This window comes from Cyclobacterium sediminis (assembly GCF_054781075.1).
In genome coordinates this window covers 519,043-575,085 of the sequence record NZ_BAAGVC010000003.1, presented here as the reverse complement: position 1 = coordinate 575,085, position 56,043 = coordinate 519,043, and the positions used below count along the sequence as shown (strand labels likewise).

The window sequence follows — 56,043 nt, the reverse complement described above, 5'->3', positions numbered from 1 at the left end:
TCAACTTCCTTATCGAAAAGATCGAGCTTACCATCCGTCAGCGCAAGATGGAGCCTGCCTCCATAGATTTGATTGAGTCTGATATCGAGGGGATCTTTGATGGACATGAATCTGCCGACAGTTCCGGAGGCGGTATAGGTCCCGAGCTTGGCGACTGCTACACCATCGAGATAGACACTGAAGTATTCGATACCGAATCCCAAACACTCACCGTACAGCGGCAGAGACCGGGGGCAGAGCAGGAGGAAAGGTCTTGGAACTCTTATTTCTACACCCAGGAAGGTTTTATCATCACTGTAGCTATTTGCTCTGTTTCAGCCCCGGTGCTAAAGGTAGATGGTATCCTAATAGACCCTATTCTGGGCGTAACTGTCAATACCGGCGGAACATGTTCTTCGGATGCTACTTGTTTGAGTTAAGCAGGGTAATGCTTTTTATTATTGTAATATTTAATAATTTTGTGGTGCTCACAAAAGTTAAATGTTTACTATGTACAGAAGTCAATTTTATGCTAGAAATAGGATAAATCCCGGCGGAGCCGTTTGGAGCGGCATCAATCCTTCGTACAATACGTTTGGCTTTTGTTGAGCAGCCGCTGGGATCCTTTTAATTTTATTGTTATGCTCAACAAAAAGCCATTAAAAAAAAAGAAAAATCTCCAAAGGTGTTATTTTATTACCTATAGAATTGAAACACCCAATTTACAAGAGGTAAAGCAATTAAATCTGGAGGTAAAATCCATTTCTGGATTGGAGCCTTTTAGTGTAAAAGATGAAAGTGGGCAAATTGTATCACTCTCTTAATTTATCCAAAGAAATTTGAATGGAATTAGCTTCCCCTGGAATACCAGGGGATTTTTTTTGTCCTTTGGTTTCAACCCACTTCCGGCTACTTTAGAACTGAAATTAACAATATTCTATAATGGCTCAACAGGCTATCAATAAATCACACAGGCTAATGAATATCCACGTATTTCAACAAACGAGGGACATTCTGGTAGATTTACTGGATAAGGGAAAGTGGGCAATAATTACAATTCCCCTATTCACCTTTTTCCAGACCTATATTTTTAATGATTTCGATTACCTTATGTGGCTTGCAGTTCTAGTAAGCCTTGATACTGTTTTAGGGTTTGGCTTAGCCATATTTAAAAGGGAAGTGGAAAAAGAAAAATTTGGAGATATCCTCATTAAAATGATTGTTTATAGTTCTTGTCTTATAGTGGGGCATGTTTTAGAGAACTTCACTGTTTCGGGTCAAACCATGTCGGGCGGAGAATACCTCAAGTTCATCATATACATTGCCATACTTATCAAAGAAGCCATATCAGTACTTACCAATGCGGGTAAAGTCTCCAAAAAACTGGTTCCGGTCTTTATTCTAAAGCGGCTTAAGGGCTTCAATGAGACCGGTGATCTTACACACCTTACGCAGAATTTTACCAGTCAAGATGGAGAAAAATCAGTACAACACACTAATTCTGATCAGGGACCAGGTCTCTGATAAACAGATTATAGGCAAACTCTTGGTTAAAGATGAGTTTAACGCCATTCTTTTCACCTGTTTTACCTTAGAGCTTCCTTGGCAAGGAAACCAAAGGAATATTTCTTGTATTCCTGCAGGTATCTACAAGGCAAAGAAGAGAAAAAGCGAAACCTTCGGTAGACACTTCCACATATTAGATGTTCCAAATCGTGATTACATCCTAATCCATGAAGCCAACCATGTGCATGAGCTCAGAGGATGCATAGCAGTAGGGGACCAGGTGCTAGACATAGACGGAGACCAGCTCCCCGATGTGCTCAATTCCATCAAGACCAAAAATAAACTCCTGGGTTTACTTCCGGATAGTTTCCAAATCATAATCTCATCATGAGACTAATATTCGTTATATCGCTATTATACTGCTTCCTGGCCTGCACCACCCAGAAAGCCATCACCAGATCACAAGATCACCAGCTCACCACATCCCAACACCATCAAATCCAAAGTCATGAACAAGCAAATCAAACAACGGGGAGTTTCGATCAGGAACGTATCCGACTCGACTACTCCCAAACCTTCATTGATATTGTTCCCAGGGGAACTTTCAGAGTTTCACCTGATGGCAGCTTTGAGGGCGAAGCATCTAATATTAGGATCCATCATCGAGATAGCTCCAGACAGGAAGATCAAACCAAAGTAGACCTTACCAGCTCAGACAGCAGCGCCTCTTTTGCACAGCTAGACAGCGCAGCATCAGACGAAAGCTCTTCCGATGACCAGGAAAGGGAAGTCAGTCGAAAGCCAGACTTTTGGCTATACATAGGCATTGCCGTCGCTGCACTTATCATCATAGCAGGTCTCCGGTTTTTCCCAAAATTCAAATTATTCTAGTATGGCCATCACTGTCACACAAGCTCCTTCAGCACTCTGTTTTGCCGGCAATATCCCGGACATACTCCTCACCACATCTGACCCGGGTCATGATGTCACCATATCCACAGACGGCACTGACATCTTGGAGGAGTACTACACAGCAGATGCAGATGGTAATATCAGCATCACGCTCAAGCATCTTATAGAAAAGCAACTCAGTGTTCGCATACCGGATGCAGACCTATACAATCAAGCCGACGCATTGGCTGATATTGTATGTGATATAGACGGCACCGAGGTTACCTTCAGGGCTATTAAGGGAGGTGTGGATAGAAAAAATTTCACAACCTCAGATTTCCTCACACTCAACTGGCTCACTTGGCAGCCACAGATCAAGCAGGTCAAGTACTTTGATCCCGAGTATCTCAGCTATTACGCCCAGCAGGCACTAGAGGTGAAGGTAAAAGGCTATTTCCAGGACAATACCGACAGCACAGCCACGGCCTACACCCTCCCGGCAGATCAGCTCAGCACTATCAATGTATCCTTCGAAAAGATGCACGCCCTCTTTGAGGAGCAGCCCCTGTACTTCGACGTTTGGGTAGAAGATGGAGAGGGTGGAGAAAACACTTGGTACCAGCGTTATGTACTTACAGACAATTTCTTTGAGCACAATGATCTTTTCGTTTTTGAAAATAGCCTTGGAGCCATTGATACCATCCGCTTCACAGGACAAAAGACCCTACTAAATAGTCAGCAGTTTGATTCAGGGCTTTTCTTTGACGAATACGAACATGAGTACGAGGTCAATCCGGACAAAGCTTATGAAAAGAACACCGGCTACTTCCGTAGCAGAAAGCAGCTTTTCTGGTCTCAGGATTTCTTTTCCAGTCTCCAAAAGTACCACTTGGACGGTGTAGAGCTTAAGCGAATACTCACCAGAGAGCCTAGCTTCGAGGCAGCTCAGTATGACCTTATCGCATTTGATTTTACTTTTGTATATACGCGCCAAGTCATATACCTGGATTGGATAGAAGAGCAGCCTTCCAATGTGCTCGTTATCGTAGGGCCGGACCAGGAGCTTTATTATTTGGTCCCACGCATGTGGCTCTTCCCAATGCTCGAAGACCCAACAGACGCCATTTTTCCGGTACAGGTTGCCGGAAAGCAGGATTGGCATGGGCTTTCGTTTTCTGTTATTTTGGATTTTCTTAGAAATGAATTAGAAATACCGAATGGAGACAGGGTAATTACTCCTGGTAGCTTTGAAATCAATAGCCCTACCTCAGGTACAATAAACGGGGCTTCCTGGGTAAGGAATGGAATTGTTTATAATTATTCAGGACCTGTAATACTTAATGATGCTCCTGATGATCCGTATAGTAGGTTTGATATAATATACACCCAACCATCCAGTACAGTTGGGTATCAAGCCGGTGCTCCAGATGAGGACCCTATCATTCCAAACCCGCCCAGTGGTGAAATGGCTCTCCATGTTATCTTAAGATTAAATACTGGGGAAGCTATTATCACACCAGTGGATGAGGTGGATCCTGAGACTAAAAACCAAACTGGGAGAACAAATGAGTTTGCCTTGATATGGAGGCAGACCTTAAGTCAGAACACCTATTATGACTTTAAACTTTCTTTTGTCGGTTGGGCATCAAGCTATTCAGAATTTGACGCCCGCCCGCTCAATGGAATGTTATTGGTCAATTTCGTTACCGGAGCCTCCGATACCGAGATAGATCCCGACAGGATCAGCATTCAGACCAGGGACATCAGCACCAAGTCAGGCGACTTCGTGATAGTCCAGACTTCACCTACCCAGGCATCGATCTACGTCCGAAAGACCGCCTACTTCCAGACCGTTACTTTCAACTACCTCGGAGTCAAAACCAACAATGTTAAGGATGATAGTTTGCTAGGCAATCAAGGCTATGCAGCCCTTCCGGCTGGCGATGCCTACCATTCCTGGAATGGAAAATCCTACGTCCCATCCATCGGTAATACCATCAAGTTTGACAAACCTCGGGCCTATGGGCTGTCAGGCACGCCTATTACAGGTAATCTCACCATCGCCATCGCCTATGCAGATGATAGCAACATGGCCAAAGTACTTCATAACGACAGCACCGAACCAACCATCATCACACCGGCAGGAGTGGGTAAACGGCTACTTTCCGGCGAGTATTTTAAAGATGAAGACAATTACTACCTTTTCATCATAGACAAGGATAGTTCCGGAGACGTAAAAGCAGTTAATTACACCATTACCCAGGATCTGCTATGAGGACAGTTAATCAATTTTTCAGATCAACCCTAGCCGCTCAACAGACCCCGTTTATTTCGGAATGGAATACAGAAAATATAAGTAGCGGAAGCTCTCCGGTATCTACCATACAGCTACCTCTAAGGTCTTCAGGGGAAGAGTATAATCTTTTGGTAGACTGGGGAGATGGGAATCATAGCAGAATTACATCATTCGATGATGTTAATGCAACGCATACCTATAGCTCAGGAGGGATATATACTATCAAGGTTTATGGTAAAATCCATGATTTCCGATTTGGTAATACTAGGGATAGATTGAAAATTTTAAGCATTTCACAGTGGGGAAAATGTTCGTTTCTTGGAACATCTGCTTTTTATGGCTGCGAAAATCTTCAATTGTCGGCTTCTGATGTGCCTGATTTGAGTAAGTATAATAGGATTCTTGTGGACATGTTTAGAGGGTGTACTGCTTTTACGGGTTCTCCTTCAATGAATGACTGGGATGTTTCAAATCAAACATCAGGGTTAAGGTGTTTCTTTTGGTGTGAGAATTTCAATGCATCCATTAATAATTGGGACACATCCTTATTTTCCTCCTTTGTGAATATGCTCAATAGGTGTTATGATTTCAATCAAGATGTTTCCGGACTTTCTTTTGAAAGTGCTATCTCATGTTTAGGCTTTATGAATAATACAACTTCTTTTTCAACGACAAATTATGATTTATTCCTCAATTCCCTTGCTGGACAATCGCTCAATAATGGCGTGAAATTAACAATGGGTTCGGTGGAATATACAGCTGCAGCCGCAGCTTCTAGAGCTTCAATAATAACTAACTATAACTGGACAATTACAGACGGAGGACAAACATCATGAACACACTATCCAACCCTACCAAGATCAAACACAGACATTCTGACTACCTAATCAAGCTGGTGCATGACAAGTTGGAAATAGAGAAAGACCTCGAGATGAGAGCATATATCAGGATTGAGTTCTGGACTAAAGACGAAAATGGTGATTTCGATAAGCCGGTTCTAGAGGTAATTGCCGATGATCCATCACTATCAGAATCGCAAAAAAGAAATGATTCAGAAGTATTCAAAACCCGTATTTGGTCCAGCACTACTCGAGGTTCTATGGTTGATCCGGAGACGGGTGTTTTTGTTTATCCTAATGAAAATGGAATCTACCCGGAAGGAACTATTACGCAGCTGCAGTATTGGCAAAGCCTTCCTGCATCGGCCTTTCCAGGCAATACACTCGCTGCTAAAGTGTATAGCGCACTTGTGGCTAATATGCAGGAAGTTTATGATTTGCAGAATATTTAGTCTTGCATTAGGAGCATTTGGTCAAAAATTTCCTTTTCTTCAACATGGCCATAAATCATGGTAGTGCTCATTTTTGCATGACCAAGAAGTTTCTGTAAAACCTGGACTTTGCCACCCCTTCTCAAGAAATCTGTAGCAAATGTATGTCTGGCTACATGAGTTGTGAGGTTTTTTCTAACCTTACACTTAAATGCTATTTCTTTAAGTATTCTATTGGTTGGTTGCATGGCCATAGTATTGAAAAGCTTTCCTTTTTGGTTTTCAATGTATTGAAAAGCATCTTCCACTATCCTAATGCTTACTCTTTTTTCAATATTCCTAGTCTTATAGGGTTCGAAAGTCAATACTTCTCCATCAATTTCTCTCCAAGTGACTCGTTCTATATCTGAAAACCTAAGCCCAGTTTTACACGAAAATAGAAATTGACCTAAAACTCGTTTTTCTGAAGGTTTGATTTCTGAGCTTTGGTAAAAATTCTTTACCCGTTCCAGTTCTTCTGCAGTGAGGTATACGATTCTGGATTTCCCTGAAGGGAGAGAAAATTTTGATATACTATCAATATTAACAGCTATTCCTGATTCATGGGCGATTCTTGCATAAACCTTTAAGGTTTTAAGAATTGCACCAACTGTGTTAAGCTTATAACCTTTTACATTTTTTAACCAAGCCTGCAGGTTTTCAAGAAAGCCATAATCAATCTCTGAAAATTTTATTTCGGGTTTCCATTCCCTTATTTTTTTAAGGTTGGAAAGTGAATTTTTCTTAGTTTGAAGGGCTATTTTGTTTAATTCGAACCTCTCTTCTATTTCTAAATTCGCCCAATCTAGAAAATTTTTCTTTGCTCCAAATCTTTCAAATTCCTTTAGAAATTGATCAATCGTAAGTTCAAAATCAGAATGCCTGTAATACATGAAAATCTCATTTATTTTTGAGATTTCCTTTTTCACCAGCATGTTATAATCATTTGCCTCCTGATCATTTCGTTTTCGATCAAGGAAAATTCCGGACTTATTATCAAAAAAATTAAGATCCCAACTAACTCCTAATGGGATAGTGGTTCTACTTGAGTTGATGATTACTTGAAGGTATACTGGAGCTAATCCCTGTTTATTTGGTCTGTCAGACCGGATCCTGCATAAAACACTAGCCCGCATACTTCCTTTAAATTTCGTGTGAAAAAAAGGAGACATGCGGGCTTGTGAAAGACCTCTTAAAGATGATTTGGACACTTTCTGTGAATTTTGTGTGAAACGAAAATCCATGTCCAATCGACAATCTGGCCATTTTTGGCCTTGTGGTGTACCCAGGGCCGGAACATTTCCATCTTTATAAACATCTATAAACCAGTTAAATATAAATTTCGTGTGAAAAACAAGACTTAGTCTTTGTCCAATTTCTCCATCAATAGTTTGTTGTGGACTTCTAGCAGCTCTATGTATTTTTTCTGCCAAAGTTCCTTTTCGGCCACGCATTGCGCCAGGTCTTTGTACTGGTACTTATTACTTTCCTCTTCAGAGAAACCGTACTGCGTTAGCATTTCCGGAAATTCTTGAGTAAAGTCATGTCCAATTGCCCTCCCGTATTTATAGACGATATGATAGCTCAGATCATCTTTTTCAAAATGTCTGTAGGCACTTGACTGGTGGTAACCCGCTTTTTTTGCTATTGCCAAAATGCTTATAGCATGCTCCTTAGCATACTCATCCAGCCTTTTTCTTACGATTTCTCCTCTGTGAACTTTCATGATATCAAAGTTCATTAAAAAAAAATTCTTATTTCGAGACGATTTTATTTGCATTACATTCTTATTTGTTGCACATTTACTGCGCAAGTAACGCAAAATAAGAATAAACGCTATACCAAAATTCAAGTATGCTATCTCCTGACGAACTAATATCGCTCAAAAAAAACCTCCCGTACGGCTATTTTGCCAAGGTGAAAAAACGCACAAGTCTCTCTCCTAGAACTATTTCGAGCTTTTTTTCGGAGAATAATCACAAATACAATCCGGAAGTGCACCAAGCAGCTTTGGACGTGATTGAGGAAAACAAAAAATTGATCAACAGTCTCAAAAAGAGACAAAAAGAGATAATCAATGAAAAATAAACCCCACAAAAACCAAATGAGAGAATTCAAAAACGGAAAATTACCCGCTGGAATCGCTGACAAAAACGTCGAGTTTTTCGCAAAAGACGAAAAAGTATTCGCAATAATCGACACCAAAATCACTCCACCAAACGAATGGCCCGATTGGCTGCATGAAGGAATCCTAAGAGACATGGAGAAAAACCCCGTTGCTGTAGAAGCATTAGTCGATGCAGGATTTGTCACCGACTCAGAAATGATCACACAGTACATCAAATGTCGCTATTCCGCCCTGGACAACACACCAGACATGATCGGAGGCAAGCTCCAGGAAAGCGAATACATAGACTGCGAGCTTCGTGGTTCTTGCCCTTTCGAAGGGCGTATCTGCTCTCTACTCAAAGCAAAATACGGCACCCTCACTCCCCGTGAAATCGAAGTACTTAAGCTTATTCCCGAAGGATTGCTAGACAAAGAAATTGCAGATCGGATGGGAATATCAGTCCTCACGGTCGGGGTGTTTATGAAAAATATCCGAGAAAAAACAGGCTACAAAAATAAGGCTGAGCTAGTCCGCTTCGCCTTTGAAAAAAACCTCATATGACATTGCCGGAATGTTCTTACCACGTTTGATCGACAATCAACCACAGGAGCCTGACCGGCACAGGCTCCTGATTTAATCCCAAGACACCATGAACACAGACAAGCTATTGCAAGACCATCAGTTCGCCATGAAGAAAAAGAAATTCTGGCAGGAAAAGGCCAAAGGCCTGGGAGGTATCATGAACCCCATATACAACCTTTCCGCACACAACTGGATCCGCAACGAAATCAGAATGCGGACAAATATCTACAACGTTGCTGACGAACTGGTCAGTGATCGTCAACTCTATAAAGACCTGGACAATGGATCAAAAAAGACTGCTTAAAGACTACCAATCACTTCTAGAATTTGCAAAAGAAGAGCTTGAAGAAGACAATAAGAAGCTCATGGAGCTCAAGAAAAGAAATCAGACTTCCACTGAAATAGAAGAATTGGAAAAAGAAATTGAAACCCTTGAGAAAGGGATAGACAGGTATCAACGAAATGTAATTACGCTAACAAAATCCATCCATGAGAGTCAGAATCCATAAAAAATTGAGACATGAAAACATCCCTTGCACCCCGCAGTACTTCGAAGAAAACTTCCGAGACAAAAGCCTCGAAGTTACCCACAAAGCTGAGCAATACTACAGAGTTCGCGATCAACAAAATGAAGAGTGGGGCTTCTTTGAAGGGCAGCTTATCCCCGAAGCAAAGGAAAAGGAAAGTTTACAAAAAGAGGCAATACCTGACCAGTAGGCTTAAAGATAAATACAAGGTAGACCTCAAGACCTTAACCATCCACACCCCATACCACTCAGTAAATGATATCCCCGAGCCGGATAGGTATTATGTAAGGCAGGCAATCAAATCAGGTTTTCAGCATCAGTTATCACTTTTCTAAATGTATATAGAACAATCAGACATATTCAAAGCCACCGATGGAGGCCTTAAAATTCTCCTTCACTACTTTCCCCAGGCCCAGAGCTGTGTAGGTAGGAAAGGCAAGAAATTCAAAGTCCGTGAGACCGAGAAAACAGCCAGCGCCACGCTCAAGCAGTTGCAAGACGGAAACTGGGTCGTTACGGATTTTGGAGGGGATCAAAAGCCCAAAAATGGCATTCACATATGCATGGAAGAGGAGGGGGTAGACTTCAAGGAAGCCCTGCAGTTACTCGCTTCCAGGTATGGCGTCTCCGGAGAAACCAAATTTGAGATCCTAAAGCCTGAGATTTCCAGTAGAGACGCAAAGCCTCAGGAGAATGACGGAGAATGGTACTTTGAGGTAAGAAAGGATTTCACAGAATTCGAGATCCGCACAGTGCTTGCAGAGAAGGTAGTCCCTGTCCTTAGGAACAAAGAAGGCAAAGTCGTCAAAGACAGCTCAGGTATAGCCGCCATCGATACAGACAAGGTGTACAAGGTTTTCCGAAGGTATCATTTCTATTCCTTGATTTCCTACTCCGTAGTCAAAAACAGGAAGGTCACCACCATTGCAGCTACAGAGAAGTATCCCATCTACATGTGGGACGAAGGAGATTTCAAAAAGATTTACCAACCACTCAGTCCGGATAAGGGGCGCAGGTTCATGTATTATGGCAAGCGCAAAAGCGATTTCCTTCATGGGTTGAGCGTTTGCAATATGGCCTATGAAGACCTGCAGGAGTCAGACGATTTTGAAGATGATGAGGAGCAGACCAAAGCCAAAAAGAAAAAGAAACTTCCGGAGATCATCTATTGCTCAGGAGGGTCAGATGCCATGAACTTGGCCATGATCAGTTACCAGGTAGTCTGGCCAAATTCCGAAACAGCCAAGCTTACTGACAAGCTTTTCAAAAAGCTGCAGGCCATCTGCGAAAAGGTAATGAACATGCCAGACATAGACTTCACCGGTAAGCGTGAAGCCCACCGGCTGGCCATGGAGCACCTGGACCTACACACCATCACGCTACCGGAAGACCTGAGGAGTTTCCCGGACAAAAGAGGCAACCCCTCCAAAGATGTCCGCGATTACCTCAAGCACTTCAACTATTATGATTTCAAGCAACTTGTTCGCACAGCCATTCCTTATCGTTTTTGGGACGAAGTGCACTGGGTAGACAAGGCCGGAAACTGGCAGTCCAAGTTCCAGGAGAAAAACACCAGGCTATATAATTTCCTAACCAATAATGGTTTCTACCGGCTTGAAAACAAAAATGAAAAGATGGGCTACATCTTCATTCAGATCCAGGACAACATCGTTCGGGAGATAGAAGTGAATGAAGTCAAAACGTATATCAATAATTTTCTTGAAAACAGATACCTGGACGAAGGACTCAGGGACGTGTTCTACAGAAGTAGCCAGCTAAAGGACGCATCTATGTCAAACCTACCCATGACAGAGGTAGATTTCACGGATTACGACAAAGACACTCAATTCTTTTTCTTCGAAAACAAAACAGTCGAAGTCAGCAAGGAAGCCATAAAGGTCCACAAGCTCGGGGAGGTGCAAAAGTACGTCTGGCATGATGAGGTCATAGAGCACCGGTTCAAGCCTCAAGACCCTCACTTCAAGGTGTCCAAGACAGATGATGGGCAGTGGGACATTGACATCCTGAAAACAGACAATACCTTCCTCAATTTCCTGATAAATACCAGCCGGACACACTGGCGCAAGGAACTAGAAGATGCACTGGAAGGCAAAACAGCCGAGGAAATAGCCAAATACAAAAAGGAGAATCTATTCAATATCGCCGGGCCTAACCTGGACAAAGAAGAGATCTTGGAGCAAAAGCACCACCTCGTGAATAAGATGTATGTACTCGGTTATCTGCTTCACAGGTACAAGGATCCTTCCCGTCCCTGGGCCATCTATACCATGGATCATCGCATTTCAGACGAAGGAGAATCTCACGGCGGTTCGGGTAAGTCCATCGCCATGGGTTCGGTAAGTAGGTTCATGAAATCAGTGACCCTTAGAGGCCGTGACCCCAAGATGACAGAGAATCCGCACATGTATGACCGGGTAACGATTCATACAGATTACATCCTTGTAGATGATGCCAATCAGTACCTGAAGTTTGATGTTTTCTTTTCCGATATCACCGGAAACATGATCGTCAACCCCAAGAACAATAAGTCCTATGAAATCCCTTACGAAGAGTCTCCCAAGTTTGCTTTCAGTTCCAATTTCCCACTAAGGAACATAGACAGCTCTACGCTCAGGAGGATCCTGTATTGTGTTTTCGCAGACTATTACCACGAAAACAAAGACGGATATTTCAATGAAAGCCGTAATCCCCGGGAGGAATTTGGCAAAAACATCCTTGGCCCGGATTACACAGCAGAGGAGTGGAACGACTTCTACAATTTCATGATCCAGTGCTGTCAGCTGTACATGCAGCACAGCAAGATAGATCCGCCGATGGAGAATGTGGAGAAAAGAAACCTTCTTTCAGAAATGGGGCCCGCCTTCCATGAGTGGGGAGACACTTACCTCGCAGACAGGCTAAATGAGTTCGTGACTAAAAAATACGCTTTTGAAGATTATATCAAGACTTCTGGCAGTAAGTGGACATCACAAAAATTCACAAAAGCATTAAGAGCCTGGGTAAGGTATTACGGCTATGAGCTGGATCCGGAAGAGTTCCACAACGCATCAGGCCGGATAATCAGAAAGATAGACGTCAATGGCACACCTACCTCTATGGAGATGATCTACATCAGTTCTTCAGGAGAAGAGGGAAACACCGAAACACCTTCAGCAGTCAAGATCCCTCCCACACCAGGTAATGAAAACCTGACACCGGGAGACGACACAGAAGCCTTAGAAGCATTTTAATATGTATGAAGAAATCCCACTCAAACTCAAAACAGCGGCATCTATGAAGGAATTCATAGACCCGGTTCGAAACACCAGAAGAATGAACATGGTGTACTTCCAGAAACTAGAAAACGGTACCGGGCTCATTACCCGGGTGGTATCCGACAAGACAGACAAGATCTGGCTTAGCCGGATGATCAAGCAAGGAAAGATATTATTACAACCAGAACTAAACATCGCAGAAACATCATGAAAATCACAGTAGACACCAGCTTCCTGATAGCAGTCAAAGACATGCGAGAAGAACAAACCAGATTCTTTGCCCTAAGCAAGCAAGCCAAAGCCATGGGTAAAGCCAACCCAAAATTATGGTCGGAACGAAAAGCCTGTCTGGACGCCTCCCGACAAATGGAGTCCCTTGTAGACGCCAGGCTAAACGGCTACCTAAACAACAGCCCCAAACCCGACCCCTAACCCGATCACCAGATCACCGATCACCAAATCACTAAATCACAGATCACAACATCACAACATCACTAAACCCCAAAAAATCATGCAAAGCAATAATAAACAAAGTACCGGATGTTTCACAAGCAGCCTTATAGCAATAATTATCTGGCTGATGCTAATAGTAATGGTAACCAGTTCATGCGCACAGCGACAATACACAGGGCTAATCCCGGAGGGCCGGGTGATTCAGCAGGATGGAGACAGACTTCTAATCCTCTTCAATGCCCTGGACAATCCCGAAGTACGGGCATACGAATGGTTTCATTTTCCCGGCATCGGTCCTGTAGAATTTTGGGACATGGACGCCACCATACAGCTTAGAAGAAGAAATTATGCAAAGGACTAAGATAACACCGGAAATAGAAGCATTTATCCGGGAGAACCACCAGCACATGACCGGGAATGAAATGGCCCGTCACTTTGGTGTAGGGAAAGGTGTGGTCCATAGGTATCAAAAAAAACATGGATTGAAAACACCCAAAAGCGTAAGTGACGCAAAGCGAGGCAACCCCGTAGGCACCACCACATTCACGGCTGAGGAAGACAAGTACATCCGAGAACATTATCTCAAGCTCCCTATCAAATCCCTTGCTTCAGACATGAACAGAAGCTACACCGGGGTAATGGGACGAATCAAAGCCATGGAATTGGAGATCCCGGAAGAAGTAATTCAGCGAAACAAGCAGCGCTCTTATTTCAAGAAAGGCCAGGAAGCTTTCAACAAAGGCAAGAAGCAGACCGATTACATGACGCCGGAGCAGATAGAGAAAACCAAGCCCACCCGATTCCATAAAGGAAACAAACCCCACAACACCAAGGAGGATGGAGCTATCTCTGTTCGTGAAGACAGTAAGGGAATCAGTTACCAGTGGATTAGGATCTCAGAAGCCAACTGGCAAATGCTCCATGTGGTCAGGTGGGAAGAGCTCCATGGTCCAGTCCCTGAGGGAAAGATCCTCAGAGCAAAAGATGGGGACAGCATGAATGCAGCTCCCGAAAACTGGGAGCCTATCAGCAGAGCAGAACACATGGAGAAGAATTCAGGAGCGCTCAATCTTCCTGACGGAATGATAGCCCTATACCTCTCCCCAAAAGACAAGGAACTCAGACAAGAGCTGCTCAAACATCCCAAACTAATCAGTATCAAAAGAAATCAAATCATTCTAAACAGAAAAATCAATGAAAATCTACGAAATGGAAACCTATCTAAACAGTCTGAAAAATAAAAACATCAGTCTGGACGGAAAGTCCGGACGCCTGATCAGGTGGGCAATGGGAGACAAGACACTCAAGCTAACCCTGGACAGCCAGGACATCGTTATTCTGGCAGGTGATGTGGCCGAGTCAATGGAACGAATTCAAGTAGTAGAAGGGGGTGAATTAGTAAAAGTTGCCCCTGTCCCTCTCATCCAGCGATCAGGATCCAAGATAGAAGCCATCCTGATGGACAACATAGAGAATATCCAGAAAAAACCGGAATACCTGGAACAAGCCAAGGAGATCAACGCCAACGTCAAAACACTAATAGATCTGGCCAAAACAGAGGTAGATTACATGAAAACCATCGCCTCCTTCACCGCCCAGTCCAATCCAAAAAGTCAGTAACCCTGTAACCCCTAACCCCATGAAAAACAATCCCAAAATAACCGATTCAGATGATGCGCTACAAGCATTGGCAGCAATCATCGCCTTCGTTGTTCTGCAGTTCTTTCTGATAGCCTGCATGATTGTCTTATCCTTTTACCTTTCACCAGATCACCAGATCACCAAATCACAAGATCACCAAATCACAAGATCACTAAATCCCTAAGCCCATGAAAAAAGCAATCTTCATTATCGCAATCCTCCTACTAAGCAGCTGTGCAAGCTACCGAACAGAGCCATACAAAAACAATCCAAGAAACCCGGCAAAGGCCTACCAAAAAGCCCACAAAGCAAAATGGCCTGTCTACAAAAAAAGATAAACCATGTTCGAATCAGACATCAAGCGACACCTAAGAAACATTAGGCATGAGCTATTCCCCAGGCGAAGAGTAAAAGCATTCTTCGCCAATATCTTCGAAATCTACATCTACCTCTCCCTCCTGGCCACCACCGGCACCATCCTGCTCATAGCCATCTTCGGAGGAGAAGTAAGCATCCAGATATACTGGGACTCCTACGACCACATCCAATCAATCATCAATCACATCAAAAACCTTTGGAAATCATGAAAAAATACAATGTGATATATGCAGACCCACCGTGGAACATTAAAGCAGGAAGACCTATAGGTGGATACGTTCTGAAAAATGGAACTCAAGTGTTTGTGCCTCATTCTAACAAAAGCAGATCACTTAGTTATCCATCAATGACAATTGAATCTATAAAAAATCTAGATGTCAAATCCATTTCAGCTAAAAACGCCCATTTGTATATTTGGGTAACTAATTCCCATTTACCGAAAGTATTTCAAATTATAGAAAGTTGGGGGTTTAAATATTCAACAACTATTGTATGGGCCAAGAATAGAATGGGGGGAGGTCTAGGAGGAGCATTCAGGATAACCACTGAATACCTGATTTTCGCTAGAAAGGGAAATCTTAAAGCAGACAAATCAATAGGAAGCACCTGGCATAATGTAAAGAGAACTTATGAAAATGGAGCTCCTAAGCATTCAAAAAAACCTGAGTATTTCTACAATCTTATAGAAGAAGTATCTCCAGGTGATAAAATTGAACTATTTGCTAGGCAGAAAAGATCAGGATGGGGCGCTTGGGGAAATGAAGTCAGCAGCGACATAGAATTAAACTCCATCACCGATCACCACATCACTACATCACAAAATAACATCATCACTAAATCATCATGAAAAAAACAATCAGCACCATCATACACCTGTTCCCACACGCTGAGAAGATCCTGCTTCACTTCCCTCTAGGAGCTGTAGCAGCTGCGCTGGCACTATTCTACACAGACAGCCCCTGGTAGATGATCCGAAACGCCACAGAAATAGGCATCATGAAAGAAGTCTGGGACTACGGTCGCAACAAGACCATAACCTTAGAAAACTGGATGGATCTCTTCGCTACCATGATGGGAGGCGTTCTGGTCGCTATTTGGTTTATTTAATATCGTGGCACATCCGCCACGATATAATAGAGCAAAACAGGAGCTAATCGCCTGCCATTTGGCAGGCGATCAAAACTTGATCGACCACCAAATAGTGTTCATTCAAAAGCTAATCAAGCACCATATGGTGCTCATTTAAATTTATTCTCCACCCAAATGGTGGGAGAATAATGAAAACCAGGTCGTCCAAAAAAGCTAAAAACGACCCAATTATAGGACCTGCATTGGCTGTACAGCCAATGCAGGTAGCCAAAAATAGTAAAAAACAGACCAAATAATATATCTGAACTTGCTATACAGCAAATGCAGGTACGAGTAATTTAAAACCTAAAACATCAAAATGAAAGTTATAAAATTTATTTACGAAGAAAAGGAAGTAGACTTCCTCCCATCAGGCAATGACAGTGTAATGGTTAACGCCACCCAGATGGCTAATATTTTTGATAAGAGAATTGATTTTTTTCTTAAAGCCGATCACACTAAAAAATTTATTGAAGCTCTTTTATTGACTCCAAAAAGCAACAATAAAGAAGCGTTATCCCCTCCATATGGAGGAGATAACTCGGAAATATCCACACCAAATGGTGGGGATAAATTCAAATACTCCCTGTAGGTGTAAACTTAGATCCAATACCAAAAACAAATTAAACAACCAAAACCCCTTAAAATCATGAATACGCATCAAAAATTCTTATCCTTCAATGGTAAAAACATCATCTTCCTAAATGTAGATGGTACTTACTGGATAGCATTAAAGCCGATTTGTAAAGCTTTAAATATTAACGCGGACAGGTCCTATAGAAACGTAAAAAAAGACCCGATTTTAGGACCTGCATGTGCTATACAGCACATGCAGGTAGGCGAAAAAGGCAATAATCAACTCCGAAAAATGACCTGCATTCCTGAAAAATACGTCTACGGATGGATATTTTCTCTCAGATCTGACAGCGAAGAACTCAATAAATACAAAGAAACCTGCTACAACTTGCTGTATGACCACTTTCACGGCACCATCACCAATCGTAAGGAGCTCCTGCTACAGCGTAAGGAAATAGATACGCAGATCCACACGCTCAAGGAATCGCTGAAAGAAGAGGACGTAAAATACAAACAGCTGCAGGAACTACAGAACAGGAGGAAAACGGTAAGCACTCAACTCAGCTCTATTGATAAAGAGCTTATAAAACAACCGGAACTGTTTAAACCCGAAATGAGTCAGTAACGAATCACATATGAGATGAATTTCATCGCAGTATAAGAATTCTTTTGTCCGTATATTAGCAGCGACTTACATTCTAAGAGGCAGGTATCTTGCTTGCCGTGATAGCGCTGCAGGCATTTTTTATGCCCGGGCCTTTCTTATATACTCGGCTCAGTACCCCCGTGCAAACCTGTAATAGGTTTGCTGCCTCTTAGGTGTAAGTCAACGGGAAAGGCTGAGCCGTTTTCTTTTTCAGCCTATTATCTAAACATTCTGTAAAATGACTTACACAGAACAAGCAAACATCACAGAAGACTACGGCAGAGCCGTGGAGAACCTTCGCAGCATCCACGGATCATTCACACCACCACTGATGGCACTTGTCCGGATCAGCACCGCCTGCTCCCTGGATACGCCACTCTCAGAGGTACTGGATCATGAGGACCGGCAGACCGTCGCACTGCTCATGGAGCACCTCGGAAGCTTGTTGGCCATCTATGACCGACATCATCCCCACCGCCATCTCACAGATGAAGAGGTGGAAGCTACCAGGCGCACCATAAATCAGTAAAACACACAACCCACCTGCAGAACCCTCTGCAGGTGTTTTTGCATCCCTCCCCCTCACCCCTCCAAATCACCCAAAAATCCTGTAACCCAGTAACCCCTCATCACCAGCCCAATCCCTCACAGTCGTACTGATCAACCCAAGGTCCCGCCACACAGCTCAGCCCGGTTACAAACCACCAAAGCCCCGCTCACTTATCACCAGGTCAACCCATCACCAGACCACGCAGGGACGCCGCTTTGTATTCTCATTAGGGGAGACCCGTTTTTGTATGCTTTTTCCTGCACCTTATAATTTATATTTTACACTAAATTTTTGTAACTCTGTATCTAAAAGATAGAAAACTATTATAATACCCCTGAAAATCAAATAATTACAAGGTTACAAACAGCTTATTTTTTTTGTTTCCTAGGAGACAAGGTTACAAAAAAGTTTGTAACCTGAAATCTCCAATTTTTCGGTTACAAAAATCTGTAACCACGGCACAAAATGATTTTTAAGAATGTAACTTTTTAAAACACTGACAATCAATAAGATAGACACCTAAAGATACAAGGTTACATGGTTACAAAAATTTCCAGCCTTACTCAAGTTATTCTGTTTGGAAAAAAGAAAAAAAAATAAATTTCGCAAAAAGAGAATGATTTGCGATGGTTGGGAGAAATGGTTAAATTGTTAAAAAAAACAATGGACATTCAGCTCGTAATCAATAAGCCCCTGCTCCGTGCCTATTTTGATTTTCTTTTCACCCAAGATGAATCCGGGAACTATGGCATAGGTCGTGCCAGTGATTTTGGTAAGATCCTTTGCAGTTTCGTTCGCTACACCAGTCAGAAGCCGGAACCCATCCCAGAGGCGGTCAATCTCACCCTACCCAAATCTGACGGCCTAAAAAACGCCGCTAACTACTATATGCGTTATTCCAGGGAAGACCTCATTAGGATCAATGATCTGCTGGAAGTATTCTTCAATATAGACTTTGACAGGTATTACCTGAAGGGCAAAAAGCTGGGTTTGCTGCAGAAGCATATAATAGAGTCCTTCATTATTTCACGCAATCTTACCAACTTGATGCATGACCACGAGACACTTAAGAAGAAAGAGTATCGGGAAGAGTTGCGACTGCTCAAGGAGCGATGTGGAATGCTTACAAGGAAGGCGTACTATAGAAATGAGAAAATTGAGTCAGGTATGCAAAACATTTTAGTCAATTAAGCGAAAAAACATTTCGTAAAAATCGGGATTTTACCCATAAAAATAAAATATATGCTAGGTTCTCTTAATCACATATGCAGAGTGCGTTACGCATCTATAGATGAAGTGGCCCAGCTCATGTCTAGTCCTTCCGGAGGGGTGTTGGTTTCTGCAGCATGGCAGGAGCTGGCCATCAGCAAGCCTCCCAGTCTCAGCATTAGCGAAGACTATGGCAAAGCCGGGAGGAGCTATACCAGCAGCTTCCGCACCTGGCTCAGTGAGCGCAGGCTTATTGCAGATCCCGTGATTGTCCGGATAGACTTCTCAGATGGCAAGCCCACACTTATAATAGGTAGCGTGGATCATCCCGTCAGATTCACGGAAGACCACAGCCTATCCCAAAAGAATCTTCAATTCACCCATAAATTCTGGTCTTATCCATTCCGACTGGTGAATGTCAGCGGAACGGGCATCTTCACACCTGAGTTCACTCAGGAATTCACCTAAGAAATCATGACAGCTCTATCAGACAATCAGTTAATCGCAAAAGCGAATGTCATCGGTAACAAGACCGAGGAAAACACCATCGACCCAACCATGGTGGCGCAGATGTTCAAAGACATAATTTTGAACAAATACAATACAGACGAACCTCTTCCCGAAGGGCCTCAGGGACCACAAGGAGAGCAGGGGCCGGCAGGCTCTCCCGACACGGGGGCCATGATCGTGGATAAGCTGGCAGCCATCGAGGATGAGGAAGACAAACTTCCAAGCTCAGCCCTACAGGGTACCGGTCTCAATAGCCTTCAGTTTGAAAAGAATAAAGACATAGACGCATGGGAGATCATGCGGGATGCCACGCCTACCAAAGGATCAATGAAATTCCTGGCATCGGCAGATCTTTTCAAATATGAAGCCTCTGCCATCCAGGGAAGAAAGCCCAGGGCTTTCACTTTCTCCGAGACGGCAGACACAAAAGAGGTTTCTTTTAGAAAAATAATAGGTAGAAGGGGTTGCTTTTATGCCATTTCAAGTAATGGGACTGGAAATAGGTTCTATGTATCACAAGATGGTAAGTTATTCATAGAAGGTGGAGCAACGGGTAGCTTGGAGTATTACGGGATGGATATTTCGGATCAGGGAACAATCATTTTGGTAGCCAGGTCCGGAGGTCCTGGCAATATAAGAAGAAGTACAGATGGTGGAATTACATTTTCAACGATCACCGCCCCAGGTACTTATACACTTACTTCCGTCAAGCACATTGCGCTAGGAAAGTGGGTAGCTTGCGCCCGGTCTGGTGAAGCGCTCTACTCCACAGATGATGGAGCCAGCTGGACAGCTGCTACTGCAGACGGAGCCAACGATCACATGGGGATAGACTACAGCGATGGGCAGGTGGTGATGGTTTCTCAAGACGGAACAGACCGTGTGCAGCTTTCAGATGATTTTGGAGTGACTTACACAGCCACTTCTCCACCTACCAATCGGATTTTTCACGGCGTCACCTTTTTCAAAGGAAAGATCATTCTCAGAAGAGGAGGGGTGTCCTCAGCCGGATACATCACTGTAAGTGAGGATAAAGGGACTACCTGGTCAGAGAAACTCACTCCTGACGATCCTGATCAGGAGACTTCCGGGATGTCTGTGATTGGCGATTACCTGTATCTATATGGTGCAGATGGCTTTATTCTCCGGACTTCAGACCTGGAATCTTACGAAACACTCACTCCCGTTACCGCTAATAAAATAGCAGCAATGGGCTGGACCATTATGAATGGATTTCCCGTGGCCATGTTTGGCTGCGACACCGGAGACGATGAAGACCGTGTATTTAGCACCCTGTAACTATGAACTTCAAACACCCGATCACCCATACTGACGACATCCGAACGGTGGCAGAGATAGCCTCCTCTGCTGATGTATATCATCAATATTACATCCTGCCGGACAATTGTGAAGATGATGATAACGTAGGCAAAGTAAACTTCCTATGGTCTCATCAGAAGTTTTACAACAGAAGGTTTGGCACCTCTGTAATGGATGGTTCCTATACCTTTTCCATCATCGGGGGTAATTCAGACGGTGCATTTTCGATTGGGCATGGTACGGGTGAGCTTTTCATAGATGATGCCTCGCTCTTTACGGCATCGAGATTACTCACCGTGAGGGTGAAGCTCTTTGAAACCTATTACCAAGACACCATTTGCAAGGTGGACAGAATAGCAGCTGCAGACTGTGTTTTCTTTGACAGTACCGTTACCGGCACGAATGGATCCGGTACCAGGGCAGATCCTTACCGAGGATGGAGCAATCACTTCTATGGAGGAGACTTGATAGAGTGGGGCACAGCGGGGAAATATTACCTTTGGAAGCGAGGCCAAACCTTTGAAGACTGGACAAAGGTAAGGAATCCGCTAGTGGGTGGATCAAGACCGGACTACATCACGCTAGGGGCATATGGGAAAGGTGCCAGGCCCATCATAGATGGGAGCAATAATGCTACCAGTGAACGTTTTTGTGATGTTTCTGATTCTACGCTCAATGGAACTACTGTTACTGCAGGGGATTATCCAGAACGGGTAGCTTATAATGTCCGGATAATGGACATTGAGACCACATTTGATGGTGATGGATCTTGGTATCCTTACCAGGTAGGAATGTATGGCAAGGGGCTTAGATTTCACAGGCTGAAATGCTCCATGGTCACAGAATGGGAAGATGGGTTTTTCTGGGTGAAAAACAATCCCGGATCTGTAGGAGCAGGAAACATAGAGGCTGTGTTTCAGGATATAGAAACCTACGACAGCAAATACAGGGGCATCAAACTTGAAGGAGGGGGAATTATTGGAAGAAATTTCCGATGCTACACCACGCTTACCGACACAGAAACACCCCTAAGCCCTGCCAATGCCCCATATGTTGATCTAAAATATATAGATCAACAAGTCAGCGACAATCAGCGTGGCTTAGGGATGCAGATAAGGGCAGAGCAGCACGTGATAGAATGGGCTTACCTGAAAGGCTATAGAGATGCAATGAATCCCTTCCGGCATGTTTCGCATAATGGGCTGGACGACAGCTACAGAGTCAAGAATTCCGGCTTCAAAAACATCCTGATAGATGGATGTACAAGAAGCATATGTCAGGTAGTGAGCAATGGAGGCGACAAAACGCCTCAAAATAATTTCTTCATTAATATAGATGTAATCAACTCAAGTGGATCCAGTTATGGGCTGCACCTGCACGAAGGGATGGAAGACACCCTTATTGAAATGAGTAACCTGGGAGACTCTCCCGGGATAGTAGTCTTCAGTGACACCTCAGGCACCATCATCAGGAACTGCACTGTGCCCGGCACCATAGACAGGCGATCATCCACCACCATTATCAATACCGTATATGGGAACCTGATCGGTTCCGGAGGTGGATTTGTGATCACCAGTCTTTCTCCACTGCAGTCAGCGATGTTTGTAGACATGGCTGGTAAAAACTACCGACCTGCTGAAGGTTCCGCACTTATCGCTGCAGGTACGGACAGTGATTTGGAATTTGACTTGGATGGAAACGATGTGCCCGGAACGCCCGGGATAGGTTGTTATGAGTACGTGGAGCCTGATCCTGACCCGGACCCGGATCCAGATCCAGATCCCGACCCAGACCCGGAGCCGGTCCCTGGCAGGGTGTTATTCAGAGGTGTTCGTTTTGTAACACTCTCCGACAAATATGGAAACGCCTTATTTGACGCCTATGCCAGGGTAAAAGCCACCGACGGCACCATGGGCGCCCGGCTTACGGACGTGAAACCAATAGTGGACAAGGTCCTGGCTTTTGACTGGGACATGATCAATGTACCCTTTGCTCACAAGGATAAGAAGATATACAGCCTCGTGGGTGATGACATCATCTCCTCAGGAGGAGAAAATGGCAGTGCATTTGATAAGAATGGAATACTGAAAACAGGCTTAACTGGTGGACCGAGGTTTACTTATGATCCTGCGGATGTGGGGAAATATCTGGGGGTTGATTTGGAGGTTGAAGGAACTAATTTAATAGAGAATAGTTCAAATTTAAACTTAAATACTGGGCTTTCAAACATTACTATAACTGACGGTGAACAATCACCTGAAGGTTTATTAAACGCACAGAAATTACAAGCTGGAACGGGTGTTGTTAATTTAAGATACGAGGAATTAAATTTAAATGAGGAATCTTTTTATAATTTTAGTTTATTTAATAAAGCGGGCGATCATGATCAAAATTTTATCCGTTTTTATAATTTGAATGGCGAATGGGTTGGCGTTAATTTCGATGTTAATTTGGGTGTTATTTTGCCTGTTTATGACAGTGATAAAGGGTCTATTCAAAAAATAAAAAATGATTGGTATAGAACTTCTGTATTTCATTTTTCCGAAGTTGGTTCCTCATCTCCTTACATTAGAATGTTTGATTACACTGTTTCTGGATTTGAAAATTCCTTTATGTTTGGTTTTGGCGTCCAGCTGACTAAGGGTGAGGTGATGACCTCCTACATCGCCACTTCCGGCTCCCCCGTCACCCGCCCTGCCGACATCTACTCCGCTCCGGGTCTTATCAATATTGCTTCCCCTTACTCCCTTTTCGAAATCCGAAACGGGGAAGGTGTCCTGAAGTACATCGATCCGGTGGCTGAGACGGTGAAGACTTATAAGGATGGGGTGTATATAGGTGAGGAAGCGGTGGTGCCATCCGCAGACCTGACGGTTTCCTCTGAGGGATCGGACAGGATCCTGGCTTTTGGCTACCACTCTGGCGCTCTCACAGAGCAGGAAAGACTCGATAGATCCAATCTCCTGGCATAGTGCTGTCCTTTACGTTTTGGGTGTCTCATAGTAAACTTGTATCAAACAAGTACTACTATGACACGTCTAGCAGCTAACTGGCAATTTCTACTAATGAATCAGATCCTCCGGGGCAAGTATTTTATGCGTCCGGAGATCGCTCTTGGTCTGGGAATGCAGGCTTCTGATGTCCTCAATAAGGTGGATAGAAATTCCAGACAAAAAAGGGCTATCAACCTCTCCACCATGAGCATTTCGGGTGTGGAAAGTTCCCGCCTGATGATGGATCTGGATGATGAAGAGGAAGAAGAGCAGGCCTCCGGCGGTATCTATGATGGTGCTCCTGAAGGCTCCGTGGCCATGATTCCCATCAAGGGGAGTATGATGAAATACGGCACCCTGTGCGAATATGGAATGGTGGAGATCGCCGAATACATCAGAGCAGCTGCTACGCACAAGAATATTGGTGCCATCGTCCTGGACATAGACTCCGGCGGGGGTGGTGTGGATGCCATAGCGCCCATAGTGGACGCTGTCAATCTCGCCAAAGCCAACGGCAAGCCCGTGGTGGCTTCTGTAGACATGGCTTGTTCGGCGGCCTACTGGGCAGCTTCGGTCTGTGATTACATCGTGGCAGACAATGGCATCAGCTCAGAAGTAGGCTCCATTGGTGTGATGTGTACCTTTCACGATGTGCAGGGCTACTACGAAAAGGAAGGCATCAAAGTGCATCACATCTACAGCTCAGAGAGCGAAAACAAGAATGAAGCCTTTCACCTGGCACTTGAGGGGAAATACGAACTCATCAAGGAAACCGAACTGGATCCACTTGCCAGGAGCTTCCAAAATGCCATCAAAACAAACAGGTCCGGTAAGCTAGATCTCTCTGCAAAGGGAGTGCTTAACGGCAAGACCTACTTCGCACAGGATGCTCTAAACATAGGGCTGATCGACAAGGTAGGCAGTAAATCAACGGCTATAGACATAGCCCTAGCAAAGTCTCACGCAAAACAATTCATATAAATTTTTATTCCGATGTTCAAAAAAATGCAAGCCATCGTACTCGGACTTCTTGGACTCAAAGAGTTTGGGAAAGATGAGTCCGGCAATCTTACCCTCTCTGAAGAGCAGGGACAAGTCATTGCCGATGTGCTCGGTCAGCCATTCGTTGACAAGTTCAAGGCATCCATGAATCAGGCTGGCACAGATCCGCAACCGCTTATCGACGCCATCACTGATCACAATGCAGCACAGAATACCGAGCAGCTAACAGCCCTGCAGGCACAGCTAGCCCAGGCGCAGAAAGACAAGAAAACACTGCAAGCGAGCATCGTGCAGCTCAGCAGTGCTCCGGAACCCGAAGTGCCACCGGTGGCCGCCGCCATTCCCAGGAAAGAGGGTGTAAGGTCCATTATGAAAGTAGACATGAGCAAGCCTCATTATCGTCAGCTTTCTGACTTCCTGAAAAACGGATACATGGCAGAAGGGGCCACTATAGACGTGGCAGACTTGATGCAGGAATTTGGAACCTACCTAAGCCAGGGAGCGAATAACTTCGCCATGCTGGATACCGTGTTCCAGGGATTCACCAGTTCGCAGTACTTCACAGAGACGCAAGCCGTGACAGAGAGAAGGGCTGTTCAAGCTTTGATCACTTCTGTATCTCAGCAGTTCAGCAACAAATGGACACCGTCTGGTAAGTCCAAGTTCAGACCGTTGAAAATCCAGAACCGTCGTCACAAGATCAACGTGCCTATCGTGCCTTCTGAGGTGCTTACCTCGTACATCTTTGATATGTACAGGGAAAACTTGGCAGTGGATCAAATGCCAATCTTCTACTACATCTGGCAGAAGTTGATCTATCCTCAATTAATGCAAGACATCGAGCTGAGAATGATCTTCAAAGGAAAGTATGAAGAACTAGACTGGTCTGGTGTGACTGCAGGTGATGCGGGTCAGGCTCCGGAGAAATCCATGGACGGCCTTGAGACCATCCTTGCAACCAACAGATCAGGAGGTAATCCGGACAATATCCGATTCTTTGACGGAGATGGATTTGACTACAAGACTGCTACTGACGCAGAAGTATTGAAATTCTTTTCTGACTTCTTCAAGTGGATGGCGCCTGTATTCCGCACAATGCCTATGAATGTAGGTTGCTCTTATGAGCTTAGGATGAGGTACAGAGAGGCCTACAAAAACAAGTGGGGCACGGGCTCTGGCACACAGGATCATGACTATGGTTCTGATAGAATCGACTACAGCCGACATATCCTTACGGAAATGGACGGTATGTATGGTTCTCCTATCTTGTTCGCCACTCCTAAGGCAAACATGGTGAAACTTCGTCACATCAATGCACCTAACAAGGTGATCAATGACGTGCAGAAGCAGGACTATGAAGCCAGGATCTTTGGTGAGTACTGGATGGGTGTAGGCTTTGATTATGGTGAGGCAGTATTTGCTCACTGTCCTAAGGATTACGATCCGCATGCGGAGATCACTAAAGTTTATGGTGAATCTACTACTTACCAGCAGTTCAAGGGTACCAACCCTGACATGACTGCCAGTGACTTCGGTAGTGGTTCTGGTGGAGCTGGTATCTAAAAAAGGAGGAAACATGACATACGTAAAAGTATCAGTACCGAAAAATCGAGTGGGGGCAGGCTCTCCCAAACCAAAGGAGCCTAACGTGATCTTCATCCTCTCTGAAGATGTGGAAACCATGCCAACGAAAGACGGCGTGGTCTCCACTTCTGACATCGTCCTGAAGGCCGGTAAGAAAGGGATGGCAGTGTATCTGAATCCAAAATCTATCAATCGTTTTGACTCCTCCGAGGGAGAAGCCAGCGAAGAGATGGCAGGCTGGATCAGTAACTTCGAGGGCAAGCGCCCTGGGGATGACGAACACTTCGCCGCCTGGCTACAGGAGCACCTCAATGAGGGATTCTTGATCCTGAGCAAGGAATGTGGAGACGCACTAGGTAAGCGACTACAGGGCACGCCTTGTAATCCGCTTTTCATGTCCGTGACAGGGCAGGACAATACCGAGGGAATCAGCAGCACCATGACCTTTGCGTCCGGGCAGCAGTCTTTCAATAAGATGATCCACTACAGGAACGAAGACCCTGAAGTGTACGATCCGCCTACAGAAGGTAGCGGATCCGGTGGATCTGGCATCTAGCTTAGCAAACAAATAGGCGTAGCCCTCCGGCCCGGACATCCGGACGGAGGGCTTTTTATTTCAATCCCAAAAAAAAAATCAAAATGTCTACCAAAAAACAAAATACCGAAAAAGAGCAGGTCACAGATAAGGTATCCCAAGATCACCAAATCACCGATCACAACATCACCAAATCACCAGATCACAAGATCACAGATCACTCCATCACCAAATCACCAGATCCAAAGGGGTCAAAAGCAACTTCTAAAAAAAAAGCTGCCTCAACTGCAAAACCTGCAGATGCTCCCGCTCACCCGATCACAGATCACCAGATCACTAAATCACCAGATCACAAGATCACTGATCAACGCACCTCCATCGTTATCCCTTACCTGGCCAGCAAAGCCAAAGGAGACGAACTCCGCTATGCAGTACGTGCCTGGGCAAAGCACTTCCCTGAGGGAAATATTGTGATCATAGGAGACAAGCCCCCATGGGCAGGAAAAGACCTGGTGCATATCCCGCACAAGCCACAGGACAAAAACCCGCAGATAGACGTGGCGCATAAGATGGTGGCAGCCATCGCTTCCAAGAAAGTGAGCGATGTATTCGTCTGGACCAATGACGACATCTACACCCTCTGCCCGGTGGACTTTGCAGACATCATCACGCTCAAGTCTCACGGCAAGCTCCTCAAGCGAGGCGTGGCAAACGGGATCTATGCAGACAACTGCAAGAACACCGTGACAGCCCTCAAGAAGCAGGGCGTCAAAGACCCTTTTGACTATGCCACCCATACGCCCGTGGTGATGGAAAAGAGCAGTCTGGCAAAAGTCATCGAGCGCTATGGCTGTGATAAGGAAGGGCACCTGGTCTATTCGCTCTATGCCAATACCGTATTTCCAAATCACCGCCCCATCATCACCAAGAATGACGGCAGCGGCTCCATCTGCGCCAGCGTATACCGGGCCAATCCTGACCCTAAGATCCTCAAGCGAGTGATAGCAAGCAGAAAGTGGCTTAACAACAATGACGCAGGCTGGAAGGCCGTGGAGCCGGCACTTAAGGTCTTGTTTGCAGACAAGTGTAAGTTTGAGAAGTAATGGACAAGACTGCAACCTATCTATGGCTGAAGGCCGGGGCACCTCTCAGTGAGGGGCTTCGGCTTTTTGCTGCCGATGCCGGGGAAGATCATCCCTTCATAGGACTGCTCAGGTATAACCATCAGGTGGCTTATCCTATCCTAATCCGTGAGCTGGCATCCAGGTCAGGGATCAGCCTCCGGGAAGTGCAGCGCATCCGCCAGGAGAAAGGCACCTTCAGAGAACACTGGCCCTTTCTCTCAGATCCCGGCTGTCCGCCTGAGCTCAAGGTACTGGCAGCAGACAAGATCACCGCCTACTGGAACTACGTCCGCGCGCATGAGCAGCTCTTTGACTGTGTGAGCCGTGAGGAGCAAGTGGCCACCGTCAGGCTACTGATGGACAACTACAAAGAAAACAAAGCCATCATAGCCGAATTTCTCCACTACAAGGAGCATGGCGCCGTCCTGGGCAGGCATCCCATCTTTAAGGAGATGCAGGAGCTGAATAAGCTCAGGAAGCTTGGTCCCATCGAGCTTATGAAGATGGAAACCCGTCTGGAGCATAACGTATGGAGAATAGAGAATGAACTCCAAAAAAACAAAAAGCCACACCTAAGGGCCGACAGAGAGCGCAGAATGCGGATAAAAAAGAGACAACTGGAAGAAGTGAAAAAACTACTTAGCCAGATGAAGTAAAAGAATAGGTAAATTCACTTATAATTAAATTCTATCACCTAAAAAATCAATTGTAAAAAGATAATATAATATAAATTATACAACATATCAAAAAAATGTAATTTATATACCGAAAAATGTTGTTTGTCAACTATATTTTATGCAGTTTTGTTTTAGTGAACATTTACCCAAAATAATACTGAGCAATGAATCAAATACCCCACAAAACAAAAAAAACCGCCTCAGGGAGACGGCTTTTCTTTTTTCGAAGTATCAAGCCCTTTTTGGATTAGCTCGATATATATTTCTTCCAGGGACTTCTTGATCCCCTCATCTTCATAATCCAGTTGAAGCCTTTTAATTTCTCGATGTAATTCATCCGGTAACTTCTTTAATGTAATAGCAGTCATTATATACGGTTGTTTTATTTACTACAAATAAAGTAAAAATAATTTTTACTTACTAATTTGTTTTTAAATAAATAAATACTTCCTTTGTAGTAACGAAAGTAAAAACAGTAAAAACAGTATAAAGAAAATGCAAAGACTTACTTATGATTACCAAGACAAACAAATCGAATTCCTGCTAGGTGGGGATATGATGGTAAATGCCACAGAGATGGCAGCAGTGTACGGAAAGCGAGTTGTGGACTTCACTAGGCGTGAAGAGACCAAAAAATTCATAGAAGCGCTTTCAAAAAGGGCGATTGGAGAGTTTAAAGGTGCGGATTTCTCACCTTTGATTGCTGGATTCGGCAATTTGTCTCCTGATAAAGTAGTCAAAGGTGCGAATGGAACACCCATTTTGATCACTATTCCTGGGAATGAAGGGGGTACTTGGATGCACAGATGGTTAGCTATTGACTTTGCTATGTGGCTAGATCTTGATTTTAAGATCTGGGTTATGGAAAAGATCGATTACCTGATGATTAATTTCTCAAACAAGCAACGAGAACTGATATCCCGAAAGAAAGAGTTATTAAAGGCAAAGGAATTGATGTTAGAAGAGCAAAAGGATAATCCTATTGTAATAAAACTTAATGACATCAACGAGGAGCTTAAAGGTGTCGCCAATAAAATGGCAAAGTCCACAAAGGATCAGTATTCAATTTGGAGCAACTTAGATAGATAAAACCTTATTGCTCCCAAAAAATCTAAAAACAGGAGCAATAATAAAACAAAAAACCCTCGGTATTCCCGTACCGAGGGCGAAAAATAAATTTTCATTCTTAACAAAAAATAACGATGACAAACTTAACGACAATTTTCGACATTTACGAGCATCACCGTCAGGAAGATATCCTGCACAGACTAGTAGAAACCAAGGTCTACCTAAACGAAGGAGCCAAAGCCTTCGCCTCCAAGGTGAGGCCTATCGACACAGAAGAAAGCCAGGAGTTTGTGAGCAAGCTGGAGAAAGTGTTCACCTCCATGTCATCCGCCGGAAACCAGCAGTACCTGCTCAGCTGTGGCAGAAACTCCTTTTCCCTGGATTACCTGCTATCGAACTTTGACCCAACCACCGTCAAGTCCTACGCCAACGACATCAAGCTCCTCCTCACCACCCTACGCATGATCCTAAACGAACAAAACATCCACCAGTATCAGCGGCTCGCCGAGTTCTACGATTTTTTGTGTGCGGTGTTTGAGAGTATGGGAAGAGATAAAAAATCAGTGATGGAGTGATTTAGTGATCTGTGATAAAAAATAAATAGAAAAATGGGGATAATTAAAGAAGAAATCAGTCATCCAACTATTAATGATGTGGAAATTACAGTTGATGAACATGCAAAAGATGAACATCGTGAGCCTTACGATATTGTCAATCTTGATATCTCATTTGGCTCAATTTCCACCCCTGACGAATTAGTAGATCTTGGTAGATGGCTTATTGAACAAGGTCAACGTATTAAGAAACAATACACTTCAACTGGTAAGCCAAGGAAGAATGTATCAGACACTTACTGCAAGCACTGTAATGCTGATCCATGCAAAAGAAAAGGTGTAAATCCTTATCCGGGAGATGAAGAGTAAATCACCACATCACAAAATAAAAAAAGTCATGAATAGATTTATAAAATGGATACTGTTTAGTGTTGGTTTCGCGGGTATAATCCTGCCAATACATTTAGAAATATTTCGCTCGGTATGGGTTTGGATTTCAGTTTCGCTTATTATTGGATTTTTCGCCAATACATTGAATGAAATGCTACACATCCTAAGAAAAGAAGAGGTGAAAAAGGGCAGCGTTCCACGAATGCAGAATCCACCACCACCGCCAAAGCCTAAAGCAACGAAGGTCATAAAATGCCCAAACTGTGATTCATCGGATATATTTTCCGCAGTAGACAACAATCATCACTGCAAAAAATGCATGATGACATGGCACGGTAATCCCGACAATTTTGCACAGCTAGGCTAACTGTTATTTATGCGGAAACCATACAAGTCAAAGAAGCGTAGGGATGAATTTAAAGCTGCTTATGCAGAAATTGGTGAATTGAACCAAACCATAAATAACTACGAAATTGAGATTAGAACATTTATTTCTAATGCAGCTTTTGACGAAGCTATAATAAGACAACAAAGGGTTAATGAAATGAAATTACGATTATTAGAACTCGGAAAGTGTGGGTGGGATATTGAATACACCACGCCAATGGTTACAGGATTAGAAGTTAAAGTAACCACACCAGAGCTTAAATAATTGTTTATAACACCGAGATAAACCCCGTTTCAATGGGGTTTAATCGAATGTTAGGCTCACCAGATCACAGATCACCAAATCCCTCAATCATTAACAATTAATCATTATGAAAAAGTTAACAGCAAACAGTGTGTCAGGTGGTAAATCATCTGCTTACATAGCTGCTCATTATCCGAGTGATATTGAGATATTTTCATTAGTTTGTGCTGACGATTATAGGCTGTCTCATCCGGACAAAAAGTTGATGCAGATGGCAAATGACAGGTTGTCTAATTACACTGAAAGATGGGGTGAATTTATAGGGACAACAGAAGATCCGATTATAATTAAAACCATTTTTGATTTAGAGCAACATATAGGTAGGGAAATAGTTTGGGTTCGTGGTGAGTCATTTGATAGTATCATAGACAGAAAGTCAATGATACCTAATAAGCTGACAAGATTTTGCACCGATGAAATGAAGTTGAAACCAATATTTGAATATTTCTATCTAAATCACGACTTAGAAGCAATTCCATTAGAGACACCAAAATTCAGCAAGGAACGACCTTATTTATGTAAAAATCCAATTGAAATGAAAATTGGGTATAGGTATGATGAAAAAGAGAGATGTGATAGGTTCTCTACTGATTTTGAAATAGCTACTCAATGTGCCAATTATGGAGAGCATAAAATGAGAAATAAGATTTTCAAGAATTGGAGAACAGGAAGGTTTGACTTAGTAGATAATGGAATAACAGTATTTCCGGTTCAAAAATATTGGAAGGATAAAGATGTTGAATTTGCAATAGAGAGTAACTGCAATAATTGCTTTTGGAAGCCATGGCAAAAACTACAACAATTATATCACAGAAGGCCTGCTCTTAGAGACTGGACTAGATCAAAAGAAATAAAATTAGGGCATACTTTCCATTCCGATTTAAGCGTTGATCAGATTATCAATTTGCCTATTCAAACAGGGTTGTTCGATGTTGGATTCTATTGTAATTCCGGAAACTGCCATGATTGATCCAAATACCCGATCACTACATCACTACATCACCGATCATCGCTGTCCTTAGACCTCCCATTGCCTATTTGTATTTTTGATAAGTGGAAATAAACAACTACATATCGCTAGACGAAGAGCAACTGGGAGAACTGGAACAGCTCGCAGCACTGGGCTACAGTCCTGAGAAAATGGCCGTCTACTTCAAGAAAGACAAGGCCATGTTTGTGCAGGCTGCGCTGGATGTGAACAGTAATATCCACTACCACATAGAGAGAGGCAAGCTTATGTCTGTGGCCAAAGAGCAGATGGCCATGCTGGAAGGAGCTGAAGGTGGAGATGTGAAGAAGTCGCAGCAGCTCGCAGAGATCAGGAGGAGCAAGGGCTGGCAAATGTCAAAGATGGACATCTTTGGCGGTGGCATAGACAAGAAGCTCCTCCGGAAGCTTGAGGACTATATACAGGGAGGCAGTGTGAATGACCTCAAGAATGAGGAAAAGATCTACCTCGAAGCCCTCACGCTCTTCAACTCCATGAGTAGAAAATATGGGCGCAGGAACACCGTCAAGTTCTTTACCCGGGAGCCCTTCAATCTTCAGCACCGTCGAGCTTCTGAAATGTACGATGAGGCAGTGACCCTGTTCTATACCGACAGGAACATAGAAAAGAAAGCCCTCCGGAACATGTATGCAGACCGGATGGACGAAGCAGCACTGATCGTTCGTGACAATGCCGAGTCCTCCAAAGACTGGGATGTGTACGGCTCCCTGACAGAGAAAGCCTACAAAATGAGAGGTCTGGACAAGGAGGATCCGAAGAAAATGGACAAAGAAGCTTACCTCAAGCCGATCAGGTATTATAGCCTTGACTCCACCGTGGTAGGTCTTCCGGAGATCAACCGACAGGAGCTGGCTAGACAGATAGAAGCCTTGGAAATCCCTGAGCGAGAAAAATCACGCCTAAGGATGGAAGCCAAAATGGAACAAATCAAAATAGAAGACAGACTCAATGAGCTACAGAAAGAAGCCCAAGGCGGAGAGTAAAGGCGTAGACCGTGTGTTTGCGAACTGGCTCAGTCAGCTCTGCATGATGATCTTACCCAAGAGCCTGGCGATGATAGCAGGGCGTGGATCTTCCAAGACCACCGATATACAAGTAGAGCGCTTGATAGAAATGGTCTATGACATGCCCGGCGCCCCAGTGGCATGGGTAGCAGACACCTACGCCAACCTACAAAAGAACGTACTCCGAACAGTGAAAGAAGGGCTGAAAGCCAAGGGGATGATAGAGGATGTGCACTATGTGATAGGAAAGCGTCCACCTGAAATCAACCCCAGTGAACAGCCCGATCTACCGGCAGACATTAAGGAGCATTTCTGGAAACCCTATAATGATCTGGCAAGCTATAATCACACCTTTATATTCTTCACAGGCTTCAATATCACCTTTGGCTCCCTGGATCGTCCTGCATCCTTGGCCGGTGGTAACTATGTGCACGTTTTTGGCGATGAGGTGAAATACTTCCGAAAAGAAAGAATCCTCAACCTCCAAAAAGCCGTCCGTGGCATGCGCGTAAAATATGGTAACTCCGTGTTTTATCGGGGCCATACCTTCACCACAGATATGCCCAATGTGGACCACGTTGGGGAATATGACTGGATCTTGGAAAGAGGCAGTAGAATGAATACACCTGCACTGCTCCGGGTGCTCAAGACGGCCATAGTGGCAAACGAGGCTCTGGGCGAATACTATGCCGCCTGTGAAGACGGGGATACTGAAGAAATCATCAAGAAAAAACGCATCTGGCAACGATGGACAGAACGATGGACAGCCACCCGTCTGGTGAAAGAAGCTCAGCACATGTTCTACATCGCCAGCTCCTATGTGAATGTAGATATCCTTACGCCCGAGTGGTTTGAGGATGCATTCAGTGATGACTTCATAGACTCCAAGACCACCGTGCTCAGCCTCAAGCCCACACCTGAGACAGGGGAACTCTTCTATGCAAACCTTGGAGAAAGGCACTTCAATACCGATGGGACAGCTCCTGAGTGGGAAATGCGCTTTGGGCTACAGGATGAGGAAGATTGCAGGATCCTAAAGTACCATGACCGGAAGAAATCCATAGACATGGGTATGGACTTCGGGAACATGAACTCCATGACATTGGCCCAGGAGATAGGGAAATATTACCGCATCCAAAAATTTATCTACACCCTATCACCGGAGTGGATCAGAGAGCTTGCAGATAAGTTTTTGACCTTCTACAAGCCTCACAGGGAAAAGACCATCCACCTCTATTATGACAGATCTGCAAACAACTACAAGAAAGCCGGTCAGGATCTAGCCACACAGCTAAAGAATGCGCTGGAAAAAGACAATGAAGGGAAATCTACCGGCTGGAAAGTAATCCTAATGAGTGAAGGTCAGGGGAATATAGGCCAGGAAGAAGAGTATAATTTCATGATGGAACTATTCCAGGAGCATAACAGGAAGCTGCCAAAAGTGATAATCGATTACTTCCATTGCAAACCACTCAGGTCTTCCCTGCAACTAGCTAAAACCAAAAAGCGAACGGACAGAGGTCGAACAACACTGGGGAAAGACAAGAGCACCGAAAAGCTCCCCATCCACCGCCTACCCATGGAAAGCACCAACCCAACAGACAGCTTCAAATACCTAATGATGCGTAAGTCCTGGAGGCGTCACGTGCGAGGAGCCAGAAAACCGGAAGTGGGGAGTGCAAGCGTGAGAGGGTGATGTGATGTAGTGATCGGGTGATCTGTGAGATAATTAACAATTAAGCATTAACAACTACCCCCTCTCTTTGTCCTTTGCATACCTATCTGATCTTTCGAAATTAGCTTCATGGGGAAATTAACCGTATATGAGGCCATTAATCAGATGAGGGAGCTGTCCAAAGCGGGCGAAGCTTTTTCATTCTCCTTTATGTCGTATTCTGACAGCAAGCAGACCACAGAAGGTATCGTGGAAGTTCGCCGGGGAAGGCTTACCGCAAAGTCCGCAGAATCGGACATCAAAAACGCAGACCTTCTACAACCTTACACAGACCTGGACATCATGGAGCCTCGCAGGTTCTACATCCCCACGCTCATGACCTTTAACGGTCAAAAAACAAGATTGCTATGACTGAAATCGCTGAAAAAGTGCAAAAAGTAGGGAAAACCCGCCTCCTAAATACAGAAGCAGGTTCCTTTGTGATGGGACAGAACCCATTTTCGAACTTTGATGAGTTCGTAGGTCTTTCCAAAAACGTAGATTGGGAAGCAGATCCGGCCATAATTGGAGGCAGGAAGATTGTTCCTCACGGCGTGAACAATGACCTACCGGTGATTATCCGGGATATCATGGACAAAAATAACCTCGCACCGGGCATTTTGGAACGAGAAATGGGCCTTCTGTACGGGAATGGCCCGCAACTGTACAAAGTCATTTACAAAGACGGAAAAGTAAGCCGAGAATATGTAGAAGATCCTGAAATCCAGTCTTGGCTGGACACCTGGGACTACAAGCGATACATCGACATGGCCATGGTCGAGTACAAGTACATGAAAGGTGTATATGTGAAGCGAGTCCGTAACAGAGCCCCTCGTATAGGAGGTCAGGGGAAAATAAAGTACCTGGAAGTGATACCGGGAACCGACGCCAGGCTAGAATGGCCTGAGACAGGACCAAAGAGACTGGAATCCGTGAAACATATTTTGGTCGGAGACTTTCAGAACAATTGCCTGCATACAGGAATAACCAGCTACCCAAAATATGACCCTTGGAACCCCTTCAAGCATGGAATTTCCGTCGGTTATCACAACAAATACAGCTTTGGTCGGAACTTCTACAGCGTGCCTAGCTACTACGGTTCACTGAACTGGATCATGCGATCCTCAGACATTCCAGAAGTGCTGAAGTACCTCAGCGAAAACGGGATCACCTCAGCATTCCACATTCACAGTCCGGCAGGCTACTGGGAAGACAAGATGGAAAAGCTAGAAAAAATGTATCCGGAAAAAACAGAGGCGCAGATTGACAAGCTTCTGGAAGAGCAGAAAGACAAGACCTTTACCAAAATGGCTCAAGTGCTTACCGGAAAAAGGAATGCCGGAAAGTTCATAGAGACCGTGGACTTCTACGACGAAGACGGGAATAAAAATGAATGGAAAGTTGAGGCCATCGACCAGAAAATCAAAGATTTTGTAGAAAGCCAGGTGAAAATAGGTGAAAAAGCCGATTCAGCCACCACCTCAGGCATGGGCTTGCACCCTTCCCTGTCCAATATTATCGTAAATGGACAGCTCAGCTCCGGCTCTCAGATGCTCTATGCGTTGAACCTATATATGGCCAGTGACACCTCCATCCCCGAAGAAGTAGTATTTGAAGCCATCAATCAGGGAATAGCGAACAATTTTCCCGCCAAAAAACTAAAAATGGGCTTCTATCATGACGCCGTGATGAAAGAGCAGGAAGTAAACCCAGAAGACAGAGTAATTAATCAAGAAACCCCATAAATGATGTTTGAAAAGCAAATTTATTTCCGAGAAAACGCCTTACGAGGTTATTGTCATGTAAAAGTAAGGCTAGTAAGAAAGGCGAAAAACAAGGTTCTTAGATCGATTAAAGAGATTAAAGAAAAGGGATCATACACCCCGGCAGCAATATTAATTACAGCTTTTGCTGTATTGGTTGCACTGATTATTCTAGTGGATATTTACATTAAAATGCACCACAATGTTATTCAATAAAGACAATAATGGAGCTGTAGAACTCCGGGACCGTACCGGATCCTACTATGCAAACAATAAGTTTGATCGGATAGGAACCGATGTGATGCTAGCAGAGCGGGAAATGATCAAGCTAGTAGGGCAGGAGGTCTATGACCGGGCGCATGACCACTACCAAGGCAGCGAATACCAGCTAGAAAGCCCCAGCGCAGCGCAAAAGCTAAATGATGACCTAGTGCTAATACTCCAGATACCCATTGCTTATCGGGCTACTTATAACTACTACCAGTCGAACATCGTCTCGCATGAAGATGCAGGACGGAAAATGAAACTGGACCCGGAAAATGAAAAAATGCCATGGGAGTGGATGCTAGACAGAGATGACCGGGCACAAGTAAGCAAAGGGAACAAAACAACCGACATGCTACTCTCCTGGCTGGAAGAAAAGAGTATTCCCGAATGGATGGATAGCGAAAACCGGACAACCGCAAGGAGTCTGTTTGTGTACAACGAAGAGATTTTCCAAGATGCCTATCCTATTGATCAGTCACCAAGATTCTATTTCACCACACTTGCATGGAACAAAGAAGTGCAGGAGCGTGAAATCAAGAAAGCCCTGGGCGCCACTTATGCAGACTTGCTCGAATACCATATAGGGTTCACCACTGGAAGTGGTTCGGGAATGTCCGGCATCCCTTCAGAGGAAGACGAGGAAATGGAGGAGCTGCTTAAGCTAGTACAGAAAGCCATTCCATTGTTGGTAATGGTGAAGGCTGTTAAGCGACTATCCCTGCAGGTGCTTCCTGAGGGAGTGGTTCAGCAGTTCATGAGTGAAAGCCAAGGGAGAGGAGCCAGTCAGGCGGCATTGCTTGATGTGATCAAATACCAGGTGAAGCGATTAGAAGATGATGCTGAAGACATCTTTGATGATGTAAAGCTTTGGCTACAGCGGGCAGATCCCGAGTCCGGAGAATTTCAGCTACTTCCAAAAAACGAGGAGTCAAACAAGTATTTCCGCACATGAACAGGATCACGCTAAGCGAAAAAGGCATTGACATCGAAATCCCTTCCCACTGGGATGAGATGAATAAAAACCAATTGCTTTTCTGTATGAAGCAGGCGGTAATGTGTACCTCCGGGATAGTGAGTGTAGACGAAGCAAAAGTCAGGTGCTTCTATCATCTTGCAGATATTCAGCGAGACTATAAGAGTGTGGCTATAGAAAAGGTAATGAGTGAGGAGATAGTGCAGGAAAAGAACAGTAAAGCGCTATTACTTGCAGAGCAGCTGTGTGGGTTTATGTTCAAGGAAAATGAGCAAGGTCAAACAGAAATTAATTACGACACCATCTACAATCATTTTCCATTCCTGCTATCTGGAAAAGTAAAGCTTCATGGCCCGATGCATTTGTTTGCAGACTTGACCTTTGGAGAATTCAGAGCAGCTATAGAGGAGATGAAGGAATTCTTTCAGTCGAAGGAAAACAGTGATCTGAATAGGATGATGGCTTGCCTCTATCGGCCTGAGCGGTCAGATTATGACAAGGTCAAAAAAAGAGATGACTTTGACGGCAGCATAAGAGAACCTTTCAATCGAGCGAGGATTGGTATTAATGCAGACTATTTCAAACAAGTATCGCACGTAGTGAAAACTGCCATCTTGCTGTGGTTTACCTATATGGTGGATTATATACAGAAAGAAGATTTGGTGCTAGGAGGTGAAGAGGTTAATTTCTCAGGGATTTTTCAAGGCGGAGAATCTGAAGGAAGAAGACCTGCAGGTAGTGGATGGATAACAGTGCTACATCAAGTAGCTAAGCAAGGCCCTTTTGGCGATGCTGAGAAAACGGATAAAATGGGGCTGTTTGATGTACTGCTGTATATGAAAGACTGCCATGATCAAAATGAAGAACTTAAACGAAAATCACGCAAAAAATGATAGGTATCAAAGATTACAACTCGATTTGCGAAGGTTGGGTCAATGCAATTGACGGATTAGACGGGCATCACTTGGTAGCTCAGGACAACCATGCCGTGAACAGTTTGAGAGATCATAGAGGGATAAGGTTGGTGGCTGTCATACCTTCTGCTACTGCTTCCGGAAGTGATCCTTCAAGCATCTCAGACAATCACAGCATTCTACTATTCGTAATAAACAAAGGTTGGACAGGTCAAACTACAGAAGAGGAGCTCGATCAATATGCAAAAACACAGGAAATCATTTTGGCAATCAGGGAAAATATTTTGGAAAGCTTTGAAGAAGGTTGTGGCCCGTTTTGGCGATTGGATTCTGACAATATTTCCATCGATCCGGAATTCAATGTTTTCGGAGGATGGAACGGCTGGTCCATGTCATTGTTGTTCTAGTAAGTTTGAAAAGAATGCGTTTGATGGTAGAGTGATTGTAGAATCGTGTAGCGATTGTGGTAAAGTTAAATTTTTTCATATAGAGTGATTGCTCAGGATTTAGGGGTTTAGACTGGGTATGCGTATAGTGAAAACTATGCGCATTTTTTATATATTAGGGGTATGGAATCGAAGAAGGATAAAAATCCATTCAGTAAAAATGCCTACCATTTTCATAAGGTGATAGAAGGTTTTAATTGGTTGGTCGAAAAAAAGGCCGTTGTGATTGTAGAAAATAATTTTCTGATTTATAACGAGGTGCTTCCTTCGGATCCAGAGAAAAGAAAAGCATGGGTTAAAAATGCCTACATCTACGCACGATTAAAATTGAATTTACCAGAAGGAGTAGACATTAACATTAAGGATATTGAAACTGGAGGATTGATTGAACCATGATTTTTTAGTTTGTCCAAAAATAATGTCACAACAGGCGAATGTCTTCTGATCTCTTATGATTGGAAGACATTTTTAATTATAAGCTACTGGTTAAAAGCTGATTACCTCGTTTTTTAGGCTGAAATAAGCCCTTCTATTTTACTATTTTTTCATTAAAAACCTGAAAATCAGACAGATAAAACAATATTTTTATATTCGTTTTTAACTCGGTGAAAATCGAGCCCGACTCCGCCCTAGATCCTTAATGCAATTGCAAATGACCTTTTTGAAATGGAGATATGAGGAAGGGGCTGTCCTTTACCTTGACAGGATGTTCATTTAGCTTAGTATCTAAATGATAATGCTGTGAACGATTCTATCATAAAAAAAGAGTTTGTGCGGATGATTCTGAAAGAGGAAGCACAAAGGCTAGACAGAAACCAAGGGATTCAAATGAGGAAGCTATTGCAATTCCACACAGGTGACATTGAGAGGGACCGTAGCTTCACAGTCACTCAAGATGACAGCATGGACGGTAAGCTATCGTTCAGGCATAAGGCCTATGAAAGATTCCTTGACCTGAAGAAGAAGCCTCGGATATCAAATGGAAATAAGATAAAGAGGAAGAACTACCCCATCCACAACAAATATGTGTTTGGCCATTACTATGTAATAGCCAATAGGTTGATGGTAGATCTCACCAATGATGTAGCTGAGGGAATCAAACATAAAATGGAACAATAGGATGGGAAAGAAACTAAGAGATGAAGACCTTGTCCTTAACATAATCGTAAATGGCGATAAAGGGAAAAAAGAGATTGGAGCCCTTGAGAGAGCTATCAAAGACACGACTGCAGAGTTAAGTGCATTGGAGAGCCAGGAGAAAAATCTTCGTTTATCAGGAAAAAAGAACACTGAACAGTACAAGGCTGTCACAGCTGCAATCAAACAAAAGAACGACGCTCTAGTCCTATCAGAGGCTAGGCTGAAATCACTCAAACAAGGCCTTGATCTTAACAGCATGTCTCTTCGGGATCTAAGGTCTGAAATGAATCGAATTTCTAGATTGAGGAATATCGCTGATCCAGGCAGCAAGAATTGGCAAAAACACGATGCTCAATTAAAAATTGTCTCAGATAGATACAGACATGTCAGAGCACAGTCAGAGCTCACTGGTAACTCTATCCAAAGCATGTCCTCAAAAGCTACCAGAGCCATAGGCGCAATTGCTGCCTCTGTCACTACTGTTATTGCAGCTTTTTCCGGTATAAGGAAAGCAACGGACATGTTTGCTGCATTTGATGACCAGGTGGCTGAGGTGATGAAAACAACCGGGTTGCTGAAAGAAGAGGTTCTCGAAATAGATCAAAACCTTCGAAACTTTGATACCAGATCTTCTCAGGAGGAATTGCTTGGTCTTGGCCGTGTAGCCGGTAAGCTAGGGATCGACATGCAAGAAGATGTCGAAGGCTTCATCCGTGCAGCTGATCAAATCGGGGTCGCTCTTTCTGAAGATCTTGGAGGAGATGTGGAGAAAGCGATCAATGACGTTGGTAAGCTTGTCGACATTTTTGGTCAAACAGAAGAATTTGGCATCGAGCAAGCTCTCCTAAAAACAGGATCTGCAATAAACGAACTTGGAGCTTCTTCTACTGCAAATGAAGCCTATTTAGTTGATTTCACAAAACGCCTGGGCGGTGTGGCCCCGGCTGCCAATATAGCCATTTCCGACATCCTTGGACTTGGAGCTACCTTGGACCAGTTCGGGCAAAGCGTAGAAACTTCCGGAACGGCCATGTCTCAGCTTATTGTCAACATGTTTGATGATACGGCCAATTACGCCAAGATAGCAGGCATGGAGGTTAGTGATTTCACTAAGCTTTTGGAGACAGATGCAAACGAAGCACTTATCACCCTACTTGAGGCGGTCAAAGGAAACGATTCCAGCATGACCGCCCTTGTGGGGAGACTTAAAGAGCTGGGAATCGATGGCGCCAGGGCTACTCAGGTAGTATCTGTTTTGTCTACCAATACGGAGACACTTAGAGAACAGCAAATCCTGGCAAACCAAGCTTTCGAAGAAGGGAATTCCATTTCAGACGAATTCGCCATCAAAAACGAGACAGCAGCTGCAAAACTCGAAAAAGCAAGAAACCAGGTCAACCTGCTTTGGGTAGACCTTGGTCAAAAGCTCTTCCCAGTCATCACAGCAGGGAATCAGATTTTCTCCACCTTCCTATCCACCATCATTACACTTATCGGATTCATTCAGGAAAACTGGAAAATCATCTCAGCCCTTACTGCTGCCATCGTTACTTACAACGCAGCGCTATTCATCACCAACACCTACACCAAGATTGCAATTGTACAATCAAAGCTGAAGGTATTCTGGGACAATGCAATGAGAGCGTCTACTTTGCTTGCTGCTGCTGCTCAGGCATTGTTTGCAGGGAATATTACTCGTGCTACTGCTGCAATGAAAATTTTTAATTCTGTTTCAAAAGTAAATCCCTGGGTTGCTCTTGCTTCTGTCATCATTGGTGCAGGTGTAGCCATCTACCAATTTTCCAAACAACTCACTTCTGCTGAAAAGGCTCAGCGTAAGCTCAACGACGTGCAATTGCAAGCTGAGAAAGCAATTGTTCGTGAGAAAATAGAGATGGAACAATTGCTTGCAGTAGCCCGAGACAAGACCAAGTCTGATGAGGAACGATTGAAAGCAATTGAAGCGCTTCAAAAATTATCTCCAAAATACCTGAGTAATCTTTCCCTGGAAACAATCAACACCAAGGAATCCAAGGCTGCTACGGACGCTTACATTGAAAGTCTTCTCAAAAAAGCTTCTGTACAGGCTGCGGAAGATGAACTCGTAGAGCTTCAGAAAAAGAGACTGGAAGCCATGAAGACCGGGCAGGCTGAGGAGCTGAGCCTATGGCAAAAAACCAAATTGGCAGTATTAGCAGCTGCGAATGATCAATCGCTTGTTAATGATGTTCGTGAGCAGTACAGAAAAGAGAACAGGGAAGCAATGGAGGCTGACTTCCAAGCACAGGAGGAACTTCTTACTGGTTTCATCCAAAAAAATCGTGACCTAAATGAAAAATTAAAGCCCGTCACCGAAGAGGATGATACTACCACCACTACAACTACGATTACTACAAATGGAGGATCAAAACCCAAAACCAATTCCAAATCAAGCCTAGAAAAGCAACTCCAACAGCAAGCTGAATACCGTCAAAAAATCATCGACGGTCAAAAATCTCTCGTAGAGCAGGAAAAACTCGCTTATGAGGAAAGGCTTAGGCAAGCTGGAATCTATGGCAAAGATGTCACAGAGCTAACAGCTGAGGAAAACACCGTCCGGGAAGCCCTTCAGGAGCAATATTACAACAATATCAATCAGCTGGATGCTGAGGCGGTTGAAGGCTTTATCCAAAACAATCAATCGAGGTTCGAACGAGAGCTGCAGCAGCTCCGCACGCTCAACAATGAGAAGTACAAGGAGATCAAAACCCTCGAAGATGCCAAAGCACTCCTTCAGGATGATCTTTCCCAGGAAGCACTGGACGGCCTCAAAAACCTACGCCAGGCACAAAAGGAAGTAGACAAGAAATTCATCCGTGATGAGGAGCAGATGGTCAAGGAACATTTGCAGGGCCTCATGGCTCAGCTCAATTCCCTTATGGCTGGTGGTGAGGTCGAAGGCCTCGACCTTGCAGACAAGTTGCTCTCTGATGAGGAGCGTCAAGTCCTTGCTGATCGAATTGCAGATGTCAAGGAACAGCTCAGTGAGCTTGGGCTTAAGTCCGGCACTGAGATAGCAGAGGACGAAGGCCTTAGAAATTCAGGTGTCGATGTCTTGGGCTTCTCTGCTGAGGACTGGGATGCTTTCTATACCAGGCTTGAGGGTGGCAAGACCCGAATGGACGACATTGCCCAGGCTGCCAATGCGCTTGGGCAGATATGGACGCAATACAATGAATTCAAAGCGGCAAGTGAACGCAAGGAACTGCAAGAATACAAGCAGGTCAATGATCAGAAACAAGCAGCGCTCAAGAAACGACTAGACCAAGGGGTTATCTCTCAGGACGAATACAACGAACAGATTGATGAACTCAATCTGCAATTAGACAAGAAGACGGCGGTTCATGAGCGTAATCAGGCGAAGCGTGAGCGCAATGTTGCGCTTATGGCCGCTATCGTCAACACTGCCCAGGCTGTTACTTCCGCACTCACAGCGGGGCCGGTCATGGGGCCTATCCTCGCAGGTATCATCGGAGGCATGGGCTTATTGCAAATCGCCAAAATCCGTAACGAACCGCTTCCGGAGATCCCCGGCGCTGAGGAGGGCGGTTATTTGGATGTGGTCCGTGCCCAGGACAAAAAGATGTTCCGCTCTCGTGGTTTCATCAGTTCGGGATTCGTAGACAAGCCAAAGGTTTTGGTTGGTGAAAATGGAACGGAATTCGTCGCCAATAATGAAGCCTACCAGAACCCAACCATCCGTCCGGTACTCGATGCCATCGACACCGCACAGCGAAACGGCACCATTTCCTCTATCAACCTGGAAAAGGTTATGGCCCGCCGTATGGAGCTCTTCACGCTTCCGGGCAGACAGCAGGGCGGTTATTCCCGGCCAAAAAATCCGGCACCTACTCCCGCTCCTCAGCCTGATCCGGAGGTAATGGATCTCATCAAGAGAAACAATGACCTCATGAACAGCCTAAACAAGCAAATAAGCAAGGGTATCCGTGCAGACGTCAGCCTATTGGGCAAGCGTGGATTCTATGAAGCTGAAAAAGACTATGACGAAATCATTCAAAACACAGACCTCTAATGCTTAAGATGTTACTCAAGGGCGTTCCGGTTAATTATAGCCCGGATATCGCTCTCAATCTCATATATGAGAATCCTTTCTTCTACAATGATCGGATTCCATCCACTCATTCGCTTAACTTTGAGCTACCGGCTACCAAGCACAATCTCAACCTATTCCTGCATCCAAACAGGATCAACACTTACGGCGCTTTCAAGGAATACGATGGTTTCGATATCTATTTCTCCACCGTCAAGATTCTCACAGGTGTACTTGTAGTTCAGGAATTCGAGAAGAACATAAAGTGCTTTTTTCGTGGCTCTGTCATCACAGATGAAATGCGAAAATCCCTCCCTGATGTAGAGATGGAGCAGTTCAATTTTGGCGGGGAGAGGGATTCTCACGACTTCTACTCCACAGATTTTTATGGATATTTCTATAGGGAAACCATCCAAGGCACATTATCCAATCCGGACGCCAAGTTCGTAGCCCCGCCCGTAGCCATCAAGGATGTCAAGTGGCCAAGGCTCACCAATCAGGCCGTGGTGCCGGACTGGGGAGGAAATCTGGCCGCCAATCTTATGTATTTCAATTTCTTCAACGCCAGGGATGAGGAGTACATGCTTTTTGATGATGTCAATACAGCCCACACCATCGTTTTCCCTGCCGCCAAAATTTGGTACATCTTTGACCATTTCTTTGGAAATAGCCTGGACCAAAATCCATTCGCCTCCGGAGACCTTAAGCGACTTACGCTCCTTAGTACTTTTCATCCACGCTGGAAAGAAAAGATGGGCTACAGTGGTTACCAGTCCATGCTGCTCGATGTGTACCCTACGGATCTGTATGAAGATGAAGGCTATTTCTATCTCAATTCCTTCCTTCCTCAGCTCCCTGCAAATGACCTGATCAAAGAATCCCTCAAGCTTATCTGTCATTCGCTCTATCCTGCCGGCAATCGCTTCCGGGTTAGGTCCAATGAAGACGTACTCGCAGGTACCGATTCGGTCAACTGGTCTGCAAAACAGATGGGCAGGCTTACCCTATCCGATCAGGAAGGGCAAACCTACGTGTATGGTTATACAGAAGCTGTTCCAGAGGTAAACCCTTCAGATTACGACAATGTCGTCGGGACCATCCACCAAATGTTCCAGTATCCCATGGGGACTGAGGAAGATCTTGAGATATATGTCACATCCACCCAGGAGGCGTACAAGAAAACACTCCTGGAAAAAGCCAATTCCGGAACTCCCGACAGGTTCAGTTATGAACTGATAGGCTCAGCCATGGGCAAAGGGGAAGGCACCTCCGGCTTTGAGATGAAATCAAACATGGTGCCGGTCACCATGACCATTGGTGAATACTGGGCAGATCATTACGACGAATCAGGTATCAAGTTTGGTTCATGGTATGTTCCGGTTTGGGAGGGTGACAGGCTCGTTCGTCCGGACAAGCTTTATATAGGGCTTTTTCACGGACTGCAAGACACACACACCGAACTGCCCGGAGGTTCCGAAAGCGATCCTAACAAGTACCCGCTCATGGCTCCGCATAACTACAATGCATATGGAGAGCGTCAGGGAGGGCTCTCCCTGGAGTGGGAGGGGCCATACGGCTTGATTAATCTGTACCATCGTGCCTACATGAATTACATGCAGGCCAAAAAGAAAAAGGTAAGCAGTCTATTCACGCTCAGCGCTCTGGATATCAAAAACATGGACATGAGCAAAAAAGTCCACCTGCGGGGCGTCAACTTCCTTATCGAAAAGATCGAGCTTACCATCCGTCAGCGCAAGATAGAGCCGGCATCCATAGACCTTATCGAATCAGATATCGAGGGGATCTTTGATGGACATGAATCCGCCGACAGTTCCGGAGGAGGCATAGGTCCTGAGCTTGGTGACTGCTACACCATAGAGATAGACACTGAAGTATTCGATACCGAAGCCCAAACCCTCACCATCCAGAGACAGCGACCGGGAGCAGAGCAGGAAGAAAGGCCATGGACTTCCTATTTCTACACCCAAACAGGTTTCACTATCACCGTCTCCATTTGTTCCGTCACCGCCCCGGTACTCAAAGTAGACGGCATTCTCATAGATCCCATCCTCGGAGTCACCGTCACCACCGGCGGCACCTGCTCCTCTGATGCTACTTGTTTAAGTTAACAGAAAAAATAAATTTTAATTAAATATTCATTGCATGAAAACTTTCTTAATAATTCAAATGTCATATATTGGCACCCAATTAATTTACGCTTTGTCTGGTTCGAAGGTCATAGGACGTATTACTATAATTATAGGCATAATTCTCATAGTGAAAGCAATTCAAATTTGCTTTTCTCTTAATCGTCGCTGAAGACTCTTATCTATCTGGTCTACACCTAAATCCATTCGCATAGCGTCCAGTAATTCAAATAATTTGTTATGCATTAATTTTTCTTTCTCGAGAATCAAGCTTCCGTCAAAATAATAAGCTTCAATTACCATTCTAGTAGCATACAATGAAAAATCATTCAAGATGTTAAGGATTTTCTCAGGAAGAAGCAATCCGTAATCTTTTTGAAGTGAAAGGTGTAAATTCATCCCTAGATGTAATAATGGACCTATGTTTTTACCATGAAATTCCTGCCATTCTTCTTCTGTTTTAATTTTATGAATTGCATCAAAAGGATATGATGAATAATCAAGTTTTTTTGATATGTCATAAACTCTATCTATAATAGATTGGTAGGTTGAAAGCTTCTTTTCAAATAAGGTGTCTTCAAACTTGCGTTTCCGCTCAGATATAAATGCTTTATAAATAAAAATACTGTTTACAACTAATGCTAGAATATTTAGGCTGTCAATTATTAGATCGTCCATTATTGTATTTTTTTACCATTCAATCTCGTAATTAATGTGATCATCAATTAATTCCAAATCCGCAATCTCACAGCGCATTCCTTTTGCTTCCGATTCTAGAAAGTTCGTATAGTCTTTGTATTCCTCAGAGTGAGAAACTCCACGATTTAATAATTCAGGTAACTTTCTAAAGTTTAGTTTACCTCCGCCAAGTTTAATGTAATCTATATTTATACTTCTCATAAACTGGTAAATGTATTCGTTCCCAGAATAAATTCCATCGTCTATGAATTTCTTTAATTTTTTTGCCCCAACTTCGTCATAAGTATTCATAGCCTTCTCTGTCCAAAATTCTAGAAGTAAAATAGTAGCAATATCAAATTTACTTTTCTCATAGAAACGCATATTATATTTCCAGGCATGTAAAGAAAAAATTAAATGCACCCAAGATATTTGACAGCCTAAATGTTCGATCTTATCGAAATGGAAATGGCTATTGTTTCTTTTCAATCTACTTCCCTCATAGGCTTTTCTAAGCTCAAACGAAAACCCACTTAATAACTTATCTCTAGATTCAAAACCAATATCATTATCCCGGTTTTCATCATTCCAAAACTTTGAAAGGACCGTGTATACATTAATAAAATCCTCATATGGCCCCCATAATTCTACTCCTATTCCTTTTTTTGTCGGTATGATATAAAACATATTGATAGGCCTCTAAATTTCATTACAATAAATAAATATAAAAACTTAAATTATTTTTTTAAAAAAGTCCTCGGGTCACTCCCTTACAGCTATCACCAAATAAACACTCAAATAAGACCCGTCATATTCTATTTTATGGATAAGGGCTTTGTGATTTTGAGAAATCAACTCGTTAGCTTCATCCAGATCTTTTTCAGCTATATATCCAATTCTTTCCTCATTGTGATGTACTGCGATGGCTTGACCGGAATAAGGGTTGTTTTTCTCTGGTATTAATTCCAGATCATCATATTCATCACAATTCTCTAAAATGTAACTTTTCCTCACTCGTGTATGAACACCCTTTACTTCAAATTGAATGAAAGTTTCAAACCGATTACCATCGCCTTCTTTTAATTCTTCCGATAAGGCACGGGTGGGCTTTGTTTCTTCCATGTCAGCATCTATTTGTCTGGATGCCTGTGTGTAATAATCATTTGTCAAATTCCTTTTAGGTTTACGAGTAGAAAGTATAAGTAGGACTGCAAATACAAAACCTAAAAATAAGATCCCAAATACGATGTATGCCTCCATTTTTCTAACAATTAAAAATTAAAAAAAGCCCATCCCTCACAGGACAGGCTTCCCTAATATCACAGATCACCAGATCACCAGATCACCAGATCACCAAATCACTCTCTCACCCGATCACTCATCCTCCGCATCTGTTCTATCATCTGCTCCTGCGTCACCTCTATCCCCTCATTGTACTTCTCACCGATCACAAACAGCCGGTAATAGTGCTCTGAGATAACTGTTAGCCTCGTCAGGTCGTCCTCGTCTATGATCGACTGCAGCGGTGCATTGCATGCGTAGGCCGCTATTAGCCGATTGATTAGCATCATTTGCTGAGTAGATGAGCCATTGTAGGCCATCAGCTTTTCTGTGGCCCGCCCATAAGCCATCAGTCTTTTCTTTTTTCCGTTTGCTTTTACACTTGCTTTTGTCATGGTAATAGGTATTTATAAGGGCCCCGACGGCTGACAAAAACAAGTAACGTACATGGTACGAATTGAAGATACCGCTCCTAACGGCCCCGCCGGGACTTGTCTTGATTCGAAATTTAGTTTGATTAATACGCATGTAAATAAGCACTTGTTTTTGTCACTTCAAATCTACCAAAAACAATATTCCTATCCTGCGATGAATTTCATCCCGTGTCTATCGCAAAGTTAGCACAGTCATTGCATTACTATATACTAATAAGAAGGTAGACATTCATTCTGTCCTTTGTCTCGCTACACTCATCAGCTAAATTAGTTTCAATTTAAAACGGCACCGCTATGGCTCAGGCTATTCCACAAACACACAGAATTATGAATCTCCACGTGATGCAGCAGACGAAGGGAATTCTGGTAGACCTACTGGACAAAGGGAAGTGGGCCATCATCACCGCTCCCATCTTCCTATTCTTTCAAACTTACATTTTCAATGATTTCGATTACCTCATGTGGCTGGCTGTCCTGGTCAGTCTGGACACCGTCCTGGGTTTTGGTCTGGCCATTTGTCGCCGGGAAGTGGAAAAAGAAAAATTTGGCGACATCCTCATCAAGATGATCGTCTACAGCTCCTGTCTGGTAGTAGGCCACGTCTTAGAAAACTTCACCGTCTCCGGACGTACCATGACAGGGGGTGAATACCTCAAGTTTATTATCTACATCGCAATCCTCATAAAAGAAGCCATTTCAGTCCTTACCAATGCCGGTAAAGTCTCCAAGAAACTGGTACCGGTCTTTATTCTTAAGAGACTCAAGGGATTTAACGAAACAGGAGACCTTACACAACTCACACAGAACTTCACCAGTGATGAAAAAAAACCAGAACAACACCCTCATTCTGATCAGAGAACAGGTATCTGACAAGCAGATCCTTGGCAAGCTGTCTATTCAAGACGAATTCAACAGCACTGTTTTTTCCTGCCACAGCCTTGAGCTTCCCTGGAGAGGCAATCAGAGAAACATTTCCTGCATTCCGGAGGGTGTCTATCAGGTTCGGAAGCGCAGAAGTGACGCCTTTGGCACTCACTTCCACATCTTAGATGTTCCAAATCGGGATTTCATCCTTATCCATGAAGCCAATCACGTGCATGAGCTCAGGGGATGCATAGCAGTAGGAAACAAGCTGATGGACATAGATGGAGACCATCTCCCGGACGTGATAAATTCCATCAAGACCAAAAACAAATTGATCAGCTTACTTCCGGACCAGTTTAAAATCATAATCTCATCATGAGAATAATCTTCATTATATCGCTCATATACGGCTTTCTGTCCTGTACCACCCAAAAAGCCATCAAAAGATCACAAGATCACTCCATCACCACATCACAACATCACCAAATCCAAAGCCATGAACAAGCAAATCAAACCACGGGGCGTATCGATCAGGAACGTATCCGACTCGACTACTCCCAATCCTTCATTGATATTGTTCCCAGGGGAACTTTCAGAATTTCAGCTGATGGCAGCTTTGAGGGCGAAGCATCTAATGTTAGGATCCATCATCGGGATAGCTCCAGACAGGAAGATCAAACCAAAGTAGACCTTACCAGCTCAGACAGCAGCGCATCATTTGCACAGCTAGACAGCGCCGCATCAGACGAAAGCTCTTCCGATGACCTGGAAAGGGAGGTCAGTCGAAAGCCAGACTTTTGGCTATACATAGGCATTGCCGTCGCTGCGCTTATCATCATAGCAGGTCTCCGGTTTTTCCCAAAATTCAAATTATTCTAGCATGGCCATCACTGTCACACAAGCTCCTTCAGCACTCTGTTTTGCCGGAAATATCCCGGACATACTCCTCACCACATCTGACCCGGGCCATGATGTCACCATCTCCATGGATGGAAATGACATTTTGGAGGAGTACTACGTTGCAGATGCAGATGGTAAGATCAGCATCACGCTCAAGCAGCTTATAGAAAAGCAACTCAGTGTCCATATTCCGGATGCAGATCTATACCAGCAAGCAGACGCAGTCGCAGACATTGTTTGTGATATTGACGGCACAGAGGTAGCTTTCAGAGCCATCAAGGGAGGCGTGGACAGAAAAAATCTGGACACATCAAATTTCCTCACCCTCAACTGGCTCACCTGGCAGCCACAGACCAAAAATGTCAAATATTTTGATCCCGAATACCTGACCTATTACGCACAGGCAGCCCTTAGTGTCAAGGTAAAAGGGTACTTCCAAGATGGAACAGACACCACCATTACGGCATACACCCTCCCCGCAGATCAGCTCACCACGGTTAATGTAACCTTTGACAAGATTCACGCCCTCTTTGAAGAGCAGCCCCTGTATTTTGATGTATGGGTAGATGATGGAGACGATGGGGAAAATACCTGGTACCAGCGGTATGTGCTCACAGATTCTTTTTTTGAATACAATGACCTTTTTGTCTTCGAAAACAGCCTTGGAGCCATTGATACCATTCGCTTCACGGGCAAGAAAACACTGCTCAACAGTCAGCAGTTTGATTCCGGACTCTTCTTTGATGAGTTCGAGCACGAATACGAAGTCAATCCGGACAAGGCCTACGAAAAGAATACAGGCTACTTCCGTAGCAGAAAGCAGCTTTTTTGGTCTCAGGATTTCTTTTCCTCTTTGCAAAAGTACCACCTTGATGGCACCGAGCTCAAGCGGATCCTTACCCGTGAGCCCAGCTTTGAGGCTGCGCAATATGACCTTATCGCATTTGATTTCACCTTCGTATACACCCGACAAGTCATCTACCTCGATTGGATAGAAGAGCAGCCCTCCAATGTCCTCGTTATCGTTGGACCTAGCCAGGAGCTGTATTACCTTGTTCCTCGCATGTGGCTCTTCCCTATACTGGAAGATCCCACAGGAGCCATATTCCCGGTGCAAGTCACCGGAGAGCAAGATTGGTACGGGCTTACCTTTTCCACCATTCTTGAGTTTCTCAGGGAGGAATTGGAGATCCCTACCACAGACCGCATCATCAGCCCCGGTACATTTGTTATAAATAGCGACATATCCGGCACCCTCACCGGAGCTTCATGGGTTCGTAACGGTGTAACTTATTCCTACACCGGTCCCGTAGTACTCACCACCACTCCGGACGATCCCGACAGCAGATTTGATATCATCTACACCCAGCCATCCAGCACAGTAGGTTATGAGGACGGCGAAGCGGACGAAGATCCTATCATCCCAAACCCTCCCTCCGGAGAAATGGTACTGCATGAGATTCTCCGGCTAAACACAGGTGAAAACATCATTACACCAATAGACGAAGAAGATCCAGAAACCAAAAGCCAGACAGGCCGTCAGGACCAGTATTCTCTTATATGGAGGCAAACCCTTCAGCAAAACACCTACTATGATTTCAAGCTTTCTTTCGTAGGATGGGCATCCAGTTACACGCAGTTTGACGCCCGACCGCTCAATGGCATGCTATTGGTCAATTTCGTCACCGGCGCATCCGATACCGAGATAGATCCAGACAGGATCAGCATCCAGACCAGAGACATCAGTACCAAGTCTGGAGACTTCGTTATCGTCCAGACTTCCAGTAATCAGGCATCCATCTACGTCCGCAAGACCGCCTATTTCCAAACCGTTACTTTCAACTACCTCGGAGTCAGAACCACCTCCGTCAAAGAGGATAGCTTCATCAACAATCAAGGGTACAGCACCCTTCCGGCAGGTGATGCTTACCACTCCTGGAACGGCAAGTCCTACATCCCATCCACCGGCAACACCGTCAAATTTGACAAGCCACGAGCCTATGGACTATCAGGCACACCCATCACAGGAAACCTCACCATCGCCACCGCCTACGCAGACGACAGCAACATGGCCAAAGTGCTCCACAACGACAGCACCGAGCCTACCATTTCCGTCCCAGCAGGCGTCACTAAGCGATTGCTGTCTGGCGAATATTTTGAAGACATAGATAATTTCTTCCTCTTCATCATAGATATAGATGACTCAGGAGATGTGAAAGCAATTAATTACACTATTAGTCAAAATGATCTATGAGAACTGTTAATCATTTTTTCAGGTCAACCCTATCCGCTCAACAAACCCCATTCATTTCCGAATGGAACACAGAGAACACAAGTAGTGGAAGTTCGCCATCTTCAACTATACAGTTACCTCTAAGATCTTCAGGGGTAGGTTATAATCTATGGGTAGACTGGGGTGATGGGAATCATAGCAGAATCACTTCATTTGATGATGATAATGCAACGCATACTTATAGCTCAGGAGGGGTATATACTATCAAGATTTATGGTAAAATACATGACTTCCGCTTTGGGAATACTAGGGATAGATTGAAACTTTTAAACATATCACAGTGGGGAAAATGTTCATTTCTTGGAACATCTGCTTTTTATGGCTGCGAAAATCTTCAATTGTCGGCTTCTGATGTACCTGATTTGAGTAGGTATAATCTAATTCTTGTGGACATGTTTAGAGGGTGTACTGCTTTCACGGGATCTCCTTCAATGAATGACTGGGATGTATCTAATCAGACATCAGCGTTACGTTGCTTTTTTGTCTGCGAAAATTTCAATGCTTCGATTAACAATTGGGACACATCCTTATTTTCCTCCTTTGTAAATATGCTCAATAGATGTTATGCTTTTAATCAAGATGTCTCCGGACTTTCTTTTGAAAGCGCTATCTCCTGTCTAGGTTTTATGAATAATACAACTTCTTTTTCTACGACAAATTATGATTTATTTCTCAATTCCCTTGCTGGACAATCGCTCAATAGCAATGTAGATCTCACAATGGGAGACGTGGAGTACTCTGCATCAGCTGCCGCTTCTAGGGCTTCAATAATAACTAACTATAACTGGACAATTACCGACGGAGGACAAACATCATGAATTCACTATCCAACCCTACAAAAATAGAACACAGACACTCTGACTACCTCATTAAGTTAGTACATGACAAGCTGGAGATTGACAAAGACCTCGAAATGCGAGCCCATATCCGGCTTGAGTTCTGGACCAAGGATGAAAACGGAGACTTTGACCAGCCTGTGCTGTCTGTCATTGCAAGTGATCCCACGCTCTCAGAATCGCAAAAGAAAAATGATTCGGAAGTATTCAAGACCCGCATCTGGTCCAGCACCACCCGGGGATCCAGGGTAGATCCCGAGACAGGCGAATTCGTCTTTCCTGACGAAAATGGCCAATACCCGGCCGGTAGTATTACCCAGCTGGAATATTGGCAGAACCTCCCTGCAGCAGCTTTCCCCGGAGACACACTAGCTGCTAAGGTGTACAGCGCACTTGTGGCTAACATGCAGGAAGTTTATGATTTGCAGAACATCTAGCCCTGCATTAGTCGCATTTGCTCAAAGGTTTCTTTTTCTTCTGTATGCCCATAGATCATCGTAGTGGTTATTTTTGAATGACCAAGCAGATCTTGCAAGTTCTGCACCTTCCCACCTCTTCTGAGGAAATCAGTCGCAAAAGTATGCCTGGCCACATGAGTGGTCAGGTTTTTTCTTATCCGGCATTTCAGCGCTATATCCTTCAAGACCCTATTCGTAGGTTGCATGGCCATGGTGTTAAAAAGTTTCCCCTTCTCATTTTCTATCAAATCAAAAGCATCATCCACCAATAGGATCCTCACACGCTTCTCAATGTTCCTGGTCTTATAAGGTTCAAAATCCAAAACATCCCCCTCTATCTCCCGCCAGGTCACCCGCTCTATGTCAGAAAACCTCAGCCCCGTTTTGCACGAAAACAAAAACTGCCTAAGTACCCGCTTCTCAGAAGGCTTGATTTCATCACTCTCATAGTAGCGGTTCAGTCGCTCCATTTCTTCCACCGTCAAGAACACCACCCTGGACTTCCCGGAAGGGAGAGAAAACTTCGCCACACTGTCTATGTTCACCGCTATTCCCGCCTCATGCGCGGCCCTCACATATACCTTCACCGTCTTCAGGATCGCTCCCACGGTGTTAAGTTTGTAACCCTGTACATTCTTAAGCCAAGCCTGCAAGTTTTCCAGAAAAGTATAATCAATGTCCGAAAACTTAATTTCAGACTTCCATTTTCGAATGTTCTTAAGATTAGAGAGGGAATTTTTGCGCGTCTGCAGAGCTATTTTGTTGAGGGAAAACCGCTCTTCTATTTCCAGCTCAGCCCAGTCCAGAAAATTCTTCTTAGCCCCATACCGGGCAAATTCCTTCAAAAACTGCTCAATCGTCAGCTCAAAGTCAGAGTGTCGATAATACATGAAGATCTCATTGATCTTCGAAACCTCCTTTTTCACCAGCATATTATAGTCCAGCGCCTCCTGGTCATTGCGCTTCCTTTCCAGGAACAGACCGGACTTTCTATCAAAAAAATCAAGATCCCAACTCACGCCGAGAGGGATGGTAGTTCGCTTTGAGTTGATGATTACCTGTAGGTACACAGGAGCCAGCCCATTTTTGTTTGGGCGGTCAGATCGGATGCGGCACAATACACTAGCCCGCATGTGACCAATTTTCTTTGTGTGAAAAAAAGGCGACATGCGGACCCGTGAAAGTCCCATTGTAGTAAGTTTGGACACTTTGTGTGATTTTTGTGTGAAACAAAAAACCACGTCCAATCGACAACAAGGCAGATTTGCCTATTTTTTGTACCCAGGGCCGGAATCGAACCGGCACGCCCGAAGGCATTGGTGTTTGAG

64 protein-coding genes and 1 tRNA gene (2 of these 65 cut by a window edge) are annotated in these 56,043 nt (G+C 44.1%); 55 read left to right on the top strand and 10 right to left on the bottom strand.

Annotated features, from left to right (window positions below):
- The 8 genes from ACYVHJ_RS04790 to ACYVHJ_RS04755 form a co-directional block, all read left to right on the top strand.
- Positions 1-419: the final stretch of a hypothetical protein gene (locus tag ACYVHJ_RS04790; RefSeq protein ID WP_460513028.1), read on the top strand. It extends 1,729 nt beyond the left edge of the window; the window shows 419 of its 2,148 coding nt (coding positions 1,730-2,148); its start codon lies beyond the left edge, outside the window; the stop codon is at positions 417-419.
- A gap of 201 nt (positions 420-620) precedes the next feature.
- Positions 621-803, top strand: coding sequence for a hypothetical protein (locus ACYVHJ_RS04785; protein WP_460513026.1), 183 nt, complete (start codon positions 621-623; stop codon positions 801-803).
- Positions 804-957: 154 nt separating this feature from the next.
- Positions 958-1,503 carry a phage holin family protein gene (locus ACYVHJ_RS04780; RefSeq protein ID WP_460513024.1) on the top strand — a complete coding sequence of 182 codons (546 nt, stop codon included), beginning with the start codon at positions 958-960 and terminating at the stop codon, positions 1,501-1,503.
- Positions 1,451-1,876, top strand: a complete 426-nt coding sequence (locus tag ACYVHJ_RS04775; RefSeq protein WP_460513022.1) for a DUF5675 family protein — start codon at positions 1,451-1,453, stop codon at positions 1,874-1,876. The genes ACYVHJ_RS04780 and ACYVHJ_RS04775 overlap by 53 nt, the downstream gene beginning before the upstream one ends.
- Positions 1,873-2,376, top strand: a complete 504-nt coding sequence (locus ACYVHJ_RS04770; protein ID WP_460513020.1) for a hypothetical protein — start codon at positions 1,873-1,875, stop codon at positions 2,374-2,376. Before ACYVHJ_RS04775 ends, ACYVHJ_RS04770 begins: the two co-directional genes overlap by 4 nt.
- Before the next feature lies 1 nt (position 2,377).
- Positions 2,378-4,651 carry a hypothetical protein gene (locus tag ACYVHJ_RS04765; protein WP_460513018.1) on the top strand — a complete coding sequence of 758 codons (2,274 nt, stop codon included), beginning with the start codon at positions 2,378-2,380 and terminating at the stop codon, positions 4,649-4,651.
- A complete protein-coding gene (locus ACYVHJ_RS04760) occupies positions 4,648-5,508 on the top strand; it encodes a BspA family leucine-rich repeat surface protein (protein ID WP_460513016.1) in 861 nt (286 codons plus the stop codon). The genes ACYVHJ_RS04765 and ACYVHJ_RS04760 overlap by 4 nt, the downstream gene beginning before the upstream one ends.
- Complete coding sequence (locus ACYVHJ_RS04755; protein WP_460513014.1) at positions 5,505-5,963, top strand: hypothetical protein; 459 nt, start codon at positions 5,505-5,507, stop codon at positions 5,961-5,963. The genes ACYVHJ_RS04760 and ACYVHJ_RS04755 overlap by 4 nt, the downstream gene beginning before the upstream one ends.
- Here ACYVHJ_RS04755 and ACYVHJ_RS04750 read toward each other — a convergent pair.
- Both ACYVHJ_RS04750 and ACYVHJ_RS04745 read right to left on the bottom strand, forming a co-directional pair.
- On the bottom strand, positions 5,960-7,435 hold the full coding sequence (locus ACYVHJ_RS04750; protein ID WP_460513012.1) for a site-specific integrase: 1,476 nt from the start codon (positions 7,433-7,435) through the stop codon (positions 5,960-5,962). The two genes, ACYVHJ_RS04755 and ACYVHJ_RS04750, sit on opposite strands and share 4 nt — an antisense overlap.
- Complete coding sequence (locus ACYVHJ_RS04745; protein WP_460513010.1) at positions 7,342-7,707, bottom strand: hypothetical protein; 366 nt, start codon at positions 7,705-7,707, stop codon at positions 7,342-7,344. Before ACYVHJ_RS04745 ends, ACYVHJ_RS04750 begins: the two co-directional genes overlap by 94 nt.
- Before the next feature lie 128 nt (positions 7,708-7,835).
- Between ACYVHJ_RS04745 and ACYVHJ_RS04740 the strand changes: the two genes are divergently transcribed.
- The 12 genes from ACYVHJ_RS04740 to ACYVHJ_RS04685 all read left to right on the top strand — a co-directional run bounded on the left by ACYVHJ_RS04740 (position 7,836) and on the right by ACYVHJ_RS04685 (position 14,907).
- Positions 7,836-8,069 (top strand): hypothetical protein, encoded by a 234-nt coding sequence (locus tag ACYVHJ_RS04740; RefSeq protein WP_460513008.1) that lies wholly within the window; start codon positions 7,836-7,838, stop codon positions 8,067-8,069.
- A complete protein-coding gene (locus ACYVHJ_RS04735) occupies positions 8,059-8,652 on the top strand; it encodes a response regulator transcription factor (protein ID WP_460513005.1) in 594 nt (197 codons plus the stop codon). The genes ACYVHJ_RS04740 and ACYVHJ_RS04735 overlap by 11 nt, the downstream gene beginning before the upstream one ends.
- An 88-nt stretch (positions 8,653-8,740) precedes the next feature.
- A complete protein-coding gene (locus ACYVHJ_RS04730; RefSeq protein ID WP_460513003.1) occupies positions 8,741-8,977 on the top strand; it encodes a hypothetical protein in 237 nt (78 codons plus the stop codon).
- The gene (locus tag ACYVHJ_RS04725; protein ID WP_460513001.1) at positions 8,955-9,182 is read left to right on the top strand and encodes a hypothetical protein; all 228 of its coding nucleotides are present in this window, start codon (positions 8,955-8,957) and stop codon (positions 9,180-9,182) included. Before ACYVHJ_RS04730 ends, ACYVHJ_RS04725 begins: the two co-directional genes overlap by 23 nt.
- On the top strand, positions 9,163-9,390 hold the full coding sequence (locus ACYVHJ_RS04720; protein WP_460512999.1) for a hypothetical protein: 228 nt from the start codon (positions 9,163-9,165) through the stop codon (positions 9,388-9,390). Before ACYVHJ_RS04725 ends, ACYVHJ_RS04720 begins: the two co-directional genes overlap by 20 nt.
- Before the next feature lie 145 nt (positions 9,391-9,535).
- Positions 9,536-12,451, top strand: coding sequence for a hypothetical protein (locus tag ACYVHJ_RS04715; RefSeq protein ID WP_460512997.1), 2,916 nt, complete (start codon positions 9,536-9,538; stop codon positions 12,449-12,451).
- A gap of 1 nt (position 12,452) precedes the next feature.
- Positions 12,453-12,686 carry a hypothetical protein gene (locus ACYVHJ_RS04710; protein WP_460512995.1) on the top strand — a complete coding sequence of 78 codons (234 nt, stop codon included), beginning with the start codon at positions 12,453-12,455 and terminating at the stop codon, positions 12,684-12,686.
- The gene (locus tag ACYVHJ_RS04705) at positions 12,683-12,907 is read left to right on the top strand and encodes a hypothetical protein (RefSeq protein ID WP_460512993.1); all 225 of its coding nucleotides are present in this window, start codon (positions 12,683-12,685) and stop codon (positions 12,905-12,907) included. Before ACYVHJ_RS04710 ends, ACYVHJ_RS04705 begins: the two co-directional genes overlap by 4 nt.
- A 79-nt stretch (positions 12,908-12,986) precedes the next feature.
- Complete coding sequence (locus ACYVHJ_RS04700) at positions 12,987-13,289, top strand: hypothetical protein (RefSeq protein WP_460512991.1); 303 nt, start codon at positions 12,987-12,989, stop codon at positions 13,287-13,289.
- Entirely contained in the window at positions 13,276-14,169 is an 894-nt protein-coding gene (locus ACYVHJ_RS04695; RefSeq protein WP_460512988.1) for an HNH endonuclease signature motif containing protein, read from the top strand. Before ACYVHJ_RS04700 ends, ACYVHJ_RS04695 begins: the two co-directional genes overlap by 14 nt.
- Positions 14,123-14,548, top strand: a complete 426-nt coding sequence (locus ACYVHJ_RS04690; protein ID WP_460512986.1) for a hypothetical protein — start codon at positions 14,123-14,125, stop codon at positions 14,546-14,548. Before ACYVHJ_RS04695 ends, ACYVHJ_RS04690 begins: the two co-directional genes overlap by 47 nt.
- A gap of 209 nt (positions 14,549-14,757) precedes the next feature.
- Entirely contained in the window at positions 14,758-14,907 is a 150-nt protein-coding gene (locus tag ACYVHJ_RS04685) for a hypothetical protein (RefSeq protein ID WP_460512984.1), read from the top strand.
- Between the two features lie 51 nt (positions 14,908-14,958).
- Here ACYVHJ_RS04685 and ACYVHJ_RS04680 read toward each other — a convergent pair whose 3' ends face one another.
- The gene (locus ACYVHJ_RS04680; RefSeq protein ID WP_460512982.1) at positions 14,959-15,111 is read right to left on the bottom strand and encodes a hypothetical protein; all 153 of its coding nucleotides are present in this window, start codon (positions 15,109-15,111) and stop codon (positions 14,959-14,961) included.
- A gap of 41 nt (positions 15,112-15,152) precedes the next feature.
- Here ACYVHJ_RS04680 and ACYVHJ_RS04675 point away from each other — a divergent pair, with 41 nt between their 5' ends.
- From ACYVHJ_RS04675 to ACYVHJ_RS04615, 13 genes are all read left to right on the top strand, one after another.
- Complete coding sequence (locus tag ACYVHJ_RS04675; RefSeq protein WP_460512980.1) at positions 15,153-15,794, top strand: methyltransferase-A70 family protein; 642 nt, start codon at positions 15,153-15,155, stop codon at positions 15,792-15,794.
- A 119-nt stretch (positions 15,795-15,913) separates the two neighbouring features.
- Positions 15,914-16,054, top strand: coding sequence for a hypothetical protein (locus ACYVHJ_RS04670; RefSeq protein WP_460512978.1), 141 nt, complete (start codon positions 15,914-15,916; stop codon positions 16,052-16,054).
- Positions 16,055-16,394: 340 nt separating this feature from the next.
- Complete coding sequence (locus tag ACYVHJ_RS04665; protein WP_460512976.1) at positions 16,395-16,667, top strand: hypothetical protein; 273 nt, start codon at positions 16,395-16,397, stop codon at positions 16,665-16,667.
- 57 nt (positions 16,668-16,724) lie between these two features.
- Positions 16,725-17,276, top strand: a complete 552-nt coding sequence (locus ACYVHJ_RS04660) for a phage antirepressor N-terminal domain-containing protein (protein WP_460512974.1) — start codon at positions 16,725-16,727, stop codon at positions 17,274-17,276.
- A gap of 259 nt (positions 17,277-17,535) precedes the next feature.
- Positions 17,536-17,826, top strand: coding sequence for a hypothetical protein (locus tag ACYVHJ_RS04655; protein WP_460512972.1), 291 nt, complete (start codon positions 17,536-17,538; stop codon positions 17,824-17,826).
- A gap of 684 nt (positions 17,827-18,510) precedes the next feature.
- A complete protein-coding gene (locus ACYVHJ_RS04650; RefSeq protein WP_460512970.1) occupies positions 18,511-19,038 on the top strand; it encodes a hypothetical protein in 528 nt (175 codons plus the stop codon).
- A gap of 492 nt (positions 19,039-19,530) precedes the next feature.
- A complete protein-coding gene (locus ACYVHJ_RS04645; RefSeq protein ID WP_460512967.1) occupies positions 19,531-20,865 on the top strand; it encodes a WD40/YVTN/BNR-like repeat-containing protein in 1,335 nt (444 codons plus the stop codon).
- A 2-nt stretch (positions 20,866-20,867) separates the two neighbouring features.
- A complete protein-coding gene (locus ACYVHJ_RS04640) occupies positions 20,868-23,858 on the top strand; it encodes a phage head spike fiber domain-containing protein (RefSeq protein WP_460512965.1) in 2,991 nt (996 codons plus the stop codon).
- A 57-nt stretch (positions 23,859-23,915) separates the two neighbouring features.
- Entirely contained in the window at positions 23,916-24,860 is a 945-nt protein-coding gene (locus tag ACYVHJ_RS04635) for a S49 family peptidase (RefSeq protein WP_460512963.1), read from the top strand.
- Positions 24,861-24,872: 12 nt separating this feature from the next.
- Positions 24,873-26,444: a hypothetical protein gene (locus tag ACYVHJ_RS04630; protein ID WP_460512961.1), complete on the top strand. Its 1,572-nt coding sequence runs from the start codon at positions 24,873-24,875 to the stop codon at positions 26,442-26,444.
- A 13-nt stretch (positions 26,445-26,457) separates the two neighbouring features.
- On the top strand, positions 26,458-27,021 hold the full coding sequence (locus tag ACYVHJ_RS04625) for a hypothetical protein (protein WP_460512959.1): 564 nt from the start codon (positions 26,458-26,460) through the stop codon (positions 27,019-27,021).
- An 83-nt stretch (positions 27,022-27,104) separates the two neighbouring features.
- The gene (locus ACYVHJ_RS04620; protein WP_460512957.1) at positions 27,105-28,103 is read left to right on the top strand and encodes a hypothetical protein; all 999 of its coding nucleotides are present in this window, start codon (positions 27,105-27,107) and stop codon (positions 28,101-28,103) included.
- Positions 28,103-28,780 (top strand): hypothetical protein, encoded by a 678-nt coding sequence (locus ACYVHJ_RS04615; protein WP_460512955.1) that lies wholly within the window; start codon positions 28,103-28,105, stop codon positions 28,778-28,780. Before ACYVHJ_RS04620 ends, ACYVHJ_RS04615 begins: the two co-directional genes overlap by 1 nt.
- A gap of 221 nt (positions 28,781-29,001) precedes the next feature.
- Here the strand turns inward: ACYVHJ_RS04615 and ACYVHJ_RS04610 are convergent, their stop codons facing one another.
- Positions 29,002-29,169, bottom strand: a complete 168-nt coding sequence (locus ACYVHJ_RS04610) for a hypothetical protein (protein WP_460512953.1) — start codon at positions 29,167-29,169, stop codon at positions 29,002-29,004.
- A gap of 127 nt (positions 29,170-29,296) precedes the next feature.
- Between ACYVHJ_RS04610 and ACYVHJ_RS04605 the strand changes: the two genes are divergently transcribed.
- The 16 genes from ACYVHJ_RS04605 to ACYVHJ_RS04530 all read left to right on the top strand — a co-directional run bounded on the left by ACYVHJ_RS04605 (position 29,297) and on the right by ACYVHJ_RS04530 (position 46,953).
- Complete coding sequence (locus ACYVHJ_RS04605; protein WP_460512951.1) at positions 29,297-29,890, top strand: KilA-N domain-containing protein; 594 nt, start codon at positions 29,297-29,299, stop codon at positions 29,888-29,890.
- A gap of 113 nt (positions 29,891-30,003) precedes the next feature.
- Positions 30,004-30,444, top strand: a complete 441-nt coding sequence (locus ACYVHJ_RS04600; RefSeq protein WP_460512949.1) for a hypothetical protein — start codon at positions 30,004-30,006, stop codon at positions 30,442-30,444.
- A gap of 33 nt (positions 30,445-30,477) precedes the next feature.
- Positions 30,478-30,792, top strand: a complete 315-nt coding sequence (locus ACYVHJ_RS04595; protein WP_460512947.1) for a hypothetical protein — start codon at positions 30,478-30,480, stop codon at positions 30,790-30,792.
- A gap of 28 nt (positions 30,793-30,820) precedes the next feature.
- On the top strand, positions 30,821-31,180 hold the full coding sequence (locus ACYVHJ_RS04590; protein WP_460512945.1) for a hypothetical protein: 360 nt from the start codon (positions 30,821-30,823) through the stop codon (positions 31,178-31,180).
- 9 nt (positions 31,181-31,189) lie between these two features.
- Complete coding sequence (locus tag ACYVHJ_RS04585) at positions 31,190-31,465, top strand: hypothetical protein (RefSeq protein WP_460512943.1); 276 nt, start codon at positions 31,190-31,192, stop codon at positions 31,463-31,465.
- 106 nt (positions 31,466-31,571) lie between these two features.
- Entirely contained in the window at positions 31,572-32,474 is a 903-nt protein-coding gene (locus ACYVHJ_RS04580; RefSeq protein ID WP_460512941.1) for a hypothetical protein, read from the top strand.
- A gap of 83 nt (positions 32,475-32,557) precedes the next feature.
- Positions 32,558-33,496 carry a hypothetical protein gene (locus ACYVHJ_RS04575; protein ID WP_460512939.1) on the top strand — a complete coding sequence of 313 codons (939 nt, stop codon included), beginning with the start codon at positions 32,558-32,560 and terminating at the stop codon, positions 33,494-33,496.
- Positions 33,462-35,213: a hypothetical protein gene (locus ACYVHJ_RS04570; protein ID WP_460512937.1), complete on the top strand. Its 1,752-nt coding sequence runs from the start codon at positions 33,462-33,464 to the stop codon at positions 35,211-35,213. The genes ACYVHJ_RS04575 and ACYVHJ_RS04570 overlap by 35 nt, the downstream gene beginning before the upstream one ends.
- A 386-nt stretch (positions 35,214-35,599) precedes the next feature.
- The gene (locus ACYVHJ_RS04565) at positions 35,600-36,976 is read left to right on the top strand and encodes a hypothetical protein (protein WP_460512935.1); all 1,377 of its coding nucleotides are present in this window, start codon (positions 35,600-35,602) and stop codon (positions 36,974-36,976) included.
- 220 nt (positions 36,977-37,196) lie between these two features.
- The gene (locus ACYVHJ_RS04560) at positions 37,197-38,213 is read left to right on the top strand and encodes a DUF6712 family protein (protein ID WP_460512933.1); all 1,017 of its coding nucleotides are present in this window, start codon (positions 37,197-37,199) and stop codon (positions 38,211-38,213) included.
- On the top strand, positions 38,210-39,127 hold the full coding sequence (locus ACYVHJ_RS04555) for a hypothetical protein (protein ID WP_460512931.1): 918 nt from the start codon (positions 38,210-38,212) through the stop codon (positions 39,125-39,127). Before ACYVHJ_RS04560 ends, ACYVHJ_RS04555 begins: the two co-directional genes overlap by 4 nt.
- Entirely contained in the window at positions 39,124-39,555 is a 432-nt protein-coding gene (locus tag ACYVHJ_RS04550; RefSeq protein ID WP_460512929.1) for a hypothetical protein, read from the top strand. Before ACYVHJ_RS04555 ends, ACYVHJ_RS04550 begins: the two co-directional genes overlap by 4 nt.
- Positions 39,556-39,717: 162 nt before the next feature.
- Positions 39,718-39,990, top strand: coding sequence for a hypothetical protein (locus ACYVHJ_RS04545; protein ID WP_460512928.1), 273 nt, complete (start codon positions 39,718-39,720; stop codon positions 39,988-39,990).
- Between the two features lie 345 nt (positions 39,991-40,335).
- Positions 40,336-40,713, top strand: coding sequence for a hypothetical protein (locus ACYVHJ_RS04540; RefSeq protein ID WP_460512926.1), 378 nt, complete (start codon positions 40,336-40,338; stop codon positions 40,711-40,713).
- A gap of 1 nt (position 40,714) precedes the next feature.
- Complete coding sequence (locus tag ACYVHJ_RS04535) at positions 40,715-44,806, top strand: phage tail tape measure protein (RefSeq protein ID WP_460512924.1); 4,092 nt, start codon at positions 40,715-40,717, stop codon at positions 44,804-44,806.
- Complete coding sequence (locus ACYVHJ_RS04530; RefSeq protein ID WP_460512922.1) at positions 44,806-46,953, top strand: hypothetical protein; 2,148 nt, start codon at positions 44,806-44,808, stop codon at positions 46,951-46,953. The genes ACYVHJ_RS04535 and ACYVHJ_RS04530 overlap by 1 nt, the downstream gene beginning before the upstream one ends.
- 159 nt (positions 46,954-47,112) lie before the next feature.
- On the opposite strand, the gene ACYVHJ_RS04525 is transcribed toward ACYVHJ_RS04530, so the two are convergent.
- The 4 genes from ACYVHJ_RS04525 to ACYVHJ_RS04510 form a co-directional block, all read right to left on the bottom strand.
- On the bottom strand, positions 47,113-47,649 hold the full coding sequence (locus tag ACYVHJ_RS04525) for a hypothetical protein (RefSeq protein WP_460512920.1): 537 nt from the start codon (positions 47,647-47,649) through the stop codon (positions 47,113-47,115).
- 12 nt (positions 47,650-47,661) lie between these two features.
- Positions 47,662-48,336: a DUF6904 family protein gene (locus tag ACYVHJ_RS04520; protein ID WP_460512918.1), complete on the bottom strand. Its 675-nt coding sequence runs from the start codon at positions 48,334-48,336 to the stop codon at positions 47,662-47,664.
- Positions 48,337-48,411: 75 nt separating this feature from the next.
- A complete protein-coding gene (locus ACYVHJ_RS04515) occupies positions 48,412-48,909 on the bottom strand; it encodes a hypothetical protein (RefSeq protein ID WP_460512916.1) in 498 nt (165 codons plus the stop codon).
- 98 nt (positions 48,910-49,007) lie between these two features.
- A complete protein-coding gene (locus ACYVHJ_RS04510; RefSeq protein ID WP_460512914.1) occupies positions 49,008-49,325 on the bottom strand; it encodes a hypothetical protein in 318 nt (105 codons plus the stop codon).
- A gap of 366 nt (positions 49,326-49,691) precedes the next feature.
- Here ACYVHJ_RS04510 and ACYVHJ_RS04505 point away from each other — a divergent pair, with 366 nt between their 5' ends.
- The 6 genes from ACYVHJ_RS04505 to ACYVHJ_RS04480 are packed head-to-tail and all read left to right on the top strand — an operon-like array spanning position 49,692 to position 54,694.
- Positions 49,692-50,234, top strand: coding sequence for a phage holin family protein (locus tag ACYVHJ_RS04505; protein ID WP_460512911.1), 543 nt, complete (start codon positions 49,692-49,694; stop codon positions 50,232-50,234).
- A complete protein-coding gene (locus tag ACYVHJ_RS04500) occupies positions 50,182-50,607 on the top strand; it encodes a DUF5675 family protein (protein ID WP_460512909.1) in 426 nt (141 codons plus the stop codon). The genes ACYVHJ_RS04505 and ACYVHJ_RS04500 overlap by 53 nt, the downstream gene beginning before the upstream one ends.
- Positions 50,604-51,107 (top strand): hypothetical protein, encoded by a 504-nt coding sequence (locus ACYVHJ_RS04495; protein ID WP_460512907.1) that lies wholly within the window; start codon positions 50,604-50,606, stop codon positions 51,105-51,107. The genes ACYVHJ_RS04500 and ACYVHJ_RS04495 overlap by 4 nt, the downstream gene beginning before the upstream one ends.
- Before the next feature lies 1 nt (position 51,108).
- A complete protein-coding gene (locus ACYVHJ_RS04490; RefSeq protein WP_460512905.1) occupies positions 51,109-53,382 on the top strand; it encodes a hypothetical protein in 2,274 nt (757 codons plus the stop codon).
- Entirely contained in the window at positions 53,379-54,239 is an 861-nt protein-coding gene (locus ACYVHJ_RS04485; RefSeq protein WP_460512903.1) for a BspA family leucine-rich repeat surface protein, read from the top strand. Before ACYVHJ_RS04490 ends, ACYVHJ_RS04485 begins: the two co-directional genes overlap by 4 nt.
- The gene (locus tag ACYVHJ_RS04480; protein ID WP_460512901.1) at positions 54,236-54,694 is read left to right on the top strand and encodes a hypothetical protein; all 459 of its coding nucleotides are present in this window, start codon (positions 54,236-54,238) and stop codon (positions 54,692-54,694) included. The genes ACYVHJ_RS04485 and ACYVHJ_RS04480 overlap by 4 nt, the downstream gene beginning before the upstream one ends.
- Here the strand turns inward: ACYVHJ_RS04480 and ACYVHJ_RS04475 are convergent.
- Together ACYVHJ_RS04475 and ACYVHJ_RS04470 are read right to left on the bottom strand one after the other, a co-directional pair.
- Positions 54,691-55,905: a site-specific integrase gene (locus ACYVHJ_RS04475; RefSeq protein ID WP_460512899.1), complete on the bottom strand. Its 1,215-nt coding sequence runs from the start codon at positions 55,903-55,905 to the stop codon at positions 54,691-54,693. The two genes, ACYVHJ_RS04480 and ACYVHJ_RS04475, sit on opposite strands and share 4 nt — an antisense overlap.
- An 88-nt stretch (positions 55,906-55,993) precedes the next feature.
- A tRNA-Leu gene (locus ACYVHJ_RS04470) sits at positions 55,994-56,043 on the bottom strand (it continues 32 nt past the right edge of the window).

What these genes read in the sequence shown, in the direction of transcription:
- ACYVHJ_RS04785 (WP_460513026.1), top strand. Translation starts at nt 621, where the DNA reads ATGCTCAACAAAAAGCCATTAAAAAAAAAGAAAAATCTCCAAAGGTGT.
- ACYVHJ_RS04780 (WP_460513024.1), top strand. Translation starts at nt 958, where the DNA reads ATGAATATCCACGTATTTCAACAAACGAGGGACATTCTGGTAGATTTA.
- ACYVHJ_RS04775 (WP_460513022.1), top strand. Translation starts at nt 1,451, where the DNA reads ATGGAGAAAAATCAGTACAACACACTAATTCTGATCAGGGACCAGGTC.
- ACYVHJ_RS04770 (WP_460513020.1), top strand. Translation starts at nt 1,873, where the DNA reads ATGAGACTAATATTCGTTATATCGCTATTATACTGCTTCCTGGCCTGC.
- ACYVHJ_RS04765 (WP_460513018.1), top strand. Translation starts at nt 2,378, where the DNA reads ATGGCCATCACTGTCACACAAGCTCCTTCAGCACTCTGTTTTGCCGGC.
- ACYVHJ_RS04760 (WP_460513016.1), top strand. Translation starts at nt 4,648, where the DNA reads ATGAGGACAGTTAATCAATTTTTCAGATCAACCCTAGCCGCTCAACAG.
- ACYVHJ_RS04755 (WP_460513014.1), top strand. Translation starts at nt 5,505, where the DNA reads ATGAACACACTATCCAACCCTACCAAGATCAAACACAGACATTCTGAC.
- ACYVHJ_RS04750 (WP_460513012.1), bottom strand. Translation starts at nt 7,435, where the DNA reads ATGCGTGGCCGAAAAGGAACTTTGGCAGAAAAAATACATAGAGCTGCT.
- ACYVHJ_RS04745 (WP_460513010.1), bottom strand. Translation starts at nt 7,707, where the DNA reads ATGAAAGTTCACAGAGGAGAAATCGTAAGAAAAAGGCTGGATGAGTAT.
- ACYVHJ_RS04740 (WP_460513008.1), top strand. Translation starts at nt 7,836, where the DNA reads ATGCTATCTCCTGACGAACTAATATCGCTCAAAAAAAACCTCCCGTAC.
- ACYVHJ_RS04735 (WP_460513005.1), top strand. Translation starts at nt 8,059, where the DNA reads ATGAAAAATAAACCCCACAAAAACCAAATGAGAGAATTCAAAAACGGA.
- ACYVHJ_RS04730 (WP_460513003.1), top strand. Translation starts at nt 8,741, where the DNA reads ATGAACACAGACAAGCTATTGCAAGACCATCAGTTCGCCATGAAGAAA.
- ACYVHJ_RS04725 (WP_460513001.1), top strand. Translation starts at nt 8,955, where the DNA reads ATGGATCAAAAAAGACTGCTTAAAGACTACCAATCACTTCTAGAATTT.
- ACYVHJ_RS04720 (WP_460512999.1), top strand. Translation starts at nt 9,163, where the DNA reads ATGAGAGTCAGAATCCATAAAAAATTGAGACATGAAAACATCCCTTGC.
- ACYVHJ_RS04715 (WP_460512997.1), top strand. Translation starts at nt 9,536, where the DNA reads ATGTATATAGAACAATCAGACATATTCAAAGCCACCGATGGAGGCCTT.
- ACYVHJ_RS04710 (WP_460512995.1), top strand. Translation starts at nt 12,453, where the DNA reads ATGTATGAAGAAATCCCACTCAAACTCAAAACAGCGGCATCTATGAAG.
- ACYVHJ_RS04705 (WP_460512993.1), top strand. Translation starts at nt 12,683, where the DNA reads ATGAAAATCACAGTAGACACCAGCTTCCTGATAGCAGTCAAAGACATG.
- ACYVHJ_RS04700 (WP_460512991.1), top strand. Translation starts at nt 12,987, where the DNA reads ATGCAAAGCAATAATAAACAAAGTACCGGATGTTTCACAAGCAGCCTT.
- ACYVHJ_RS04695 (WP_460512988.1), top strand. Translation starts at nt 13,276, where the DNA reads ATGCAAAGGACTAAGATAACACCGGAAATAGAAGCATTTATCCGGGAG.
- ACYVHJ_RS04690 (WP_460512986.1), top strand. Translation starts at nt 14,123, where the DNA reads ATGAAAATCTACGAAATGGAAACCTATCTAAACAGTCTGAAAAATAAA.
- ACYVHJ_RS04685 (WP_460512984.1), top strand. Translation starts at nt 14,758, where the DNA reads ATGAAAAAAGCAATCTTCATTATCGCAATCCTCCTACTAAGCAGCTGT.
- ACYVHJ_RS04675 (WP_460512980.1), top strand. Translation starts at nt 15,153, where the DNA reads ATGAAAAAATACAATGTGATATATGCAGACCCACCGTGGAACATTAAA.
- ACYVHJ_RS04670 (WP_460512978.1), top strand. Translation starts at nt 15,914, where the DNA reads ATGATCCGAAACGCCACAGAAATAGGCATCATGAAAGAAGTCTGGGAC.
- ACYVHJ_RS04665 (WP_460512976.1), top strand. Translation starts at nt 16,395, where the DNA reads ATGAAAGTTATAAAATTTATTTACGAAGAAAAGGAAGTAGACTTCCTC.
- ACYVHJ_RS04660 (WP_460512974.1), top strand. Translation starts at nt 16,725, where the DNA reads ATGAATACGCATCAAAAATTCTTATCCTTCAATGGTAAAAACATCATC.
- ACYVHJ_RS04655 (WP_460512972.1), top strand. Translation starts at nt 17,536, where the DNA reads ATGACTTACACAGAACAAGCAAACATCACAGAAGACTACGGCAGAGCC.
- ACYVHJ_RS04650 (WP_460512970.1), top strand. Translation starts at nt 18,511, where the DNA reads ATGGACATTCAGCTCGTAATCAATAAGCCCCTGCTCCGTGCCTATTTT.
- ACYVHJ_RS04645 (WP_460512967.1), top strand. Translation starts at nt 19,531, where the DNA reads ATGACAGCTCTATCAGACAATCAGTTAATCGCAAAAGCGAATGTCATC.
- ACYVHJ_RS04640 (WP_460512965.1), top strand. Translation starts at nt 20,868, where the DNA reads ATGAACTTCAAACACCCGATCACCCATACTGACGACATCCGAACGGTG.
- ACYVHJ_RS04635 (WP_460512963.1), top strand. Translation starts at nt 23,916, where the DNA reads ATGACACGTCTAGCAGCTAACTGGCAATTTCTACTAATGAATCAGATC.
- ACYVHJ_RS04630 (WP_460512961.1), top strand. Translation starts at nt 24,873, where the DNA reads ATGTTCAAAAAAATGCAAGCCATCGTACTCGGACTTCTTGGACTCAAA.
- ACYVHJ_RS04625 (WP_460512959.1), top strand. Translation starts at nt 26,458, where the DNA reads ATGACATACGTAAAAGTATCAGTACCGAAAAATCGAGTGGGGGCAGGC.
- ACYVHJ_RS04620 (WP_460512957.1), top strand. Translation starts at nt 27,105, where the DNA reads ATGTCTACCAAAAAACAAAATACCGAAAAAGAGCAGGTCACAGATAAG.
- ACYVHJ_RS04615 (WP_460512955.1), top strand. Translation starts at nt 28,103, where the DNA reads ATGGACAAGACTGCAACCTATCTATGGCTGAAGGCCGGGGCACCTCTC.
- ACYVHJ_RS04610 (WP_460512953.1), bottom strand. Translation starts at nt 29,169, where the DNA reads ATGACTGCTATTACATTAAAGAAGTTACCGGATGAATTACATCGAGAA.
- ACYVHJ_RS04605 (WP_460512951.1), top strand. Translation starts at nt 29,297, where the DNA reads ATGCAAAGACTTACTTATGATTACCAAGACAAACAAATCGAATTCCTG.
- ACYVHJ_RS04600 (WP_460512949.1), top strand. Translation starts at nt 30,004, where the DNA reads ATGACAAACTTAACGACAATTTTCGACATTTACGAGCATCACCGTCAG.
- ACYVHJ_RS04595 (WP_460512947.1), top strand. Translation starts at nt 30,478, where the DNA reads ATGGGGATAATTAAAGAAGAAATCAGTCATCCAACTATTAATGATGTG.
- ACYVHJ_RS04590 (WP_460512945.1), top strand. Translation starts at nt 30,821, where the DNA reads ATGAATAGATTTATAAAATGGATACTGTTTAGTGTTGGTTTCGCGGGT.
- ACYVHJ_RS04585 (WP_460512943.1), top strand. Translation starts at nt 31,190, where the DNA reads ATGCGGAAACCATACAAGTCAAAGAAGCGTAGGGATGAATTTAAAGCT.
- ACYVHJ_RS04580 (WP_460512941.1), top strand. Translation starts at nt 31,572, where the DNA reads ATGAAAAAGTTAACAGCAAACAGTGTGTCAGGTGGTAAATCATCTGCT.
- ACYVHJ_RS04570 (WP_460512937.1), top strand. Translation starts at nt 33,462, where the DNA reads ATGAGCTACAGAAAGAAGCCCAAGGCGGAGAGTAAAGGCGTAGACCGT.
- ACYVHJ_RS04565 (WP_460512935.1), top strand. Translation starts at nt 35,600, where the DNA reads ATGACTGAAATCGCTGAAAAAGTGCAAAAAGTAGGGAAAACCCGCCTC.
- ACYVHJ_RS04560 (WP_460512933.1), top strand. Translation starts at nt 37,197, where the DNA reads ATGTTATTCAATAAAGACAATAATGGAGCTGTAGAACTCCGGGACCGT.
- ACYVHJ_RS04555 (WP_460512931.1), top strand. Translation starts at nt 38,210, where the DNA reads ATGAACAGGATCACGCTAAGCGAAAAAGGCATTGACATCGAAATCCCT.
- ACYVHJ_RS04550 (WP_460512929.1), top strand. Translation starts at nt 39,124, where the DNA reads ATGATAGGTATCAAAGATTACAACTCGATTTGCGAAGGTTGGGTCAAT.
- ACYVHJ_RS04545 (WP_460512928.1), top strand. Translation starts at nt 39,718, where the DNA reads ATGGAATCGAAGAAGGATAAAAATCCATTCAGTAAAAATGCCTACCAT.
- ACYVHJ_RS04535 (WP_460512924.1), top strand. Translation starts at nt 40,715, where the DNA reads ATGGGAAAGAAACTAAGAGATGAAGACCTTGTCCTTAACATAATCGTA.
- ACYVHJ_RS04530 (WP_460512922.1), top strand. Translation starts at nt 44,806, where the DNA reads ATGCTTAAGATGTTACTCAAGGGCGTTCCGGTTAATTATAGCCCGGAT.
- ACYVHJ_RS04525 (WP_460512920.1), bottom strand. Translation starts at nt 47,649, where the DNA reads ATGGACGATCTAATAATTGACAGCCTAAATATTCTAGCATTAGTTGTA.
- ACYVHJ_RS04520 (WP_460512918.1), bottom strand. Translation starts at nt 48,336, where the DNA reads ATGTTTTATATCATACCGACAAAAAAAGGAATAGGAGTAGAATTATGG.
- ACYVHJ_RS04515 (WP_460512916.1), bottom strand. Translation starts at nt 48,909, where the DNA reads ATGGAGGCATACATCGTATTTGGGATCTTATTTTTAGGTTTTGTATTT.
- ACYVHJ_RS04510 (WP_460512914.1), bottom strand. Translation starts at nt 49,325, where the DNA reads ATGACAAAAGCAAGTGTAAAAGCAAACGGAAAAAAGAAAAGACTGATG.
- ACYVHJ_RS04505 (WP_460512911.1), top strand. Translation starts at nt 49,692, where the DNA reads ATGAATCTCCACGTGATGCAGCAGACGAAGGGAATTCTGGTAGACCTA.
- ACYVHJ_RS04500 (WP_460512909.1), top strand. Translation starts at nt 50,182, where the DNA reads ATGAAAAAAAACCAGAACAACACCCTCATTCTGATCAGAGAACAGGTA.
- ACYVHJ_RS04495 (WP_460512907.1), top strand. Translation starts at nt 50,604, where the DNA reads ATGAGAATAATCTTCATTATATCGCTCATATACGGCTTTCTGTCCTGT.
- ACYVHJ_RS04490 (WP_460512905.1), top strand. Translation starts at nt 51,109, where the DNA reads ATGGCCATCACTGTCACACAAGCTCCTTCAGCACTCTGTTTTGCCGGA.
- ACYVHJ_RS04485 (WP_460512903.1), top strand. Translation starts at nt 53,379, where the DNA reads ATGAGAACTGTTAATCATTTTTTCAGGTCAACCCTATCCGCTCAACAA.
- ACYVHJ_RS04480 (WP_460512901.1), top strand. Translation starts at nt 54,236, where the DNA reads ATGAATTCACTATCCAACCCTACAAAAATAGAACACAGACACTCTGAC.
- ACYVHJ_RS04475 (WP_460512899.1), bottom strand. Translation starts at nt 55,905, where the DNA reads ATGGGACTTTCACGGGTCCGCATGTCGCCTTTTTTTCACACAAAGAAA.